Source organism: Actinoplanes sp. NPDC051861 (assembly GCF_040681145.1).
Taxonomy (GTDB): Bacteria; Actinomycetota; Actinomycetes; order Mycobacteriales; family Micromonosporaceae; genus Actinoplanes.
The window spans coordinates 508,015-565,685 of sequence record NZ_JBFAYE010000002.1 but is presented as its reverse complement, the minus strand read 5'-3'; the positions used below and the strand labels follow the sequence as shown (position 1 = coordinate 565,685).

Below are 57,671 nucleotides of genomic sequence, written 5' to 3'. Positions count from 1 at the left end.
GTCCGCGACGACAGCGTCTCCGGATGACCGGTCACGAAGATCGCCTGCCGGTGCCGCAGGACCTGCTCGTCGAGCGCCCGCGCGCCCCGGAAGTCGCCGAGCAGCCGCAGGTCGGCGGCGAGGTTGTTGGCGCACCGCAGCGCGGTCGGGAAGCTCTCCCCGAACAGCCGCCTGTACCGCACCAGGTTGTCCGCGTCGAGCTGCCGCGCCTGCCCGAAGTGCCCCTGGATCCGCAGGTCGCCGCCCACGCTGTTAGCGGTGGCCAGCGTGGCCTCGTCGTCGGCGCCGAACACCTCGCGCTGGGTACGCAGCGTCTGCAGGTTCAGGTTGCGGGCGTCGACCGTACGGCCCACCGCCCGCAGCGCGTTGGCCAGGTGGAACGCGGCGAGCAGGGTCTGCTCGGCGGACTCGCCCAGCCCGTCGCGCCAGCGGGCCACCGCCGAGCCCGCCAGGTCGCGGCTGGAGTCGTAGTCGCCGCGGGCGAAGTGGTAGCGGACGCAGTTGACGACCAGTTGGCGTACCTCCTCGGCGTCGCCGCCGAGCAGGTCGGAGTGGATCAGGTGCGGGGCGAGTTCGGCATAGCGGTACCAGCCGGCGGGGTTGTCCGGGTCGCCCGGGTCGGCCGCCGCCAGCATCGCCCGCACGGTACGCAGCAGCGACGCGTGCCGCTCCGAGCTGAGCTCCTGCCCGAACATGCCGCGGATCAGCGGGTGGACGGTGAGCTGCTCACCGGCCGGGTCCAGGTCGGCCAGCCCGTACCGGCCGATCCGGCGCATCGCGGCGCGCAGCCGGCGTTCCACCCGGACGGTCCGGGACAGCTCGGGGTCCAGCGACAGGGTCCGGGCGGCCCAGAGCAGCCGCCAGGAGATCGGGGCGCTGGCCAGGAACGTGCAGAGTTCGAGCAGGATCCGGTCGGCCGGTGCGGTGGCGCCGAGCGCCTCGGCGGCCAGTCCCCAGGCCACCCGGATCGGGGTGGGGAACGCCAGCTCGGTGGCGCGCTCCTCGAACCGCTCCAGGTACTCCCCGACTGTCCAGCCGGCCGCGTCGCGGACCCGGGCGGCCAGGTCGAGCGCCATCGGCACGTCGTCGAGGCGGGCGGCGAGGCGCTCCGCGTCCTGCACCGACAGGTCGGGGGAACGCCCGCAGAGCAGATCGAGGCTGTCCGCGCGGTCGAAGACCGGCACCGGCAGCGCCTGCGCCACCTCGGCCGTCCAGCGCGGGTTCCGGCTGGTCACCAGCACGTGCCCGGCGCCGGAGGGAAGGTACGGCATGATGTCCTCGGGCCGGTTGGCGTTCTCGAAGACGACCAGCCAGTCCCGGTACGGCTCGCCGCGGCTCAGCGCGTCGCGAACGGCACCCAGCGTCCGGTTCAGGTCGCGCGCCTCGGGCACTCCCAGCTCCTGGGCCAGCCCGGCCAGGGCGGCGCGCATGCCCGCGTTCTGCTCGGCCGGGATCCACCAGACGAGTTCGTACCCCTCGGCGTGGCGGTAGGCATATTCCACCGCCAACTGGGTACGACCGGTACCGCCGAGCTGGTGGTCCGGGCTCGGCAGAAGCACGACCGGTCCGTTGCCGAGCATGCCGCGTACCCTGGTCAGCAGCTCTTCACGGCCCACGAAGCGGGGGTTGCGCGGCGGCAGACCGCCACGGATCGGCACACTGTGCTCCTCACGTGTTGGTGATGCCGATTACCGTACGTGGAACACCCGCCAACGCAAAGCGGGCACGCACCCGAGACGGAAGGTCCCCCCGTGACCGATGAGAGTGTGACCAGTTTGGATGTCACCGGCGACACCACCACGGTGTCGCTGCACGGCGAGATCGACATCCTGACCGTGGAGCAGCTGCGGGTCGCGCTGGGTGAGGCGGTCACGGCCGGCCCTCGGCTCATCGTGGTGGACATGGCCGAGGTGGCGTTCATCGACTCTACCGGCCTGGGCGCGCTGATCTCCGGGTTTCAGCGCGCCCGTGACCAGGGCATCTCGTTCCGGCTGTCGCGGCCGAGCGACAACGTGCGGCAGATCCTGGTGCTGAGCGGTCTTCTTGAGGTCGTCGAGCTGACGCCCTAGGCCTTCGCCGGGACGGCCAGGCCGATGCCCGGTGCGACCGGCTTGATCCGCTTGCCGGCGAAGAGCATCAGGCTCAGCACGGATCCGAGGATCGCGAGGCCGCCGGCGCCGTACCAGGCCCAGGTGTAGGCACCGAACTGGTCGCGGACCAGGCCCGCCGCGGTGGCGGCGGCCGCGGCACCGAACTGGTGCGAGGCGAAGACCCAGCCGAAGACGATCGGACCGGCCGCACCGAAGTACTCCCGGCACAGCGTCACCGTCGGCGGCACGGTCGCCACCCAGTCCAGTCCGTAGAACAGGATGAAGATCAGCATGCTCGGGTGCGCGGTCGCGGCGAACAGCGACGGCAGCACCAGCAGCGAAAGCCCGCGCAGGCCGTAGTAGGCGCCGAGCAGGATCCGGCTGTCCACCCGGTCGGTCAGCCAGCCGGAGGCGATGGTCCCGGCGATGTCGAAGAGCCCGACCAGGGCGAGGAGGCTCGCGGCCGTGGTCTGCGCCATCCCGTGGTCGTGCGCCGCCGGGATGAAGTGGGTGCCGACCAGGCCGTTGGTGGTCGCGCCGCAGATCGCGAAACCGCCGGCCAGCAGCCAGAATGCCCGGGTCCGTGCGGCGTCGCGCAGGGCGCGCAGGGCGTTGCGGGCGGCGCCTCCGGCCGGCTTCGCCGGCTTCGGGATCTCTTCGGTGCTTCCGAGAGCGGTCACGCCGAGGTCCGAGGGGTGGTCCCGCAGGCGCCAATAAATCAACGGTACGACGAGAAGCGCGGCGATCGAGACGGTGAGCGCTGCCGTCCGCCACCCGCTCGACTCGGAGATCCGGGACAGGACCGGCAGGAAGATCAGGTTGCCGGTCGCGCCCCCGGCCGTGAGCACGCCGGTGACCAGGCCGCGATGCTTGACGAACCAGCGGCCGGTGATGGTCGCGACGAATCCGAGCGCGAGCGAGCCGGTGCCGAGCCCGACCAGCACACCCCAGCAGAGCATGAGCTGCCAGCTCTCGGTCATCCACACGGTCAGCCCGGAGCCGACCGAGACCAGCAGCAGCGCGACCATGGCGACGCGGCGGATGCCGAACTTGTCCATCAGCGCGGCGGCGAACGGCGCGGTCAGCCCGTAGAGCAGCAGGTTCACCGAGACGGCGCCGGAGATCGTGGCCAGCGACCAGCCGAACTCGTCGTGCAGGGGCTGAAGGAGGACGGACGGCGTGGCCCGGAAGCCGGCGGCGCCGATCAGCGCGACGAAGGCGGCGACGGCGACCAGCCAGGCGGGGTGGATTCGGTGCTTCACATGACCGATTCTCGTCATCGGTGCCCGGCCGGACGAGTGGCCGGGAGGCCATGATGCGCAAGAATCGAGCCATGACCCATCGGATCGTCATGTTGGCTCTCGACGGCGTCGTCCCGTTCGACCTCGGTGTCCCGCCGCAGATCTTCGGCGCCGCGCGGGACGCTGACCGCAATCGCCTCTATGACCTGATTGTCTGCGGGGCCGGCCCGATCCGGACCGAGGTCGGGTTCACGGTCGTGCCGGACCATGGCCTGGAGGCACTCTCGGTGGCCGACACCGTGCTGGTGCCAGGCATCCACACCGGTGGGCCGGTGATCGACGGGACTTTGGATTTGCCGGTCTCGCGCGCTTTACGTGCTGCGTCTTTGCGCGGCGCCCGAATTGTGTCTATCTGCACCGGGGCGTCGGTGCTTGCCGCCGCCGGCCTGCTCGACGGGCGGCCCGCGGCGACGCACTGGGCCTGGGCGAAACGGATCGGCGGGCTGTATCCGCAGGTCAAGTGGGACTTCGACGTGCTCTTCGTCGACGACGGGGACGTGCTGACCTCGGCCGGCGTGGGCGCGGGGGTCGACCTCTGCCTGCACATCGTGCGGACCGATCACGGCGCCGACGTGGCGAACCGGGCGGCCCGGCGCTGCGTGGTGCCGCCGTGGCGGGACGGCGGGCAGGCGCAGTTCATCGAGCGGCCGGTGCCCGCGGCGGCCGGCACCGGCACCGACGCCACCCGGACCTGGGTCCTGGAGCGGCTGGCCGAGCCGGTCACCCTGGAGGAGATGGCCGGGCACGCGCGGATGAGCGTGCGGACGTTCACCCGGCGGTTCCGCGACGAGACCGGGCTCAGCCCCCGGCAGTGGCTGCTGCGCCGGCGGGTGGAGCACGCCCGGATCCTCCTCGAGTCGACCGACCTCGGCGTGGAGGCGGTGGCCCGGCGGTCGGGGCTGGGCAGCGCCACCGCCCTGCGCCAGCATCTGCACGCCACGATCGGGGTGGCGCCGTCGGCGTACCGGCGGACGTTCCGGCACGCGGGGTAACGGAGGCCACGCTCAGGATTGCGGTGAATTGTCCGATGGGCTGGGTGTATACCCCTGTCCGGCCGCACCGAGGACCCCATGGATCAGACCTTCCGTCCGCTGCTTGACGCCCTGAAGCAGATCGGCGTCGACCCGAAGGCCGTCGACGCGGCAGCCGAGGAAGCGCAACGCAGCGGCCGGCCGGTCCGGGCCGTCCTGATCAACGACCAGGTCGTCACCGAGGAGCAGCTGACCGAGGCGGCGGCCGCGGCGTTCGGCATCAACACGCTCGACCTCGTCGGCTTCACGCCGGACCCGACCGCGCTCAAGCGCATCCCGCTGCCGGTCGTGCTCCGGCACCGCGTGCTGGGCCTGGCCATCAACGACGGCGAGCTGGTCGTCGGCGTGACCGACCCGGCCGACGTGGTGGCGCTGGACGACGTCCGCGCGGCGACCGGCATGACCGTACGGCCCGTCGTGGTGGCGCGCAGCGAGGTCCGCCGGATCATCGAGCGCCTGCAGCGTGAGGGCGCCGACCTCGGCGACCTGGCCGACGAGGGCCTGGACGACCAGGCCGGCATGGCGGCGCACGCCACCAGCACCGACGACGCCCCGATCGTGCGGTACGTGAACAGCCTGATCGAGCAGGCCGTCATGAACCGGGCCTCCGACCTGCACCTGGAGCCCACCGAGGAGGACATGCGGGTCCGGTACCGGATCGACGGTGTGCTGCACGAGGTGGACGTGGTGCCGCGCGGTGTCATGGCGGCGCTGATCTCCCGTATCAAGATCATGTCGGGTGTCGACATCACCGAGAAGCGCGTGCCGCAGAACGGGCGTATCACGGCGATGATCCGGGATCGGTCCGTCGACCTGCGTACCGCCACGCTCCCGACGGTGTGGGGCGAGAAGATCGTGCTCCGAGTCCTGGACACCGGCGGCATCGACCTGGATCTCGCCAAGCTCGGCTTCACCCAGCACAACCTGCAGCGCTTCAGCGCCTCGTTCAGCAAGCCGCACGGGATGGTGCTGGTCACCGGGCCGACCGGTTCCGGCAAGTCGACGACGCTCTACGCCACACTCGGCAAGATCAGCCGGCCGGAGATCAACGTGATCACGGTCGAGGACCCGGTCGAGTACCGGCTGCGCGGCATCAACCAGGTGCAGGTCAACGCGAAAGCCGGGCTGACGTTCGCGGCGGTGCTGCCGGCGATTCTGCGTACCGACCCGGACGTGGTGCTGATCGGTGAGATCCGGGACGGCAACACCGCGCAGATCGCGGTCGAGGCCGCGCTCACCGGCCACCTGCTGCTCAGCACGCTGCACACCAACGACGCGCCGGGCGCGGTCACCCGTCTCACCGAGATGGGCATCGAGCCGTTCCTGGTCGGGTCGTCGCTCGACTGCGTCCTGGCCCAGCGGCTCGCCCGGCGGATCTGCGACTGGTGCAAGGAGGCGTACACGCCGACCGAGGAGGAGATCCTGGCCGCCAGCTGGCCGCTGCAGGATCTCGCCGTCCCCGAGGTGCTGTACCGGCCGGTCGGCTGCCGCAACTGCGCGAACACCGGCTACAAGGGCCGGGTCGCGATCCACGAGGTCATGCCGGTCTCCCCGGAGATCGAGTCGCTGACCATCCGCCGCGCCTCAGCCGGTGAGATCCGTGAGGTGGCGCTGGCCCAGGGCATGTACGACCTGCGCGCCGACGGGCTGGCCAAGGCCGCGGGCGGCCTGACGTCGCTGCGTGAAGTGTCCCGAGTCGCTGTCTGACAGCACCTTTTCCGCTACTAAACCCGGTCCCTGCGGTGCCGATTCATCTGGCGTCGGAACAGAGAGAGGGCCGGAACAGCAGATGGACACGCTCGAGCAGGTGACAGCCGCCGGGTCCCGCGAGGACCTCGACGTGCTCGACCAGATGCTCATCACGCTGGTCGAGTCCCGCGGGTCCGACCTTCACCTGACGGTCGGGTCGCCGCCGATGATCCGGGTGGACGGCTCGCTCCGGCCCATCCCCGGGTACGGCAAGCTCAACGCCGCCGACACCGAACTGCTGGCTCGCGCTGCCGTCTCGCGGGACCAGTGGGAGACCTTCCTGCACGAGCAGGAGATGGACTTCGCGCACAGCATCGTGGGTGTCTCCCGGTTCCGCGGCAACCTCTACCGTCAGCGGACCTCGTGCGGCGCGGTCTTCCGGGCCATCCCGCACAAGATCAAGCCGCTGGACGAACTCGGCATGCCCGAGTCGGTGGCCCGCTTTGCCCACCTGCCGCGTGGCCTGGTGCTGGTGACCGGCCCGACCGGTTCCGGCAAGACCACGACGCTCGCGTCGCTGCTCGACCTGGCCAACCGCAGCCGGGCCGACCACATCATCACGATCGAGGACCCGATCGAGTTCCTCCACCCGCACAAACGCTGCGTGGTGAACCAGCGCGAGGTCGGCACCGACACCGACGACTTCGCCAGCGCGCTCAAGCACGCGCTGCGGCAGGACCCGGACATCATCCTGGTCGGCGAGCTTCGTGATCTGGAGACCACCGCGACGGCGCTGACCGCCGCGGAGACCGGTCACCTGGTGCTGGCGACCCTGCACACGCAGAGCGCCACGCAGACCATCGACCGCGTCATCGACATCTTCCCGCCGCACCAGCAGCTGCAGATCCGCGCCCAGCTGGCGGCCAGTCTCCAGGGTGTGATCACCCAGGCGCTGGCGCCGAAGGCGGACGGCAAGGGCCGGGTGGTGATCGCTGAGATCCTCAGCTGCACCCCCGCCATCCGCAGCCTGATCCGGGAGGGCAAGACCCACCAGATCCCGTCGTTCATGCAGGCCGGCGCGAGCGAGGGCATGCTCGCCTTCGACCAGCACCTGGCCGAGAAGATCCGGGACGGACTGGTGAGCATGCAGACCGCGCTGGAGATGTGTCACTCGGCCGAGGAGCTCAAGCGCCTCGTGGGACGGGCGTGATCCGATGGCGACCACAAAGACCTTCCACTACAACAGCGTCGACGCCACCGGCAAGAAGGCCAAGGGGACGATCGAGGCTCCCAACGAGGCCGCGGCCACCCACATGCTGCGCCAGCGCGGCGAGGTGCCGCTCGGCGTCACCGAGGCCGGCCAGGGTCTTCAGAAAGACATCAAGATCCCGGGGCTGGGCGGCAAGGTCAAGCTCAAGGACCTGGCCGTCTTCGCCCGGCAGTTCGCCACGATGACCGCTTCCGGCATGTCGCTGCTTCGCTCCCTCTCGATCATGGAGGAGCAGTCCTCGTCGCCACCGCTGAAGAAAGCGATCGGCGAGGTACGCAACGACGTGGCCACCGGCGCGGGGCTGTCCGCCTCGATGGCCAAGCACGACCGGATCTTCCCGCGCCTGATGGTCGCCATGATCAGGGCCGGTGAGGCCGGCGGTATGATCGACAAGGCGCTCGAGCAGGTCGCCGACAGCCTGGAGAAGGACACCGCGCTCCGCGGCAAGATCAAGAGCGCGCTCACCTATCCGGCCATCGTGCTGGGCTTCACCTTCGTCCTGATCGCGGGCATGTTGATCTTCATCGTCCCGATCTTCGAAGGGATGTTCAAGAGCCTCGGCGGCGAGCTGCCGGCGATCACCCAGTTCCTCGTCACGACCAGCCACAACATGGGCTGGATCGGGCCACTGGTCCTGTCGATAGGTATCGGCAGCACGGTCGCCTACAAACGGAAGCACCGCAGCAGCGCCGACTTCCGCCTGAAGGTCGACCAGCTCAAGCTGCGCATGCCGGTCTTCGGATCGCTGTTCCGCAAGCTGGCGATGAGCCGCTTCGCCCGTAACCTCGGCCTGCTCCTGAACGTCGGTGTTCCGGTCATGCAGGCGCTGTCCGTGGTCGGCGAGACCACCGGCAACGAGGTCATCAACGCCGCGATGAAGGACGTACAGGCCACCGTCCGTGACGGCCAGCCCATGTCCACGGCTCTCCGCAATCACCCGATCTTCCCCGAGATGGTCACCCAGATGATCGAAGTCGGCGAAGAAAGCGGTCAGATCAGTCAGATGCTCGACAAGGTTGCCGACTTCTACGACAGAGAGGTCGACTCCGCCGCTGAGTCTCTGGCCGCATCGATCGAACCGATCATGGTGCTCGTCATGGGCGCCGTAGTCGGCGGCATGGTGATCTGCCTCTACCTGCCGATGTTCACGATCTACCAGAACATCCAGTCGAGCTGATCGACGCGCAACGAGGCGCGTACCGAAATACCCCGGCCGCTCCCGACGGCCGGCCGCACCACCCGGGCGCCCGAGCCCACCCCTTTCCCCACCCCTGATCGCCCTGGAGGCAACCCCACATGCAGGACGTCATCAACCGTCTCCGTAACAAGAAGGACGACGAAGGCTTCACCCTGATCGAGCTCCTGGTCGTCGTGGTCATCATCGGCGTCCTGGTCGCGATCGCGGTCCCGGTGTACCTGAACTACCGCAAGGGTGCGGCCGACAAGTCGGCGCAGTCCGACGTGCGCGGCGCCATCAGCGCGATCGAGCAGTTCTACACCAGCAACAACAACCAGTACCCGGCCAACGCCAACGTCGACAACGGCGACGGCACCCACACGACCATGGACCTGCCCGTGCTGGCCGCCGGCGGCACCGCCGGAACGGTCACGATCTCCGACAAGACCGTCCTGCGGTACGTCCTCGTGCCCGCCACCGGCACCGTCTCGACCTACTACAAGGTCTGCGCGCACAACACCGGCGGCACCGACGGCAAGTACTTCCTCTACAACAGCCTCAAGGGTGGCTCGGTCAAGGAGGACGGCACCCTGACCAGCACCAACTTCGGCACCTGCGGCGCGTAACAGCGCCCTGAACAACCGTCACGAGCCCGAGGAGGAACGACCGTGCCGCAGTACCCACTGCTCTGCGTCATCGGCCTCCTCGGGCTCGCGATCGGTTCCTTCCTGAACGTCGTGATCCACCGGGTTCCCCGCGACGAGTCGCTGGTCCGGCCCGGATCACACTGCCCCGAGTGCGGGCACGCGGTCCGGGCCCGGCACAACGTGCCGGTGCTCGGCTGGCTGCTGCTGCGGGGACGCTGCGCCGACTGCGGCACCCGGATCAGCGCCCGCTACCCGCTGGTCGAGGCCGGCACCGCCGCGCTGTTCGTGGCGGTCGCCGCCCGCTTCGGCTGGTCCTGGGAACTGCCCGCCTACCTCTACCTCGCGGCCGTCGCGATCGCCCTGGCCCTCATCGACCTCGACGTGATGCGGCTCCCCGACAAGATCGTCCTCCCCTCGTACGGCGTCGCCGCGGCCCTGCTGCTGCCGGTCTCGCTGGCCGAGGGCGACCTGGCCGCACCGCTGCGCGGCCTGGCCGCCGCCGCCGTGCTCTACGTGCTCTACCGGGTGCTCGGCACCTGGGGCATGGGTGGCGGCGACGTGAAACTCGCCCCGCTGCTCGGCTTCTATCTCGGCTGGCTGGGCTGGAGCGCGGTCGCGATCGGCGCCTTCGCCGGCTTCCTGCTCGGCGGCCTGGCCGGTGGCCTGCTGCTCGCCCTGCGGGTGGCCGGGCGCAAGAGCCGGATCCCGTTCGGCCCCTACATGCTGGCCGGCGCCTTCCTCGCGGTCTTCGCCGCGGCACCGGTCGCCGACTGGTACCTGAACCTGCTGGTCCCCACCGCCTGAATCCGGAGAAAGGAAGACCGATGGCTGGCGCAACGCCGATCGGGCTCGACATCGGTTCGTCCTCCATCCGAGCCGTGGAGGTCCGCCGCAACAAGAACGAGTACTCACTGGTCAACTTCGGTCAGTTCCCGCTTCCGCCCGGCACCGTGACCAGTGGGATCGTCAACGACCCGGTCGCGCTGACCTCGGCGCTCAAGCAGCTCTGGGCCGCCTCCAAGTTCGGCACCAAGCGGGTCAGCCTGGGTGTCACCAACACCCAGCTGGTGGTCCGCGAGACCTCGGTAGCCAACCTGCCGGCCAGCCAGATGCGCCAGGCTCTGCCGTTCCAGGTCAAGGAGCAGCTGCCGCTCGCGGTGGAACGGTCCCTGCTGGACTTCTACCCGCTCGAGCCGGCCGGTGAGAGCGCGACCGTGCGCGGCCTGCTGATCGCCATGCCCCGCGAGGCCGTGGTCGGCCTGGTGCAGGCGGTGGAGAAGGCCGGCCTGCACGTCGCCGACGTGGACCTCGCCTCGTTCGCCCTGCTGCGCGCCGCTTCCCGGCTGGACGCCCAGGTCGAGGCGATCGTCGACATCGGCGCCAACATCACCAGCGTCGTGGTGCACGCGGACGGCGAGCCGATCTTCGTGCGTACCCTCCCGCGCGGCGGCACCGAGATCACCGAGAACATCGCCACCCGGCTGGGTATCGACGTCGCCGAGGCCGAGATGCTGAAGTGCCGTGGCGGCATGCACGGCGACGGCACCCCGGACAGCATCGCCGCGCTCACCGACGGCGTCCGGCCGCTCGTCAGCGAGCTGCGCAGCTCCTTCACGTACCTGGCCTCGGGTGAACGGCAGAAGCAGGTCACCCGGATCTCGCTCTGCGGCGGCGGCGCGCTCATGCCCGGCCTGGCCGAACACCTCCAGCAGCAGCTCGGCGTCGCGGTGATGTACGCGGACAGCACGACCCGGCTCCGCGACACCCGCCGTGCGCGTGAACGCGGGTTCGACAGTTTCGTGCCGTCGGCGGCGGTATCGATCGGCCTCACCCTGGGAGCGTCCCGATGACCACCACGGCCCTGATGCCCCTGGACCCCTCGGTCTCGCCGCAGCAGGCGGCCCGGGTGCTCACGATCCGCGCCGACCTGCTGCCCCCGGAGATCCGGGACGGCCGGCGTGCCCGCCGGACCCGCGCCTTCGTGCTGACCACCCTGGTGCTCGTGCTCGCCGGCCTCGGCGGCTGGTACGCCTCGGCCACTATCGGCGCGAGCAACGCCGAGGACGAGTACAACCAGACCCTCGCACAGCTGGCCAAGGTGCAGGACGACCAGCAGAAGAACACGGCCGTCCAGAAGATGGTCAAGGTCAAGAACGGCAACACCCTGCTCAAGGGTGAACTGGAGAGCCTGCTCGCCAGGGACATGTCCTGGGCCAAGGTGTTCGACCTGATCCGCGACACGGCCGAGGACACGGGCGTCGAGGTCTACGAGGTGAGCGGCGCGCTCGACGCCGAGACCGCCGCCGCCGCGGCGGACGCGGCCGCCGGGAACGTCGGCACCGTCCGGATCTCCGGCACGGCGGACAACAAGAAGGAGGTCGCCGAGTACGTCACCGGCCTCAGCCAGCTCACCTATCTGTCGAGCCCGTTCGTGAACACCGTGACGGAGGAGTCGAAGGGTGCGGTCTCCTTCACCGTCACGATCAACATCACCGACCAGGGCCTGTGCGGCCGCTTCACCAAAACCTGCGACAGCGGAGGCAAATGATGAGCGCGCGCCGCATCGACCAGTTCTGGCTCTTCGGTGGACTGTTCCTGGTCACCCTGCTGATCGCGGCCAGCTGGTTCTTCCTGATCAGCCCGAAGTACGCGGACGAGGCCAAGGCCAAGGCGAACACCGACGAGACCTCGGCCCAGCTCGCCAAGGCGCGGAGCAGCTTCGCGGCCCTGAAAGCGGAGACCGAGAAGCTCGGTGACTACCAGGACCAGCTGGCGGAGTACCAGGCCGCCCTGCCGGTGACCAGCAAGACGAACGGCATCCCGGACTTCCTCAAGCAGCTCCAGACGCTCGGCACCAACCTGGACGTCGAGGTCAGCGGCTACAGCGCTTCGGCGCCGTCGGCATCGGAGAAGGTGTCCACCACGAAGATCCTGCCGATCTCGCTGAACGCCTCCGGCGACGTGGAGAACATCACCACGTTCCTGAAGCAGCTCCAGACCATTCAGCCGCGCGCCGTACTGATCAACACCACGCTGCTGACCATCGGTGAGGACAAGACCGAGCTGGCACTGACGCTGGACGCGTACGTCACCTCCACGGTGACCGAGAAGGTCAGCTGAACCGACCCACTCCCGAGTGGCAACTCGGAAGACCTGCGAAAGGGCCTCAGCGGGCCGAAGAGGAGCACCATGAACCAGAACCTGATCCTGATCGCCGACGACGACAGCGACGTCCGCGACATGCTCTCGGTGACCCTCGAGGCGGCCGGGTACCGCGCTCTGGGCGCCAAGGACGGCCACACCGCCGCGCGCATCCTCACGGTGGCCAAGCCGATCGGCCTGATCACCGACGTACGGATGCCGGCGATGAACGGCATGGAGCTCACCCAGCTGGCCCGCAGCAACCCGTCGATCCGGGACATGGCGATCCTGATGGTCTCCGGCAACAGCCACGCCTACGACGTCAACGCCGGGCTGGGCTCGGGCGCGGACGGGTACCTGCCCAAGCCGCTCTCCCCGCGCCACCTGGTCACCGAGCTGCAGGCCCTGATCAGCAGGCGCGCACACGCGGGCTGACGCGCGGCTCGGGCCGCGTGGTGCAATGTCGCGGTGAGCCGCGCGAGCGAGGAGACCAACCGGCGGATGCTGCGGGCACGGGACGCGATGGACCGGGCCTACGCGCAGCCGCTGGACGTGCCCACCCTGGCTCGCGTCGCGCACGTCTCGGAGGCGCACTTCAACCGCACGTTCCGGGCCACGTTCGGTGAGACACCGCACCGCTACCTGCAGCGGCGCCGGGTGGAGCGGGCGATGTTCCTGCTCCGGGAGACCGACCGCAGTGTGACCGACATCTGCTTCCAGGTCGGCTTCGGCAGCCTCGGCACGTTCAGCCGGACGTTCCGGGCGATCGTCGGCCGGTCACCGCGCGAGTACCGCAGGGCCGCCACGCCGCTCGGCGTACCCACCTGTTTCGCGATGGCCTGGATGAGGCCGAGCGGTTTTGGATAAGTTTTCAGCCCGGTCGCGGCACTAGCGTGAACAGCATGTTCAACGCGATCACGCACTCGCAGATGTACGTCCTGGACCAGGACGAGGCCGTCGCCTTCTACGTCGGGAAGCTCGGCCTGGAGATCAACACCGACATCGACCTCGGATTCATGCGCTGGCTCACGGTCAACGTGCCCGGCCGGCCGGAACACCAGATCATGCTGGAGCTGCCCGGCGGGCCGCAGATGTCCGCCGAGACCGCGGAACAGGTCCGCGACCTGCTCACCAAGGGCGCGATGGGTGGCCGGTTCATCCTCACCACCGACGACTGCCGCAAGACGTACGAGACCCTGCTCGCCCGCGGTGTCGAGTTCACCGAGGAGCCGGAGGAGCGCCCGTACGGCATCGACTGCTCGCTGCGCGACCCGTTCGGCAACCTGATCCGCGTCAACCAGCCCAAGGGCTGACCCCTAGGCAATCTCCTCGGGGGCAAGATCAGGGCATCGCCGGATCCCTTCCGTCCGCTGTGGACGGAAGGGTGACGGTATGACGATCTCCCGCCGAGGTGTCGGCATCCTGCTGACCGCCACCGTCCTGGTCGGCTCTGCTCTGGCCGGCTCCGTCGCGAGCCCGGCCGCCGCGGCCACCACCGTTCTCCCGCCACTGGATCCCGCCCGCCTCGCGGCGGCCGTCGCCGGTCTGCCGGACGCCGAGGCCAGCGGTGCCCTGGTGCAGATCCGGGGCCGGGCGGGCAACTGGTCGGGCAGTTCCGGGATATCGGAGCTGGGCTCGACCACACCGCCCCGGCTCGACGGCCGGTTCCGGATCGGCTCGATGACGAAGACGTTCACCGCTGTCGTGACCCTGCAACTGGCGGCCGAGCGGCGCATCGACCTCGACCGGCCGGTGCAGCGCTACCTGCCCGGCCTGCTGCCCGCGTCGTACCCGCCGATCCCGGTCCGGACCCTGCTCAACTGGACCAGCGGCATCAACGGCCTGGCGATCGACTCCAAGAACGCGGACTGGTTCTTCGACCACCGGTACGACCACTACGAGCCCGGCAGCCAGCTCGACCTGACCAAGCCGCTCGCGTTCGCACCCGGCACCGCCCAGCGGTACGCCAACGCCGACTACATCCTCGCCGGCCTGCTGATCGAGAAGGTGACCGGCCGCTCGTGGGCGTCCGAGGTGAACCGCCGGATCATCCGCCCGCTGCACCTCACCGGCACGACCGTTCCCGGCGACGACCCGCGGATCTCCGGACCGCACGCACACGGTTACGAGGTCACCGCCGACGGCTGGGCCGACGTCACCGAGGCCAACCCGTCCCTGCAGTGGTCGGCCGCCTCGATCATCTCCACCGCTGACGACCTGGACCGCTTCCTGGTCGCCCTGTTCCGCGGCCGCCTCCTGCCGCCGCGCGAGCTGGCCGAGATGTTCACCGTGCCGGACGTGAAGATCTTCGGCACCGAGGAGCCCGCTGTCTACTCGGCCGGCCTCACCCGGTTCGAGTTCGGCACCGTGACGGTGTGGGCCAAGAGCGGTGACCGCCCCGGTTACAACAACGGCATGGGCGCGACCCGCGACCTCTCACGACGGCTGGTCTACTCCGTCAACACCCTGCACATGGGCGGCTCCGAGCAGCCCCGGGTCTCCCAGCGGATCATCATGGCCGCACTGAGCTGATGCTGCCCGGCGGCCCGTGAGTGAAACTCGCATTTCCGGCTGAGAGTCACCCGCGGGCCGCTAGATTACCCACGGCGCCAACTCGTTTTCCCTGCTCAGTGCCATCGCGGGAACCGATCCGGGCAGGGTCGCCGTCGGGGGGACAGCAACTGCCATGGGCGATCAGCAGCAACCGGCCAAACCACCGCTCCGGCTCTGGTCGGCCGGCCGTTTCCGGACAGCGGTCACGATGGCGGCGGCGGTCGCACTGGCGCCGGCGGCGTTCATCCTGCCGGCGCTGCCCGCGTACGCGGATCCGATCCGGGTCTCGGTCGCCGCGACGGGCACGATCACCGAGATGGACTGGGACCACGACGCCGAGGTCACGATCACCCTCAGCGAGCCCTCCGACCAGGACATCATGTTCAACTACTCGGTCTCCGCCGCGACGGCGACGGCGGGCCAGGACTTCGTGGCGATCGACTCACGTGACGTGCACATCCCGGCCGGTGCGCTGAGCGTCGGCATCGACGTCCGGATCCTGAGCGACCACCTGTACGAGCGGAACCTCGAGCAGTTCGCCCTCAACCTCACCGAGACCAGCGCCGGGCTCGTCAACGGCGGCGGCCTCGGCACCACGATGATCACCATCGAGGACACCGACCCGATCCCGGACATCACCTGGGTCGGCGACGTCGAGGTGCAGGAGGGCGACTACGGGACCTCCCCCGCCGAGTTCCAGATCCAGATGAACCCGATGAGCGCCGAGCCGATCAACCTGCAGGTCGTGATGGGGCCGGGTGGCGCCACCTCGGACAGCTACGGCTCGGGCACACCGGACTACCTGCAGAACGACACGATCGTGCAGGTACCGGCCGGCGCCAGCACCGTCACGGTCGCCGTGCCGGTGGTGGGTGACCTCGTGAAGGAGGACACCGAGATCGCCCAGCTGCACGTCACCGTTCCCGGATACGAGACCGGGGCGACCGGCGACCGGTACGCGAACCTGACCATCACCGACAACGACCCGGCGCCGCAGCTCAACATGTGGCCCGTCGACGCCAACGAGGGCACCGGCACGCCGCTGCGGGCGTACGTCAACGGGGAGATGCAGGATCAGCAGCCGTTCCAGGTGACCACGAGCAGCGGCGACACCGAGCCCGGCGACTACCAGCTGACCCCGTCGAACACGAGCGTCCTCTACCCCGGCGCGTACTACATCGATCTCGGGACGATGTGGGTCAACGACGACCAGGTGACCGAGGACGACGAGCACGTCGACGTCACCGTCACCGGCCCGTTCCAGCAGCCGGTGACCGGGCAGGTGACGCTGAAGAACAACGCCGACGACATGCCGCCGCAGGTGGTGACCGGGCCGGTCACCGTGAACGAGTCGGCGGGCCAGGTCATGGTGCCGGTCTCGCTCGACTTCCGCCGGTCCTTCCCGTGGAACGACGCGACGACCACCGAGCGCCGGATCACGGTCGACTACACGACCGTGGACGCCTCGGCGGGCGCCGGCGACTACACACGCGTCTGGGGACAGCTGGTCTTCGAGCCCGGCGAGCAGACCAAGACGATCGCCGTGCCGATCAGCGACGACGGGCAGGCCGAGGGCAACGAGCAGTTCGTGCTGCGCATCGACGGCGAGATCGGCGCCGGTGGGGTCGCCGTCCCGGAAGCGTGGATCACCATCCAGGATGACGACAGCGGGAGCGGCGACGGCACGGCGCGGCTCACCGTGCCGTCCTGGGACATCTACGAATCGGGCAGCGTCGAGGGCGGTGGCGGCGGGATCAGCCTGCGGGTCGAGATCACCGGGCAGATCACCCAGCCCACGCCGTTCACCGTCCGGATCACCCCGCGTGACGCGCAGTGGAACGACTTCGGCACCGGCGAGATGATCCTGAACGGAATGATCAACCCCGGTGACACGTACGTCGACATCGGTGTCTTCCGCGTCCCGCCGGACGACCTGGTCGAACCCGACGAACACGTCGACATCACCGTGGAGGCCCCGGGCCTGCCGCCGGCCACCGGCACGATGACGATCAAGGGCTCGTTCCAGAACCAGGCACCGAACGTCGTCGCCGACCCGATCTCGGTCAACGAGAACATCGGTCACGCGCACGTACCCGTCCGCCTCGACTTCGCCAGCCTCCCCTGGAACCAGGCCACCGGCAGCGCCATCCCGATCACCGTCGGCTATCGCACCTGGGACGGCAGCGCGGGCCCCGACGACTACGCCCCGACGAGCGGCCAGCTGGTGTTCCAGCCCGGCGAAACGATGCGGACCATCCCGATCCCGATCACCAACGACGGCGATCCCGAGCCGGTCGAGCAGTTCCACCTCGTGCTGGAGAACCCCGACGGCGCCGGTATCGGCACGCCCTCGACGATCGTCAAGATCGTCGATGACGACGGCGGTGACACCACCGGCGGTGAGGTGGACGTCCCACGGCCGCAACTGAGGTTCGACTCGTACGACGTCTACGAATCCGGAGTGGTCGGCGGGCCGGCCGGCGGCGTCGGCCTGCAGGTCTACGTCAACGGCGAGGTCCGGCAGCCCATCCCGTACACCGTCACCGTGCGGCCAACCGACGCCGAACCCGGCGACTACGACACCGGCGAGATGTTCCTCTCGGGCACGATCCAGCCCGGCCAGTGGTCCGTCGACCTCGGCGTGCTCCGTGTCCCTGTCGACCGCATCCTCGAAGCCGACGAACACGTCGAGGTGATCTTCTCAGCGGACGGGATTCCGCCGCTCACCTCGCTCGTGACCATCCACGACAACAACGCCCAGAGCCGGCCGCCGAACATCGTCGCCGACCCGGTCGCCGTCGACGAGGGAAGCGGGGTGGCGGCCGTTCCCGTCCGGCTCGACTTCGGCAGCATCCCGTGGAACGAGGCGACCTCGAGCGATTTCCCGATCACGGTCGAGTACCGCACCTCGGACGGCACCGCGAGCGCCTGGGCCGGCGACTACTCCCCCGTCAGTGGCCGGCTCGAGTTCCCGCCCGGCGTGACCGTGCGGACCCTGCTCATCCCGATCGGCGAGGACGGAGAGCCCGAACCCGTCGAACAGTTCACCCTCACCCTCGACCAGCAGAGCGGTGCCAACGCCGTCACCACGCCGGAAACTCTTGTCAAGATCATCGACAACGACGGCGGCGACACCACCGGCGGCGGGGTGCAGCAGCCGAAGCCGCAGCTGACCATCGACCCGGTGGAGATCCTGGAGTCCGGCCCGCTCGGCGGCACCGGCGGTGGCGTCTGGATGCGGATGAACGTCATCGGTGAGGTGCGCGAGCCGATCCCGTTCACGGTCACCGTGCGGCCCACCGACGCCGAACCCGAGGACTACGGCACCGCCGAGATGATCACCGGCGGCACGATCATGCCCGGACAGTGGTACGTCGACCTCGGCATCTTCCGCGTACCCCCGGACCAGATCGTCGAGGCGGCGGAGCACGTCGAGGTCGTCGTCACCGCGGACGGGATACCGCCGGCCGTCGGACGCGTGACCATCCGCGACAACTGGGACAACCAGCCGCCGAACATCGTGGCGGACCCGGTCGCCGTCACCGAGGGGACGGGCGCCGCGAGCGTGCCGGTCCGGCTCGACTTCGGCAGCATCCCGTGGAACATCGCCACCAGAAGCGACATGCCGATCACGGTCAACTATCGGACCTCGGACGGCAGCGCGAGCGCGTGGGCCGGCGACTACTCGCCGGTCAGCGGCCAGCTGATCTTCCAGCCTGGTGAGACGCAGCACCACATCTCGATCCCCGTCGGCGACGACGGCGAGGCCGAGCCGGTCGAGCAGTTCACGCTCACCCTCGACCAGCCCACCGGCGCCGCCGCCGTCACCACACAGGACACCATCGTCAAGATCGTCGACAACGACGGCGGCGACACCACCGGCGGTGAGGTCGATTTGCCGCAGCCGAAGATGACGATCGACCCGGTTGAGATCTACGAGTCCGGTGCGTTCGGCGGGCCCGGTGGTGGCATCGCGATACGGATGAACATCCTGACCGAGGTACGCGAGCCGATCCCCTTCACGGTCGAGGTTCGGCCCACCGACGCCGAACCCGGCGACTACGGCACCGCCGAGATGATCACCAGCGGCACGATCATGCCCGGACAGTGGTACGTCGACCTCGGCGTCCTCCGGGTGCCCCCGGACCAGCTGGTCGAGCCGCTGGAACACCTCGAGGTCGTCGTCACCCCGCAGAACATGCCGCCGGTCATCGGACTCGTCACCATCCGCGACAACTGGGACAACTCCTCGCCCGCAGTGGTGGCCGACTCGGTCCGGCTCAGCGAGACGGCCGGCGTCGCCAGTGTGCCGGTGCGCCTGGACTTCGCGGCCATGCCGAACAACATGGCCACCGGCTCCGAGATGCCGGTCCGGGTGAACTACCGGACCACGGACGGCACCGCGCTCGCGGCGAACGACTACAGCCCCGTCTCCGGCCAGGTGGTCTTCGAACCCGGCGAGACCGTCCGCTGGATCCCGGTGCCGCTGCTCGACGACTCCCAGGTCGAGCCGGTGGAGGTGTTCAACGTCGTGCTGGAGCCCGACTTCGGCACCGGCGCGATTCTCACCCCGCAGGTCTCCGTCGAGATCATGGACGACGACGGCGGCACGGCGAACCCGGCGCTCGCGCAGCCATTGATCAGCGGGTTCACCACCGTGGACGAGGGCGGGTCGGCGGACGTCACGCTGAGCCTGCAGGACGGGCCGCGCCCGGTGGACACCCGCTTCGAGGTGCACACGGACGACGACACCGCCACGCGTGGCACGGCGTTCGTGGGCGGCAACGACTACAGCCCGCCGCCGCCCAGCGTGATCATTCCCGCGTGGCAGAGCACGGCGACGATCCGCGTGCCGGTGGCCGAGGACGACGTGTACGAGCGCGACGAGTCCTTCACCGTCGTCGTCGAGCCGGCACCGGGTGAGACGGGCGTCGTGCCCGGCATACAGCTCAGCCGTGTGCAGATCCGCGACAACGACCCGCAGCCGGTCGTCACGTTCCACAGCCCCGACCACGCCGAGGGCTCGCCGGCACCCATCACCGCGACCAGCGACCGGCCGTTCCAGTACGACATGGAGTTCGACGTGACGGTGACCGGTGACGGGACCGGCGGGCACGATCCCGCGGAACCCACCGACTTCGACGGCTCCACCGAACACGTCGTCCTGCCCGGCGGCAACGGCAGCGGCACGCCCCTGCGGTCCGTCGTGATCCATCACGACCGGCTCGACGAGGGCAACGAGTGGATCAAGGTGACCGGCCACAACACCACCCTGCCCGGGGCGCCGGTCACCGAGTCGTATCTGCAGGTGCTCGACGATCCGGAGGACCGGCCGCCGTCGGTGCTGCTCGGTGCGGCAGTCAGCGAGGAGACCGACGGGTTCACCGACATTCCGGTCGTCCTCGTGTACGACGGGAGCAACGGCGCCAACTCGACCGAGCGCCGGATCTCCGTCTCCTACCAGGCTCAGGCCGGAACCGCCGGAAACGAGGACTTCGATCCGCCGATCTCGCCGAATCCGCTGATCCTGGAGCCGGGCACGACCAACGGGACGATCCGCGTGCCGATCCGGAACGACGTGGCCTGGGAGCAGGACGAGAATTTCACGGTACGGGTGACAGGCGTCGAGCCTTCCGAGACGATCGTGCACAACGGCATCTCCGACGTCCGCATCCACAGCGAGGACGCCGCTCCGCCGCCGTTCTCGGTCGCCGGCTCGGTGCGGGTGACCGAGTCCGCCGGCCAGGCCGCTGTCACCGTGACCCTGGAGACCGTGGCGCCCGGCGACGTCGACCTGGCCGTGGCGGTGCGGGACGTCACGGCGACCGACCGGGCGACCGGGCCCGGCGGCGACGACTACGACGCGCCCCCGTTCACGATGCGCATCCCCAAGGGTGAGCGCACCGCCACGATCAAGGTCCCGGTCACGGGTGACGCGGTGCACGAGCCCGAGGAGACCGCGGTGGTCTCCGTCGAACTGGCCGCCGGCGAGGAGGACGCGGTCGGCGGCCCGCAGCAGAGCGTGGTGTCGATCGAGGACGACGACGCCCGCCCGGCGCTGCGGTTTGTGACCGGTGAGAGCCAGGCTGCCGAGGGCGGCTCGATCCCGGTGAACGCGACCGTCACCGGCACCGCCCAGCAGAAGCTGACTCTCGGGACGGTGTCCGCCGCGGGATCGGGCGACGACGAGGCCGAGGCCGCCGACTTCGCCTTCGACGGGGCGGAGGTCACGCTGCCCGCCGGTACCGAGAACGGCACCACGCTGCGGCTCGGCACGCTGCGCCTCAACGCCGACACGGTCGACGAGGCCACCGAGAGCGTCCGGGTCACCCTGGCCGGGGAGGGCAACGCGCAGGACGTCGCGTACCGGATCACCGACGACCCGAACGACACCGCGCCGGAGATCTCGGTGAGCGACGCGACGGTGGCCGAGAACGGCGGCCAGGCGCGGGTCGACGTGGCGCTCGCCCTCACCGGCGGCACCACGGCCACCGAGCGGACCGTCCAGGTTCCGTGGAGCACCGCCGACGGCACCGCGACCGCCGGCAAGGACTACACGAGCTCCCGGGGCACCGTGACGTTCGCGCCCGGCACGACGTCCGCCACCGTCTCGGTGCCCGTCCTGGACGACAAGCAGAACGAGACGGACCAGGACTTCGACGTCGTGCTGGGTGCACCGGCACCCGGCGACGCCGAGGTCGCCGCCGGCCGTGCCACGGTCAGCATCGCCGACAACGATCCCGCCACCGCGCCAACGCTGATCGCTCCGGACTCGATCACCGGTGAGGGAACCGTGACGGTGACCGGCACCGCCGGGGCCGGTTCGGACGTCGCGCTCTACGGTGCGCCGGGCCTGTCCGGGGGCACGTTCAAGCTGCTGGACGACTCGACCGCCGACAACGCCGGAAAGTTCACGCTGCGCGCGTCGCTGTCGCAGGGATACCGGCTGCGCGTCCGGGCCGACGGGCTGAACTCCGCCGCCGAGATCGTCCGCATCCGCCAGGACGCGAGCCTGGCGGCCGCGTCGACGGTCCGCGGCACGGTCACGCTGACGGTGACCGGCGACCCCGACATCGCGGGGCAGACGGTCACCGTGCAGGAGTCGGTCGACGGCGAGTGGGAGACCGTGTCCACCGGCAAGCTGGCCGCGACCGGCCGCTACAGCACCACGCTGCGCAACCTGCGCTCGCGGTCGGCACACACGTACCGGGCCACGATCGCCGCGACGCCGGCGCGGGGAATCCTGGCCGACACGACACCTAACCGGACCATCCGCGTGTCCTGATTTAATGAATCAGAAACATTGACGTCATCCATTGCCTCCACCTACAGTCTCGGCACGAGAGAGCGCTCTCACAAAGCCAGCTGCAATGGAGGCGTGATGGGAAAAGTCCCTGGCCGAGCCCTCATAACGGCGATCGTCGCCGCCGTGACAGCCGGGCTGGGAGCCGTGGCTCTCAGCGGGACGGCTGACGCGGCAGTCGTCGGCGCGGGCAGCTATGCCGAGACGCTGCCAGCCGGCGCCAGCCTGCCCACCGGTTGCGGGGACCTTTCCACGAATCCACGGCAGTTCATGACAGCGAACGCGCCGGCCGGTCCGGTGCCGACCAACGACTGGTGGTCGTCGCTGGTCTTCAAGAAGTTCGACTGCGCGTACAGCGAGAATCTGCACGCGCACCCGACGAGTTACGACACGACCGCGACCGGGCTGGGATTCTCGTACAACACCACGCCGCAGATCAGCGGTTCGGCCACCGGCGTGGGCGAGTACCACTACATCTACCAGGAGGACTTCACCGCCGGCGTGACCGGGCTGAACGCACCGCGGACCCTGGTCGACTCGTGGACCGACTGGACCGTCACGCCGTACTGGAGTGACGGCACGCGGACCATGAAGGCGACGATCGGGCACGGGCTGCCGTTCGCGTACTTCCAGATCACCGGCGGCAACGCGCAGATCACCGCGAAGAGCACTCCGACGGTCTGGTCGAACAGCGGGTCGCGGATCGGGTACACGATCGCTGGCAAGGACTATGTCGCGTACGCGCCGACCGGGGCCACCTGGTCGGTCAGCGGCACGGCGATCACGTCGAGCCTGGCGGGCAAGGGCTACTACTCGATCGCGGTGCTGCCGACCACGACGGCCACCAGCACGGCGGACAAGACCACGCTGGCGACGAGCTATGGGACGTACGCGCACAACCACGTCACGGGTACGCGGGTCTCGTACACGTACAACCAGGGGACCAGTCGAGTCGCCACGACGTACGCGTACACCACCACCGCCCGCGAGGGCTCGGGCACCGGGACGGTCATCGGCCTCTACCCGCACCAGTGGCGGGCGCTGACCGGCGCGACGCCGATCTCGCAGACCTACGTCACCGCGCGCGGCGCCATGAAGACACTCGTCGGCGCGTCCTCGTACGTGACCTCGGCGGTCTTCAACGGCGTGCTGCCCGAGGTGCCCGCGGTGGCCGACAGCAGCGGTGCCGACCTGACCACGCTCAACGGCTACCTCGACCAGGTCAAGGACAACCCGGTCAGCGTACGGAACAACGACACGTACTGGACCGGCAAGGCGCTCGGCATCGGCGCGCGGATCGCGGAGATCGCCGACCAACTGGGCCGCACCGACGTCCGCGACACCGCGCTCGCGGCCATCCGCACCCAGCTGACCGACTGGTTCACCGCGTCCTCCGGCAAGACGCAGAAGCTGTTCTACTACGACCGGAACTGGGGCACGCTGATCGGCTACCCCGCCTCGTACGGCTCCGACGCCGAACTCAACGACCACCACTTCCACTACGGCTACTTCATCGCGGCCGCCGCGACGCTCGCCAAGTTCGACCCGTCCTGGGCGGCGGGGTCGCGTTACGGCGGCATGGTGGACCTGCTGATCCGCGACGCCAACAACTACGACCGGAACGACAACCGGTTCCCGTACCTGCGGGACTTCGACATCTACGCCGGGCACGACTGGGCGGCCGGGCACGGCGCGTTCTTCGCCGGCAACAACCAGGAGTCCTCGTCGGAGGGCATGAACTTCGCCAACGGCCTGATCCAGTGGGGACAGGCGACCGGCAACACCGCGATCCGGGACGCCGGCATCTTCATCTGGACGACCCAGTCGGCCGCGATCAACGAGTACTGGTTCGACACCCGCAACGAGAACTTCCCGGCGGCGTTCGGCCACGGCACGGTCGGCATGGTGTGGGGCGACGGCGGGGCGTACGCCACTTGGTTCGCGTCCGCGCCGGAGCAGATCCACGGCATCAACATGCTGCCGGTCACCGGTGGGCACTTCTACATGGGCAACGACCCGGCGTACGTCAAGCGCAACTACGCCGAGATGGTGACCAACGCCGGGCACGAACCGGCGCTCTGGCAGGACATCGCGTGGCAGTACCTGGCGCTCGGCGACGGCGACGCGGCACTCTCCAAGTTCCGGGCCAACAGCGGGTACACGCCCGAGGAGGGTGAGACGAAGGCGCACACGTTCCACTGGATCCGCAACCTGGCCGCCCTCGGCACGGTCGATCTCACCGTCACCGCCGACCATCCGCTGCACCGGGTGTTCAGCAAGAACGGCGCGAAGACGTACGTGGCTTCGAACATCACCAACACGGCTCTCACGGTGACGTTCTCGGACGGCAAGGTGTTGTCGGTGCCCGCCGGCCGAACCGTCGCCAGCGGCGCGTCGAACTGGTCCGGCGGTGGGGCCAACTCGACCTCTCCCTCGCCGTCCTCCCCGTCCCCGTCCTCCCCGTCCCCGTCGCCGTCCTCCCCGTCGCCCTCTCCCTCCACCTCGACCCCTCCGGCCGGCGGCGGCGCGGTCCGCTACCTGCAGAGCGGCGGCTCGCTCGCCGGGGCGGCGGGCACGGCCGGCACCGCGACCGTCGCGAAGTCGTCCGGCGTCAACGACAACCAGCCGCATTCGCCGACGACCTTCACCGCGACCGGGCTGAACCTGACGTACCGCTCCGGCGCGGCGACCACGTTCGGCATCTCGGTGGACGCCGGCACCTCGGTCGGCAACGCCACCCAGGTCCGCGTCTCGTACGACCTGACCGGCAACGGCAGCTTCGACCGGGTGGAGACGTTCCGCTACTTCGCCACCGACCCGGTGACCGGGTGGGAGCGGTACACCGACACCGTCGGCCAGATCACCACGACCGGATCCTTCGGCAACCTGGCCAACGGCACGGTCAAGGTGGAGATCTGGAGCGCGATCGGCTCGGCACCCAGTACGGTCTCACTGGGTGCGCTCTCCACGGTCACGCTGCCCTATCAGTGAGCCTTCAGTGAGCCGGGACCCCGGGAGCGTCAGATGGCGCTCCCGGGGCCGACCGGATGTTGCGCCACACCGCACCTCGGAGGAGGGTGTTCGCTGTGGGCAAGGACCGAGTCGAGCGGCTGCCGAAGAAGGCGTATGAAGCGGAGCTCTTCCGCCTCCAGGGCGAGCTCGTCAAGCTGCAGGAGTGGGTGAAGGTCGAGGGCGCCCGGGTCGTCGTCGTCTTCGAGGGGCGCGACGCCGCCGGTAAGGGCAGCACCATCAAGCGGGTCACCGAGTTCCTCAACCCGCGCCTGGCGCGCATCGCCGCGCTGCCCGCACCGACCGAACGCGAACGCAGCCAGTGGTACTTCCAGCGCTACATCGAACATCTCCCGGCCGCCGGCGAGATCGTCCTGTTCGACCGCAGCTGGTACAACCGGGCCGGCGTCGAGCGGGTGATGGGCTTCTGCACCAAGGCGGAGTACATGCGCTTCCTCCACCAGTGCCCGATCTTCGAACGCCTCCTGACCGAGGACGGCGTCCTGCTCCGCAAGTACTGGTTCTCGGTCAGTGACCACGAACAGGAGGAACGGTTCCGCTCGCGTCTGCAGGATCCGATGCGGCGCTGGAAGCTCTCACCCATGGACCTCGAGTCGATCAGCCGCTGGGAGGACTACTCCCGGGCGAAGGACGAGATGTTCATGCACACCGACATCCCCGAAGCACCCTGGAACGTCGTGGAGAGCGAGGACAAACGGCGGGCGCGCATCAACATGATCGCCCACCTGATCTCCACGATCCCGTACCACGAGGTCCAGCGGGTGCCGCTGTCCCTCCCGCCACGACCGCCGTCCAGCGGTTACCAGCGAACGCCGCGGGACATGCAGACTTTCGTACCCGATCACGCTTCGACCTTGAAGCCTTGACCATCGGAGACAACGAACGACACTGCAAGTGTGATTGAAGCCTTCTGCTGATTCTGTGCAGTGAGTCGGAGGGTCGACCCCTCCTATTTGGCCTCTGGTGCGCGATCTCCGCCCCAGGTTGCCCACATGTGGAAGAGATCCTCGCTGTCGGCCAGGACGGAAGCCCAGTCGTCGCGCAGCGGCTTCACACCGAGCTGGTCGATACAGAAGCGCAGTACGCCCTCCACTGACATTCGCGACCCCGGGATGTGGTGCTTCTTGCTCAGCACGCCATCGGGCGCCAACTGGGTGGAACCCACGTGCGTGTGCGGGTCTCGGATATGGCTGTTGCCGTCCGGGTGCCAATGGAAGGCGATGATCTCGGCTCCGTCGATCGTCTGAACTGCATGTAGCCGCGCGTACTGACCTTGTACGGTCCGCGGTCCCGATCATCCGGGATGTGGAGGATCTCGTACTTCAGCGATATGTCGATGGTGACGATCTGCCCATTCGGGCCCTCGACCGGTTCGGGTTCGAACTTCGGCCAGTTCAGCGAGTGAACTCTGTGCAGCTCGTGCCGGCCTCCGTAGCTGACGACGAACGGCGTCCTCGTAACGCAGGACGCCGCCCGCTGCAGCGGTTCCAGAAACCGGGAGACAGCCTCTGACGCGGACTTACCGGGCAAACGGAATGAGCATGGCGACCTTGGTGATGGCCATGTCGTCGGATTCCTCGTAGTCGCCGCGGTCCCAGCGCACCAAGAACTCAGCGCCGGAGATGCCCAAGAGTTTGCGGGTCGTCTTGTCGAACAGGGCAACGCCTTCCTCACGGCTCAGCTCGCGAACCTCCGGAACAACGTCCCCTGAAGTTTGTGTCGTCACGCTTCCCTCCCCTCGATCGCATCCTGGCACGCGACGTTGCGCGAACGAAACCCACCGTAAGTCGGGGGTACGACAAGTTTCAGCCGTAACCCCCACGGTAGGCCCCGATGGGTGAAAGTGCTCTATGACGAGAGAGACAACGAAGGCAGCTCCTGCGGAACGGGTACGGAAACACCATCAGCCAACCCAGGCGCGCCGCACCCACCGGGCTGCAAGGTCAAGATCCTGGTCGAACTGAGACGTAAACAGTCGCCTCCTCCCGCTGGGCGAACGCGTTGTCAACACCGCCCGAATCCTGACCCCGTAGTTCCGGCCGAAAGCGGACCACCTCTAGCTTGTCGATCTTGTTAGTCGTTGGTCTTGGCGGCCGAGGGGACGCGGCCGAGGTCGCGGTCTTTGAGTCGGTAGCTGTCGCCTTTCATCGAGATCACTTCGGCGTGGTGGACGAGGCGGTCGATCATGGCGGCGGCCACGACGTCGTCGCCGAAGACTTCGCCCCAACGGCCGAAGGGCTTGTTGCTGGTGACGATCAAGCTGGCCCGTTCATAGCGGGCCGAAACCAGTTGGAAGAACAGGTTCGCCGCCTCCGGTTCGAACGGGATGTAGCCGACCTCGTCGATGATCAAAAGTGGGATGCGGCCAAGCTTGACCAGTTCGTCCTGCAGCCTGCCAGCGGTGTGGGCGTCGGCGAGGCGGGACACCCATTGGGCGGCAGTGGCGAACGCGACCCGGTGCCCGGCCTGGCAGGCCCGGATCCCCAGGCCGATCGACAGGTGCGTTTTGCCGGTGCCGGGCGGTCCGAGGAACACGACGTTCTCGCGGGCGGTGACGAAGTCGAGGGTGCCCAGGTGAGCGATCTGCTCGCGTTTGAGTGAGCGTTGGTGCTCGTAGTCGAACTCCTCGAGGCTCTTGCGGGCCGGGAACCTCGCTGCGCGGATGCGTCCCTCGCCGCCGTGTGACTCGCGGGCGGAGACTTCGCGTTGCAGGCAGGCGGCGAGGAACTCTTCGTGGGTCCAGGACTCGGCCCGGGCTCGTTCGGCGAGACGGTCGACCGAGGCCGTGAGGGAGGGGGCTTTCATCGCCCGGGCCAGGAACGCGATCTCCGCGCTGACGTTGCGGCTGGTCTTGGCGGTCATCAGGCCACCTCGCTGTCGATGCCGAACATCCGGTCGTAGTCGGCCAGGTCCCGATGTTCGACCTCGGTGCGGACCGGGCTGACTCCGGCCTGCCGGTGAACGGCCCGCAGCAGCGTCGCGGCGTCACGGTGCAGCGGATCGGTGATGCTCTGATGCGCCGCCCAGCATCGGGCGTGAGCAGCAACCTCCCGGCCGTCGCAGGTCACCGCCACCTGCTCGGCGTCGGCGCCGACATCAACGCGCCGGCCGATAGCCGACGGATGCACCGAGTAGTCATTGGCATCGAGGCGGACATAGTGATCCCGGGGCAGCCTGGTCGACAACCGCCAGCCGACTACCGGCGTGACCGGTGGCAACGTGAGCATGGCGGCCCGGTCGGCGTCGATCCTGTCGACCGGCCGGGCCTGCAACCGGCGATGAACGCGCTGATTCGCCCGCCCCAGCCACTGCTCGAGCTGGGCATTGAAGTCCTGCGGTGAGCCGAACCTGCGACCCGGCAGAAACGACGTCTCCAGATAGCCGTTCGCCCGCTCGACCAGGCCCTTCGCTTCCGGGTCCGCCGGCCGGCACTGGACGACACGGATCCCGAGGCTGCCGCGGAAGCCGTTCATCGCCTCGGTCAGCTGCGGCCTGCCGGCCCGCCACGATCCGACCGCGGACTCGTTGTCCCAGACCAAGGCTTTCGGGACCGCACCCAGAGCGGCAAGCAGCCGCCAATGTCCCGCGAGCAGGTCCGGGGCCTGCCTGGTCGGGATCATCGCCGCCATCAACCAGCGCGAATAGCCGCAGACCATGACCAGCACCGGTGGCCGGCCGACCTGCCCGAACCCCAGCGGCACATCCACCGGCGGAAACCACAGATCACACTGCGCGAGCTCGCCCGGCAGATACTCGGTGCGCCGCGCCGGATCCGGTGCCTTGAACAACGGCCGCAACTGCTGCACCCGGTCGCAGAACACCGTCTTGCCGCGATCCCAGCCGACCCGCTCCATGATCACCGTGGTCGGCATGTCCGGGAACTCGGCCAGCAACGCCCGGATCTGAGGCTCGACCGCATCGACGATCGAACCCTTCGGCGCCCGCTGATACCGCGGCGGATCGTCACTGGCCAGGGCCTTCTTCACCGTGTTCCGCGACATCTTCAACCGCCGGGCAATGGCCTTGATCGCCATCCCTTCCGACCGCCGCAGCCGCCGAATCTCTGCCCAGTCCTCCACGTTCAGCACCTCCCGATGCTTCAGGAGGTGGTCCCGATTCACCCGGAACCACGTGGTCAGTTTTCAGGCGGAGCCGACACGCGTGAGCGAGCCGGGCGAGGTAGACGGCACGGTCACCTCGGAAGCTCGCGGGCAGCAAGAGCGGTTCGCGCTCCGGATCCCGGCCGGTGGCGCGGCGTCCTGGTGGGCGTCCCGGTATCCAGGCGGCATTGGAACGCATGGAGGAGCATCCCGGTGAGTTCACGAATACTGACGACGTGATGCCCTCGACTCGCGGCTCCCGGCATTCTGGAAGCGGTGAGTTCGCGACGAGTTCACTTCTGCGAACATGGCGGAGTGTTCGAGCAAGGATCGCGTTCCAAACAAGTGGCCACCTTCATGTTGCCTGCTGATGTCGCAGGCTTCAGCGACGTCGTGGCTGAGCCGATCGCGGACCTCGCGTCCTGGGAGACACACGATCGGACTGCGGGCGTCGTGCTGCACAACTCGTTGGAAGAGGCGCTGCAGCACAACGGCGTGCAGGCGTTCCTGCGCTTGCTCGGACGAGATGGTGGGACGGTAGGACCTCTCATCCAATTTCTGCACACCTCTGTGTTCACCGGGGACGAAGATCTACTGGCTGCCACCGGAGGTCGGTATCGACCTCTTGGTGGCGAGGGCGAGAAGATGGAGCCGGGACGACTGGCGTTCAAGTGGTTCCCGGAAGATCAGGCAGACTGCGTGCGTCGTGACTTCGTCACGCTGGCCGACTTGGCGTGGAAGGCGTTGCAGAAGGTGACGTCACCCCACGTCACGACGGTGGATGGAAAGCCTCTGCGTCGGTATCGAGTAGGACCGGCGGCGAAAGCATGGGCGTTGAAACATCCGGAATGCGTCCTCCGAGACGGCGGCCTGGTCCTCAAAGTCAAAGACGGTGGCTGACCTTACGTGCCCCTTCAATCAAGTCGGCTGCGCTCGTTCGGGCCAGACGGTCATGGCGTAACGCAGCGCCGGCTTGGCGGTGAGGCCGAACATCGCGGCGATGCGTAGCGGGTCACCGTTTGCAGCCCGCGCCTCCTCCAGAATGCGATCTTCGCGAAGTTGGGCTGCGGTGGCCGGTAAGCCGTCGAAGAGACTGGTGAGCCAGTATGCGCTGACCGGTCCGCGTTCGTGGGCGGTGCGGCGCGTCAGCAGGAGGTGCTGGTTTCGGGTGTCCGGCCAGCGCTGACGGCGGTAATGCAGGTAGGCAGTCAGCGCGGTGGCGGTGAGCGGGCCCAGGCGCTGTCGGGCCGTGCCCAGGTCGATGCGCTGGCCAGTTAGATCGGGACGCTGATGCACCTGCGCGGCGTGCCGATCGCGGTCATCTCCGCGTGGCTCGGGTACGCCTCGGCGTCGTTCACGATGAAGACATTTGTGCACTCGTAAGGCGGGGCGATGCGCGACGCGGCCTTCTTCTTGTTCCTCGCTGACAGGACTATGACCCACCTGAACAACGGAACCACGATTTCTCAGATCATCGACATCATCAGAGATCAGGCGTTGGGTGAAGAACCAGGCCAACCGGGATCGGACACCTGAACCGGCAACCCTTCAGCGGGCAGTTCCTGCAGGCGCCTTCAGAGCCTTCTGCGAGATCTCGTGAGGTAATGATCTATAAGCGCGGAAAAGGGGCCTGTCGGAGATCTCCGATCAAGCCCCTGACCTTAGGGTGGAGCTGAGGGGACTCGAACCCCTGACCCCCACACTGCCAGTGTGGTGCGCTACCAGCTGCGCCACAGCCCCTTACCCGTCCCCGGCGATTCCCCCGGGCACGCTGGAAATACTACACACTCCCGCGCGAGACGTTGCGGCACCCCCTCAGTTGAGCGAGACGTCCGGGGGGAAGTGGGCGACAGCTGCCAGGATGTCGCCCTGGCGGCGCAGGACCATGGCCCACAGGTCGTCGGGGCGTTCGACGAAGGGGTCGCCGGGCAGGGCGTCGAAGACGAACCAGGAGCCGGAGGCGACCTCGTCCTCCAGCTGGCCGGCGGACCAGCCGGAGTAGCCGGCGAAGACGCGGATGCCGGCCACGTTCTCCCGCATGCGGTCGGGGTCGCCGGACAGGTCGAGGGTGCCGAGGGAGCCGCTGACCGGATGGAAGCCGGACACCCGCTTCTTGGACTCGGGGCGGGTGCGTGCCAGGCAGATGGCCGACTCGGGCTGGACCGGGCCGCCCTCGAACAGGACCGCCGGGTCGCCGGCGAGCTCACCCCAGGTGCCGAGCACCTCGGAGACGGGAACCTCGGTCGCCCGGTTGAGGACGACGCCGAGGGCGCCACCGGTCTCGTGGGCCACCAGCAACACGACCGTACGGTCGAAGTTGGGGTCCTTGAGGGTGGGCGTGGCAACGAGCAGCTGACCGGTCATCGACTCCACCGACCGGCCTCCGATCCGCTGCCCTTCACCGAACACGTGCATACCGCCGTCCGCTCGACGTAGCCATGCCTCGCACATTAGCCTGCGTTTCCGGCCGCCGATAAGGTCTGGACATGAACCCGCCACCTACGGCAGCAGAGATCGGCGTCATCGGCGGCTCGGGGCTGTACGCGCTTCTCGAGCACGCCACAGAACTCGAGGTCTCGACCCCCTACGGCGCCCCATCCGACAAGATCACAGTGGCCGACGTGGGTGGACGCCGGGTGGCTTTCCTGCCCCGTCACGGGCGCGATCACCGCTATCCGCCGCACCGTATTCCGTACCGTGCCAACCTGTGGGCACTGCGTTCTCTCGGTGTGCGGCAGATCCTCGCCCCGTGCGCGGTCGGCGGCCTGCGGCCCGAGCTCGGCCCCGGCACCTTTGTGGTGCCCGACCAACTGATCGACCGGACGAGCGGCCGCGTCCAGACCTTTTACGACAGTGGCGCCGTGCACGTTTCGTTCGCCGACCCCTACTGCCCCGCGGGCCGAGCCGCCGTCCTGAAGTCAGCCGAACCGGTGAACGCCGTCGACGGCGGCACCATGGTCGTCATCGAGGGCCCCCGCTTCTCCACCCGAGCCGAGTCGAAGTGGTTCACCGCGATCGGCGGCACCATCGTCAACATGACCGGCCACCCCGAGGCGGTCCTGGCCCGGGAGCTGGCCCTCTGCTACACCGCCATCGCCCTCGTGACCGACCTGGACGCCGGCGTCGAGGGCGACCACGGCGTGACCCAGGAAGAGGTCTTCAAGGTCTTCGCCGAGAACACGGAACGGCTGCGCGGGGTGCTGCTGGACGCGGTGGGGCGACTGCCGGAGGAGCGGTCCTGCGGGTGCGCGGACGCTCTGGCCGGGATCAAGCTCCCGTTCGATCTTCCCTGACGGGTCGTCCGAGCGCGCGGACGGCGAACCGGATCACTCCCCAGCCGATCAGGGCGCCGAGCAGTGCCAGCGCGACGACCAGCCCCGAGCCGGTCGTCGCGAAAGCCGCGAACCCGCCCACCGACAGCAGCGACGCGAACGCGCCCACCGACAGCACGGACCCGAACGAGCCGACCGAGAGAACCGACAGGATCGATCCCACCGACAGCACGGAGAGAACCGACCCCACCGACCCGAACGACAGAACCGAGTCCTTCGAGTAGGCGCTCAGAATCGATCCGCTGGACCTGTACGACAGGATGTTCCGGCTGCGAGACATAGACCAAGCATGATCGACCGGCCTTCCTCGCACACCACCCGCAGGCCGTAACCAGGTGCTGGTTTCCACATCCACCGATGGGTTGATGCGAATCGCGGAGTGCACGGGCTCGGCCCCCAGAACAGACGCCGGTGACCTTCCCTGGTCAGTGGACGAGAGGGCGGTAGCGAAGAAGAACGACGCCGCTGCGGAAGCGTCGCTCGTCGAGGAGTTCGAAGTCCGTGCGCCCGCCAACGGGCAGCCCCGGCTTGCCGCCTCCGACGGCCACCGGCCAGACGATCAGCTGGCACTCGTCAACCAGTCCAGCCCGAATGGCTTGCGCCGCCAGGTGAGCACCCCCAATGGTGATGTCACCGCCCGCCGTGGCCTTCAGCCGCTGCACGGCGGCGGCGTCAAAACGGCGCTCCACCCTGGTACGAGCCGTCGACACCTCAGCCAGCGTCGAAGAGTAGACAACCTTGTCCGCCGCCTGCCAAGCCCGAGCGAAGTCAGCCAACAGCTCGGACTGAGCAGCAAGCGACGCGTCCGTCTCCCATACAGACATCAGCTCATACAGGCGCCGCCCGTAAAGGAAGGTACCGACCGACCGCACGAGCTCAGTGGTGAACGCGAACACCTCCTCGTCACGCGGCATCCAGTTGAAAGATCCGTCGGCGTCCTCGATGAACCCGTCAACCGACACGTTGGTCACATAAATCAGCTTCGCCACGCCTCTTCCTCCCAACACACACGGGCAGTCAGATCCACCCTCACCCTCCCCACGAACGGCAAGACCCAGATCCGACACCAAAGGCAAGAAACACAAGACGAAGCTCGACCACGACACCGCGGGCGCCCGAGGGCTCAGCCCCGAAGCAAGCACGACCACCGTCACCGCGGGGCGCCCGAGGGCTCAGCCCCGAAGCAAGCGCGACCACCGTCACCGCGGGGCGCCCGAGGGCTCAGCCCCGAAGCAAGCGCGACCACCGTCACCGCGGGGCGTCCGGGGGCTCGGCCCCCGGAGCAAAATACCGGAACGGCCCCCGGTTCGCGCTTTCCGCGAACAGGGGGCCGCCAAGCCGTGGAGGTGCCGGGAATCGAACCCGGGTCCTTCGTTGTTTTGTCAGGGCTTCTCCGAGCGCAGCTCACTAAGTCCCTACTCGGCCCTCCGGCTCACGTGAGCAAGTCCGGACGACGGGCCCAGTCGCTGATTGATCTCGCCGTGCGGTCCCCGCGACCGGGACCGGTTGGCCAGCCTCCTAGCTGATGCCGGCAGCTGGGACGGAGGCGCTCCCAGACCGACAGACCACGCTACTTGCCTCAGGCGGCGAGAGCGTACTGGTCAGCGTCAAACTTTTCGTTGGCGCTTATAGTTTTCCGACGACCGATTCTCGAGACGACGTCGGCTTCCTCGGCTCGCTTCCCCTGTCTCCACGTACGAAGTCGAAACCAGTCACCCCCTGGACCAATGCCTACAGCCCGACAATCTTAGCTCACCCGGCAGCTGCCGCCACCGATGGTGCACCCGGTCGCCCGCGAGCTGCCGTTCCGGCTCGCCTGGTATCCGGCGGTGACCGAGGCGCCGGGGGCGAGAGGGCCGCCGCTGAGCGTCACCCGGCTGCCCGAGGCGCTGGCCCGGCCGTTCCACTCGCCGCGGATGCTCAGGTCGCCGGAGTAGGTGATGGTGACGGTCCAGTCGCGGGGCGCGCTGCCGTTGTTGACGATCCGGACGCTGCCGATGAGGCCGTCCCGCCAGGACGCCGTGGTGGTGTAGGTCGCGTCGAAGACGTTGACGGGGGCGGGCGGTGGCGAGGAGGACGAGCGTGAAGGGGAGGGCGCGGTCGAAGACGGCGACGAAGAGGGCGATCTCTTCGGTTTGCGGGATTTCGAAGGTGTCGGCGAAGGAGAACGGGACACCGACGGAGAGGGAGAAGAAGGAGAAACAGAGAATGAGGGAGTCAGCGACGCCTCGACGGCCTGCGGGACGACAACCTCAGCGGGCACCGACGGCTGGACGATCACCGGGCCGCCGGCGTCGGTCGGGGTGGACGCGCCGGCGCGGACGGCGACCCAGCCGACGAGAGCGACCAGGATCGCTGCCGCGAAGCCGAGGACGAGTCGTGCCGGCGTGAGTCGGCTGACGGAGTGCTTGGACAACGGCCGGGTCTCCTCGGGGGGCGGGAAGAAGATCAAGCCCGGGGAGAATACCCGTCAGTCGTGACCCTTGGCACGGCGGCCCATCGCCCGGTTGATCTCGCGCTGGGCGTCTCGTGCCGCCATGTCCTGGCGCTTGTCGTAGCTCTTCTTACCCTTGGCGACGCCGATCTCGACCTTGGCGTAGCCGTTGTGGAAGTAGACCGAGAGCGGCACCAGCGTGATGCCGTCGTCGCGCAGCATGCCGCGCACCTTGTGGATCTCCTCGCGGCGCAGCAGCATCTTGCGGACGCGGCGCGGCTCGTGGTTGGTCCACGTCCCCTGCGAATACTCCGGGATGTGCATGCCGTGCAGGTAGAGCTCGCCGTCCTTCTCGTGGCCGAACGCGTCGACGAGCGAGGCGCGACCGGCGCGCAGCGACTTCACCTCGGTGCCGGTGAGGACGAGCCCCGCCTCATATGTGTCCAGAATGGCGTAGTCGTGTGTCGCCTTGCGGTTGGAGGCGACGAGCTTGCGCCCCTGTTCACGTGGCATCCCTCAACAATATCGCGGGCCTCAGCAGAGACAGCCCGGCAGGTAGTTGAGCGGGTTTCGCGGTACGCCGCCGAATCGGGTCTCGAAGTGCAGGTGTGCACCGGTGGAGGCGCCGGTGCTCCCCACCCGGCCGATCACCTCGCCGCGGCGCACGTGTTCGCCGGGGCGCACGAAGATGCGGGACTGGTGGCCGTAACAGGTGGTGAAGCCGTACCCGCTCAGCCGGCCGTGGTTGATGCAGGTGTACTGCCCGTAGCCGCCGTTCCAGCCGGCCTGCACGACCCGTCCGGAGGCCGCCGCGCGGATCTCGGTGCCCGAGCCCGCGGCGAAGTCCGTTCCGGCATGCAGCTGCCAGACCCGGTAGTAGGGGTCGTAACGGTTGCCGAAGTCGCTGCTCTTCCATCCGCGAACCGGCATGGTCAGCATGCCTCCGCCGTACGTCCCGGTGTTGCCGCCGCGGGCCTCCCAGCCGCGTAGGCTGGCCTGCACGCGGCGTTCGGCGACGACGGCCGCCCGGTATTGCGCCAGCACTGTGGACCGCTGGGACTGCGCGGCGCTGAGCGCTGTCCGGCGGGCGAGGATCAGGTTGTCGAGGGAGCGGCGGGCGCGGATGGCCGCGGCTTCGGCGGCGTGGGCGGCATGGAGCTTGTCGGCCGCCTTGCGCTCGGCTTCCTCCGCCGCGAGCTTGGCGGCGGCGGCGCGGTCATGGGCGACGCGCGCTTCGCGTCTGGCTTTGACGAGGGTACGGACCTCGCGCTGCTCATGAGACATGAGCTGGTCGACCAGCCCCAGCCGGTCCATCAGGTCCTGTGGGCCGTTGGCCGAGACAAGTACGTTCATCCGCGCGAACCCGCTGCCCATGTAACTCGACGCGGCGATCTCATCGACCCGCTCGCGAGCGCCGTGTACCTGCTCGGCCGCGATCGCGTACCGGCCGGCGACCCGCTGGAACTCCTGCCGGACCGTGCCGGCGTACCGCTTGGCGGCGCCGGCCTCGACACGGGTGGCGACAACCACGCCCCGGGTCGTGGCCACCCGATGCTGCGCGATCGGCAGGGAGGCGGTGGCCCGTGCCAGGTTGCTCGCGGCGGTACGCGCAGCCGCGCTCGCGCTCTCCAGCAGTGCCTCGGCACGCCGCACGGCCCGCGCGGCGTCGTCACCCCGGTCCGCCACCGGAGCCGGCGCGGAGAACACCGGGCCCGGCGCGGAGAACACCGCCACCGCCGGAGCCGGTGCGACCAGGACCAGGCTCGCGAACGTGAGCAGGCTGAGGCAGGCGGCGAGCCAGGGCTCAGATCGGCGATACCTCACGAGGAGTCACCGTACTCTGACTAATCGCCCGCAATGCCCTAAATCGCCCGACGGCCGCGATCTCACACGGAGATCGCGGCCGTCGGGGTGAAAAAGCGCGTCAGACCTTGAGGTAGAACCGGAGGGTGACCCACGCGGTGACCGCGCTGACCAGCGCACCGACACCGGCGAGCACGGGCAGCATCAGCCACACGTTGCCGCTCGGGATCGGCGTGAGGATCGTGGTCAGTGCCTGCAGCTTGTTGTCGAGCAGGACCACCTTGCCGACGAAGAGCGCGACGAAGCCGAGGATCGCGCCGACCAGGCCGGCGACCACCGCCTCCAGCACGAACGGCGCCTGGATGAACCAGTTCGACGCGCCGACCAGCTTCATGACCGCGACCTCGCGCCGCTTGCTGTACGCCGCCACCTGAATGGTGTTACCGACCAGCAGCAACGCGGCGAACGCCATGACGGCCGCCACGACCAGCGACATCACCTGGATCGAGTTGAAGATGTTGAACACCTTGTCGAGCAGGGTGCGCTGGTCGATGATCTGCCGGATGCCGGGCAGGCCCTCGATCTGCTTGGCGAACTCCGAGTACTGCTCGGGGTTGGTGAGCCGCACCCGGTAGGACTCCGGCAGGCTCTCCGGGCTGATCGAGTTGACGAAGTCGGGCGAGTCCTTCCACAGCACCTTGAAGCGCGCGAAAGCCTCTTCCTTCGTCTCGTGCTTCATCTCCTCGACGAGCGGGCTCGACTCGATCGTCTGATTGATCGAACTCTTCTGCGCCTCGGTCGCGTCCTCGGCCAGGAAGACCGAGACCTCGATCTTGTCGTAGTAGAAGTCCTTCATCTGGTCGACCTGCATGTACATCAGCACGCTGGCGCCCAGCATGGTCAACGAGACCGACATGGTGATGATCATGGCGACCGTCATCGTGACGTTGCGCCACAGGCCCACCAGGACCTCGTTGAGGACGTACTTCACGCGCATCGGGGGGATCCTTCCAGGACTCCGCGTGTTGCTGCTTCAGCTGTCGATTCGGGAGCGGAGCCGGGCTTAACCGTAAACACCGCGAGCCTGGTCACGGACGATCCGTCCGCTCTCAATCTCGATGACCCGCCGGCGCATCTGGTTGACGATGTTGGAGTCGTGCGTGACCATCACGACGGTCGTGCCGGTCCGGTTGATCCGGTCCAGGAGGCGCATGATCTCGATCGACGTGTCCGGGTCCAGGTTACCGGTCGGCTCGTCGGCCAGCAGGATCAGCGGGCGGTTCACGAAGGCCCGGGCCACCGCGACACGCTGCTGCTCACCGCCGGAGAGCTCGTGCGGGTAGCGGTGCTCCTTGCCGCCGAGGCCGACGAGTTCGAGCACCTCGGGCACGACACGACGGGCCACGGCCTGCGTCTTGCCGATCACCTCCAGGGCGAACGCGACATTCTCGTACGCCGTGCGGTTGGGCAGGAGGCGGAAGTCCTGGAACACGCAGCCGATCGAGCGGCGGAAGTGCGGAACCTTCCAGGACCGCAGCGTGGTCACGTCCTTGGCGTTCACCACCACCTTGCCACGGGTCGGCGAGACCTCGTGGAGCAGCAGCTTGATGATCGTCGACTTGCCGGAACCGGAGGGGCCGATGAAGAAGACGAACTCACCCTTCTCGATCCCGACGCTGACATTGTCCAACGACGGCCGAGACGCCTTCGGATACGTCTTCGTCACGTTCTCGAGCTGAATCACAGGAGGGGAGTCTACGCGGTGTAACGAAATCGCCAAGTCCGCCGGGGCCCGGAATATTTGCCACCTGCGGTAACAGCAAATTTGGGCATCCCCCGCCTGACCGAGTGTTCAGGCGGGGTAGCGCTCGGTCACCAAACCGGTCAGGCCGCGACCTGGTTCTGCTTGCGCCAACGGATCCCTGCCTCGATGAACCCGTCCAAGTCGCCGTCGAAGACGGACGAAGGGTTGCCGACCTCGAACTCGGTGCGCAGATCTTTCACCATCTGGTAGGGGTGCAGAACGTACGAACGCATCTGGTCGCCCCACGATCCGGTGGTGTCCTGCTTGAGGCCGGCCATCTTGGCCTCCTCCTCCTGGCGCTTCCGCTCCAGCAGGCGGGCCTGGAGCACGCGCAGGGCGGAGGCCTTGTTCTGCAGCTGGGACTTCTCGTTCTGGCAGGTCACCACGATCCCGGTGGGGATGTGGGTGAGCCGGACCGCGGAGTCGGTGGTGTTGACGCTCTGGCCGCCGGGACCGGAGGAGCGGTAGACGTCGGTGCGGATCTCGTTGTCCGGAATGTCGATATGGTCGGTCTGCTCGACCACCGGCATCACCTCGACACCGGCGAAGCTGGTCTGCCGGCGGCCCTGGTTGTCGAACGGGCTGATCCGGACCAGCCGGTGGGTGCCCGACTCGACGCTGAGGGTGCCGTACGCGTACGGCACCTTGACGGTGAAGGTGGCGGACTTGAGCCCGGCCTCCTCCGCGTACGACGTGTCGTAGACCTCGGTGGGATAGCCGTGCCGCTCGGCCCACCGCAAATACATCCGCATGAGCATCTCGGCGAAGTCGGCAGCGTCCACACCGCCGGCGCCGGCGCGGATGGCCACCAGAGCTTCGCGGGAGTCGTACTCCCCCGAGAGGAGGGTGCGGACCTCCATCTCCTCGATGGCCTTGCTCAGCGCGCCCAACTCGTCGCCGACCTCGGCGAGCGAGCCGGCGTCACCCTCCGACTCGGCGAGCTCGAGGAGCACCTCGGCGTCGTCGAGACGGGAGCGCAGGCGTTCCAGCTTGGAGATCTCGCCCGACACGTACGACAAGCGACTGTTGACGTCCTGGGCGCGGGCCTGGTCGTCCCAGAGGTCCGGCGCGGAGGCCTGCTCCTCCAGATCAGCCTTGTCACGGCGCAGCCTGTCGACGTCCAGGACGGTCTCGATGTTGCGGAGGGTGGCGTCGAGGGCCTTGAGTTGCTCAGGGAAGTCGGCAGCTGTCACGACACTCAAGACTACGCCGCCCGGCCGGGGTACCGGCCAGGTGGGCGCGGTTTGTCGGGTTGTCGCGTCAGGTCGAAGGAGCCGCCTTGAGCCAGGTGAGCGCGGCCTTGTGATAGGCCACGGCGAACTCAAGGGCGGCCGCGCCGTACGGATCGCCGTTCTTCTTCGCCTCCTTGGCCTGTTCCTTGGCCATCGCCAGCGCCTCCGCGTGGTACGTGTTGGCGTTGGAGTAGAGCTCCTGCAGCTGGTCGCCGCTGTGCTGCTCGCCGAACGCCACACGCAGGGCGACGGGGTTGCGCAGCGCGTCCCGGCCGGGTGTCTCGGCGAGCCATCGGCTGAAGGCGCGCTTGCCGGAGGCCGTGATCGCGTACGGCTGACTGGATCGGGGGCCCGGCTTACCGAGACGCACATAACCCATTTCGGCCAGTACGGGAAGTTCGCGGTAGACCTGGCTCCGCGTCATCGACCAGTAGGGCCCGAGGCGGCGTTCGGCGGCGGCCATCAGCTGGCCACCGGTCATCGGCCCCTCATGGAGGAGTCCCAGGAGGGCAGCCGCCGTCGGATTGATTTGGAAGTCGGGCATGCCTTCTAAGCTGCCACTTTGTCGCTCCGCCGTCCAGGATTTCGCCTGATCCGTCCAGTTTGCGTCTCCACAAGCGACTGTCCCGCACAGACAGTCCGACAACGAGCGTGCGTCGCACGCGTTTTGCCGTGCGAAGGCAAGTTGACCAGGTAAAATGGAGCAGTTAAACGGTCAGACAGCGCATCCGAGGCAGGAAAGCCCCAGAAGTGACCATAGCGGTCATGCAAATAACGACACTGTTCTCCAACCGCCCCACCCGCCACTAAAGACTCATCCCATGTGTGGGTACCGCCAGTCGACCGGCGGGTCGAAGGTCTCCTTGATCGTCCGCGGCGACACCCAGCGGACCAGATTCAAGATCGAACCGGCCTTGTCGTTGGTGCCGCTCCCCCGCGCTCCGCCGAACGGCTGCTGCCCGACGACGGCACCGGTCGGCTTGTCGTTGATGTAAAAGTTGCCCGCCGTGAACCGCAGCGCCCGCTGTGCCCACTCGACGACGCCACGGTCGGTCGCGAAGATCGAACCCGTGAGCGCGTACGGCGAGGCCGCGTCCGCCTGAGCCACGGCATCGGCGAACTCCCCGTCCTCGTACACGTGGACGGCCAGGATCGGGCCGAAGAACTCGGTGGTGAACACCTCGTGCGTGGGATCGGTCCCCTCCACGAGAGTGGGCGCCACGAACCAGCCCTCCGAGTCGTCGGCCACCCCTCCGGCCAGCACGGTGCACGAGTCGCTGTTCTTGATCCGGTCCAGGGCACCGGCGAGGCGCGCGAACGACCGGCCGTCGATCACAGCACCTCCGAAGGTCGAAAGGTCGGTGACATCCCCGTACGAAATAGAAGCGATCGAAGCCGCAAGGCGGTCCCGCAGCCCGCCCTCCCACATGCTCCGCGGCACGTAGGCCCGGGACGCCGCCGAACACTTCTGGCCCTGATATTCGAAAGCCCCCCGCAGCAGAGCGGTGTGCAGGGCTTCGGCGTCCGCGCTGGGGTGCGCGAACACGAAGTCCTTGCCGCCCGTCTCGCCCACCAGGCGCGGATAGGTGCGGTAACGATCGATGTTGTCGCCGACCGTCCGCCAGAGATGCCGGAACGTGGCCGTCGAGCCGGTGAAGTGGATGCCCGCCAGCTCCGGGTCGGCGAGCGCCACGTCGGACACCGCCAGGCCGTCGCCGGTCACCATGTTGATCACGCCGGGCGGCAGGCCGGCCGCCTCGAACAGGCGCATCGTGAAGTGCGCGGCGAACTGCTGGGTGGGTGAGGGCTTCCAGACCACAGTGTTACCGAGCAGCGCGGGCGCCGAGGGCAGATTGCCGGCGATCGCGGTGAAGTTGAACGGCGTGATCGCGTAGACGAAGCCCTCGAGCGGCCGGTGGTCGAACCGGTTCCAGATGCCCGGCGAGGACTCCGGCTGCTCGGCGAGGAGCCGCTGGCCGAAGTGCACGTTGAAACGCAGGAAGTCGATCAGCTCGCAGGCCGCGTCGATCTCCGCCTGGTAGCAGGACTTGGACTGGCCCAGCACGGTGGCCGCGTTCAGGGTGTCGCGCCAGGGGCCGGCCAGCAGTTCCGCCGCGCGCAGGAAGACCGCGGCGCGCTCGGCGAACGGCAGCGAACGCCACATCGGCGCCGCCGCCTTGGCCGCCGCGACCGCCGCGTCGGCGTCGGCCCGCGTGGCGTTGCCGGTGACACCGAGCACGTCGCGCCGTCGATGCGGCTGAACCACGTCGATCGGCGGGCCGCCGGCCATCCGCTGCCGGCCGCCGATGGTCATCGTGAGATCCGGCCGCTCGTCCCGCAGCGCCGTCAGCCGCTCCTGAAGCGACTCGCGCTCCGGGCTGCCCGGCGCATAGCCGCGAACCGGTTCGTTCCGTGGCGGCGGAACGGAGAACTGGGCGTCCATGCGAACTCCTCCACGTCGAGGGGCGCTGTTCGTCCATCCTCGCACCCCTCCGGTTACCCTGACCCCCATGACTGAAGGCCCGACCGCACCGGAGACCGTCGAGGAGTCCCGGCTCACCGTGGTGCTGCTCGCGGCGGCCGCCCTCGTGTGGACGGCGGCGATGATCTGGTCCGCCCGGGTCACCATCACCGGGCGGGCGAGCGCCGAGATGGAGGTGACCTCGACGGCGTACGCGTTGCCCGGCGCGGTCTCCGCCGACCTGGTGGCCGGCGCCGCCGTGGCGCTGCTGGCGCTCACCCTGCTCAGCGGCCGGCGGACCGTCGGCGCCACGCTCCGGTTCGCCGTCGCGACCGGTGCCGGGCTGGTGGTCGGCCTGCTCAGCGCGCTGCCGATCGTCACGATCAACACGGCCGGCTCGCTCTACGCGATCGTCGGCGGCACGGTCGCCGCGGCGGCCACCATCGGTGGCGCGATCGCCGGCTTCCGCATCCCGCCGGTCATCGCGGCGGCCTGCACCGCGGCCGTCGCCGTCTTCGTGGTCGGTTTCGTGCTCAACCTCTTCCAGGAGCCGGTGCTCGACCTGCTCGGCGCGGACGACACCGCCTCCTCGGCGAACGCGGCACAGTGGTTCAGCTACGGCCAGGCGGCGATCAGCGGCCTCACCGCCGGCCTCGTGGCCTATCTGATGCTGCGCCGTTTCCGGCGCCGGACCGGCGGCGAACTCCGCTGGCCGATGTACGCGCTGGCCGGCGCGGGCCCCGGCCTGGTCATGGTGATCGGCGAGATGCTGTCGCGCACCGCCGGCTCCGAGGTGCTGGAGCTGGCCGGGCGGGTCAGCCCGCTGGACCAGCTCGCCCAGCAGATCCTCAGCGACGCCCGCCTCAACAGCTCACTGATCATCCTGTTCCTCGGGGCGATCGCGGCGATCGTCGCGGTCGGCCGGACGATGAAGCCGGCCGAGGAAGAGGACGAGGAAGAGGAAGATCAGGCCAGCTCGGAGAGTTCGGAAACCGCGTACCACTCCAACTCGTGATCCTCCGCGCCGTCGACGGTGAACTGCGCGTCCGGGTCGCCCGCGAGGGCCTCCTCGACCACGTCGGCGGCGGCCCCGACCGCCTCGGCCGCGTCGGTGCTGTCGATGTGGATGCTCGCCAGCTCCGCCAGCAGCGCCGGCTCCGGCAGCCGCACGGCGCTCGACCCCAGCTCGGTGTCCTCCCGCTGCAGCCTGCTCGCCGGCACGTCCGCCGAGACCACGACGCGGCGGCGCGGCGCCGCGGGATCGTGCCGCAGCAGTTGCAGGGCGCCCTGGGCGGCCCGGGTGAAGGCGACGTACTCCAACTCCTCCTCGTCGCCCTCCGCATACCACTCGCGGAGCGCCGGGGTGACCGCGTGCGCGACCGTCGCGCCGTCGCCGAGCCGGCCGGAGGCCTTGAGAGCCGCCAGCATCGGCACGGTGGCCGGCAGATAGACCCGGACCAGGTCGGTGTTCGGCACGCAGACCTCCTGTGCTTCGCGCGGTCCCGCTCATCATTGCACCAGGCACCTTAGGGCACTCGCAAGCAAACGATGGCAAACTGAGGCCGTGGAACCCCGATTCCTGTTGCTCTCCGACGTCGCGGCCGAGCTGAACGTCTCCGACTCGCAGGTGTACCACATGGTCCGCAGCGGCGAACTTCCCGCGATCAAGGTCGGTGGGCGCGGTCAGTGGCGCGTGGAGCGCGCCAAGCTGGAGGAATACATTCAGCAACGGTACGCGGAAACAGCCGAGTGGGTCCGCGACAACCCGATGACCGAGCGCGAGCCGGAGTGACCCCTTTTGCGTTTTCCCCCGGATCGATGGCGGCGCATTGACCCGCTCATCCGGCGGGAGAACACTTCAGGCTGTCGGAAGCAAACGGAGGCAAACGTAAGGATTGGCGGTGCTCATGCGCTCGACTGTCGAGGTCGCACCTCGCGGGCCCCGGCCGGCGATCCGCCTGCGCCCGGTCCCGCGATATGAACCCCCGTTCGACGACGAGCTGTCCCCCCAGGTCTGGTCCTCACCCCGGCAACTACCACTGAGCTGGGAAGACCCGCCGGAGCCGGACACCGGCCAACCCGAGCGCCCCGCCGCACCACCCGTCGTGGCCGGCGCCTCCCACGACGCGAAACTCGCGGTCCGGCGCTTCGTGCACATGTGCGTCGAGGTCCTCAACGGATACCGCCCGGCCGGCCACCTGCGACGCCTGGCCCTGCCCTCCGAGGCGGCCCACGTGGTCGCCGAGGGCCTGGCGGGCGCCCGCCGCGTCACCGAGATGCGCAACGCGAGACGCCCCGGCACCCGCCGACCCTTGCGCCCGGCACCGGTCGCCGTCCTTCGCCTGCGCCTGTGCGAGCCCAGGCCGGGGGCGGTGGAGGCCGCGGTCGCATTGGTCACCGGCCAGCGCACGTGGGCGATGGCGCTCCGCATGGAGCTGCACCAGCAGAGCTGGTCAGCCACGGTCCTGCGCCTGATCTGAGAGCCGGGCCGTGCCATCCGCGCCCAGAGCCGGATCGGCGCGGCCGATTCGGGGCACCACCGGTTCAGGCGGGGCGCGGGCAACGCGGGCCGGCGCGGGCCGGCGCGGGCAACGCGGGCCGGCGCGGGCCGGCGCGGGCGGCGCGGGCCGGCGCGGGCGGCGCGGGCCGGCGCGGGCGGCGCGGGCCGGCGCGGGCGGCGCGGGCCGGCGCGGGGAGCGCGGGCCGGCGCGGGGAGCGCGGGCCGGCGCGGGCGGCGCGGGCAACGCGGGCGGCGCGGGCAACGCGGGGAGCGCGGGCAACGCGGGGAGCGCGGGCAACGCGGGGAGCGCGGGCAACGCGGGGAGCGCGGGCGGCGCGGGCGGCGCGGGGAGCGCGGCCGGCACGGGCGTGAGCGCGGGCGGCGCGGGCGGCGAGGGCGTCAGCGCGGGCGGCGCGGGCGTGAGCGCGGGCGGCGCGGGCGTGAGCGCGGGCAGTGCGGGTGCGGCCGGGATGGGTGGGTGGAACGGCGACGGCGGCCGGGCGGGAGTGCGCGCGGCCGCCGTCGTGTGAGCGGGTCGATCAGTGAGAGCGGTCGGTCAGGCGGGGCCGCCCGGGGCGCCGTGGCAGCGCTTGTACTTCTTGCCGGAGCCGCAGTAGCACGGCGCGTTGCGGGACGGGCCGTTCGACTCGGTGTTGCCGCCGGTGCGGCCGGAGGCGTGCCGGGGGCCGCTGTGTGCGGGGCTGGCCGGCACCGGCGAGCCGCCGGGTCCGAACGCGACCGAGCCCTGCTGCGGCTGCTGCTGGATCACCGGGCGGCCGTCGCCGGCCTCGCCGTCGATCGTCGGAGCCGTGTACTGCAGGTTCCGCGGGCGGCCGGGGCCGCCGAGGCCCTTGGCACGCACCTCGACGCGCTCGTGCTCCGGCTGGTCGTCGTCCGGGACGTCGCCGCCGCCGACCTTGGGCAGTTCGTAGGCCTTGGTCGGGTCGACCGTGATGGTGGGCTGCTCCTCGACCTGCACCTCGAGGTTGAAGACGAAGCCGGCGGCCTCCTCCTTGATGCCCTCCATCATCTGGTTGAACATGTCGAAGCCCTCGCGCTGGTACTCGACCACCGGGTCGCGCTGCGCGTACGCCCGCAGGCTGATGCCCTCCTGCAGGTAGTCCATCTCGTAGAGGTGCTCGCGCCACTTGCGGTCGATGACCGCGAGCAGCACCTGGCGCTCCAGCTCGCGCAGCCCCTCCGCGCCCAGTTCCTCCTCGCGGGCCACGTAGGCCGCGCGGGCGTCCTGCTTGAGCTGCTCGACGAGGAAGTCCTGGTCGATCGTGTTCCGCTCACCGCCGGCCTCGGCGATCACGTCGTCGATCGTCAGGGTGACCGGGTAGAGCCGCCGCAGGTTGGTCCAGAGCTGCTCCAGGTCCCAGTCCTCGGCGAAACCCTCGGACGTGGCGCCGGTGACGTAGTCGACGACCACGTCGTCGATCATGTTGGTGATCTGGTCGTGCATGTCCTCGCCGTCGAGCACCCGGCGGCGCTCGGCGTAGATGACCTGGCGCTGCTTGTTGAGCACCTCGTCGTACTTGAGGACGTTCTTCCGGATCTCGGCGTTCTGCGCCTCGATCTGGGTCTGCGCGCTGCGGATCTGCCGGGTCACCATCTTGGACTCGATCGGCACGTCATCGGGGATGTTGAAGCGCTCCATGACCGCCTCGACAGCGCCCGCCCGGAACCGCTTCATCAGGTCGTCCTGCAGCGACAGGTAGAACCGGGACTCACCCGGGTCGCCCTGTCGGCCGGAACGACCGCGGAGCTGGTTGTCGATGCGGCGGGAGTCGTGCCGCTCGGTGCCCAGGACGTAGAGCCCGCCGGCGGACTGCACCTCCGCGGCCTCCTCCTCGCAGGCTTCCTTCCAGTTCGGCAGGACCTCTTCGAGCGCTTTCGCGTACTCCTCCGGGTTCTCCACCGGGTCGAGGCCGCGCTGGTGCAGCTCGTTCGCCGCGAGGAATTCCGGGTTGCCGCCGAGCAGGATGTCAGTACCACGGCCGGCCATGTTGGTGGCGACGGTGACCCCGCCCTTCCGCCCGGCCTGCGCGATGATCGTGGCCTCCTGCGCGTGGAACTTCGCGTTCAGCACGCTGTGCGGGATGCCGCGGCGGCGCAGCAGGGTCGAGAGGATCTCCGAGTTCTGCACCGAGACCGTGCCGACCAGGACCGGCTGGCCGGTCGCGTGCCGCTCCGCGATGTCCTCGATGACCGCGTCGAACTTGGCCTTCTCGGTCTTGTAGATGACGTCCGGGTGGTCGATCCGGATCATCGGCCGGTGTGTCGGGATGGACACGACGCCGACCTTGTAGACGCTGTTGAACTCGCCGGCCTCGGTCTGCGCTGTACCGGTCATGCCGCCGAGCTTCTCGTAGAGGCGGAAGTAGTTCTGCAGGGTGATGGTCGCGAGCGTCTGGTTCTCCTGCTTGATCTCCACCCCCTCTTTCGCCTCGATCGCCTGGTGCATGCCCTCGTTGTAGCGACGGCCGTGCAGGATGCGGCCGGTGAACTCGTCGACGATCAGGACCTCGCCCTCGGGGCTGACGATGTAGTCCTTGTCGCGCTTGTACAGCTCCTTGGCCTTGATGGCGTTGTTCAGGTAGCCGACGAGCGGGGTGTTGACCGACTCGTAAAGATTGTCGATGCCGATGCGGTCCTCGACGCGGGAGACGCCGCGCTCGGTGATCGCGACGGTCCGCTTGGCCTCGTCGACCTCGTAGTCACCCTCGCCGTCCTTGCCGCGCTGGAGGCGGCCGACGATCTGGGCGAACTCCCCGTACCACCGGGCGGAGTGCTCGGCGGGACCGGAGATGATCAGCGGGGTCCGGGCCTCGTCGATGAGGATCGAGTCCACCTCGTCGACGATCGCGAAGTTGTGCCCGCGCTGCACCAGCTCGGTCTTGGCCCACGCCATGTTGTCGCGCAGGTAGTCGAAGCCGAACTCGTTGTTCGTCCCATACGTGATGTCGCACAGGTAGGCCTCGCGGTGCTCGGCGGCCGGCCGGTTCGGCAGGATGACGCCGACGGTGAGGCCGAGGAACACGTGCACCCGGCCGACCCACTCGGCGTCCCGCTGGGCGAGGTAGTCGTTCACCGTGATGATGTGCACGCCCTTGCCGCTCAACGCGTTGAGGTAGGCCGGGAACACGCCGGTCAGGGTCTTGCCCTCACCGGTCTTCATCTCCGGGATGTTGCCGAAGTGCAGCGCGGCGCCGCCCATCAGCTGGACGTCATACGCCCGCTGCCCCAGGACGCGTTTCGCACCCTCACGGGCCACCGCGAACGCCTCGGGAAGAAGCTGGTCGAGCGTCTCACCCTCCTCGAAACGCTCCTTGAACTGCTGGGTGCATCCGCGCAACTCGTCATCGGTCAGGTCGACGTAGTCGTCCTCGATCGAGTTGACCGCGTCCGCGATCGCCTTGAGCCGGCGCACCATGCGGCCTTCGCCGGCACGGAGGATCTTTTCCAATATCGACACGGGTCAACGCTCCCCTAGACAGTCTGCCGAACCATCGTAGGCACCTTCGGCCTAGACCTGTGACCCCAGCCTCCCGTGAAACTCACAAAAAGGAGGAAAGGTGTCGCCGAGTTCGCTGATAGCGCAGCGGTGGCCGGCTCCCGCGAAGTCGTTTGGCGCCCGGGCGCGTCCCGGGAAGGATGGGCTCGTGGATCACAGCCTGATGGACCCCGGCAGCGGCGCCCGCCTCCGGGAATACCGGCCGTCCGACGCCGCGGCCTTCGCGGCGGCGGATGACGGCCGGTTCGCCCTCCCGGACACCGGCCTGAGCACCGGATCCGGCTGGGTCATCGCGGACGCGGAGACCGACGAGCCGCTCGGCGGCGCCGGGCTCGACCTGGTCGTGCCCTCCCGAGGGCAGGCCGAGGCGACGGTCTGGGTGGCACCGGGGGCGCGCCGGCGCGGTCTCGGCACGGCCGCGCTCAGAGCTCTGAGCGGCTACGCGTTCGGCACCGGCCTGGACCGCCTCGAGGTGCTGACCCACTGGGAGAACCCGGCAGCGCAGCGTGTCGCGCTGGCGGCCGGATTCACCCGCGAGGGCGTGCGCCGCGGTGCCGCGCCGAACCCGGGCGGCGGCCGCGACGATCTGGTCGTCTGGACCCGGCTGGCCGGCGACCCGGACGCGCCGACCACCCGCCTGCTGCCGGACCTGCCGGGCGGCGAGCTCACCGACGGTGTGGTGACTCTGCGCCCGCTCGGCGTGCGGGACATGGACTTCTACACCGAGCTGCACAGCCTGCCCGATGTGGTGGCGACCAGCGTCCCGCCGGTGCTCAAGGCCGCCGACGAGATCCGCCGGCGGTGCTACCGCGCCGAGGCGCAGTGGCTGGCCGGCAGCAGCGCCGACCTGGTCATCCTCGACACGGCGACCGGCACCCCGGCCGGCGAGATCTCGCTGTACTACCAGGAGCCGCCATTGGCCCAGGCGATGATCGGGTACAGCACGCTCCCCGCGTTCCGTGGGCGCGGCCTGACCACCCGTGCCGCCCAGCTGGTGTCGCTCTGGGCGTTCGCCGAGACCGGCATCGTGCGCCTGATCGCCGGCGCGCTGCCCACCAACATCGGCTCGCAGCGTGTCCTGGAGAAAGCCGGCTTCCAGCGCGAGGGATACATGCGGTCGCGGCTTCCGGGCGCGGACGGCACGCGCAACGACGACGTGCAGTACGTCCTCCTGGCTGGAGACCTGCTCGCGCAGGCCTCCAGCGGCTAGCGCCAGTGTCCTAAACGGCGAGGCTGAGGATGCCGTAGTCGTATCCTCTGCGGCGGTACACGACGCTGGGCCGCCCGCTCTCCTTGTCCTGGAACAGGTAGAAGTCGTGGCCGACCAGCTCCATCTGGAACAGCGCGTCGTCGACGGTCATCGGCTCGGCCGAATGCTCCTTCTCGCGCACGATGCGCCAGGGCTGGCTCTCGTCGTGCTCGGCCAGCTCGGTGTCGACAGATGGTTCAGCGGTCAGCGTGGCAGTACGCCCGGTCAGGTCGGTGGGAAGGTTCGCGGTGGCCGCGGCCACGGACACCGGCGCGTGCCGTCCGCGGTGGACGCGGCGCCGGTCGGCGGAGCGGCGTAGCCGGCCGTCCAGTTTGTTGATGGCGCAGTCCAGGGCTGCGTAGAAGTCTTGTGCCTGTGCCTCGGCGCGGATCACCGGTCCCTTGGTCATCACGGTGATCTCGACCCGCTGGCAGGTGTCGGACTGTCGCGGATTGCGTTCGTGGAAGAGCTCCACGTCCGCCCTCATCAGCTTCTGGTCGTAACGTTCGACCTTGCTCAGCTTGTCGGCGACATGCTCTCGGTAATGGTCGGGAACCTCTACGTTGCGGCCCTTGACGACAATGTCCACTCGTGACCTCCCCCAACGTTGTTCTTGCGGGACGCCGTTTCCACGGCGCTTGGTGCAGCTCAGGGAATCTGCCGCGTGACTACCACCGACGCGGTCTGGGTGAGTGAGACGACTCCTTTCCGGCGGCGACAGGGCCCAGTCACTCGGCGCTCCCGGTGGCGGGTAAGTTTTCGCGCTTACCCTCGTCACCTAGACGCTAACCTGCCTCTGCCCGCCAGTCACCCCTCGTTCGGGATACCGGAAGGCTGACGTTCGCCTCTATCGGCAGCCCGGGGCGGTTCTGAGATCAAATTCCGGAAACGGTACGGCGAAGTTGCGTCGCGGCCAGCACCGCAGCACCTTTGACCTGCATGTCCGCCTCCTCAAGACGACGCACCACCGCGGTCACAGTCGCCCCGGTGGTGACGATGTCATCCGTCACCACAAGCGTGCCTCCGATCCGTCCGCCGCGTCGGAGAACGCCGATTCGAGGCACTATTCGCAGGGAATTGACAGCTACGGTCAACCGTCCGGCAGCATCCAGCGACGTGGAGTCAGGCCGAGGCAGGGCCTGGAGGGGCTGGAAGACCGAGGCGGTGTAGCCCGCGGACCGCAGCCGGCGAACCGTGCAGGCGGCCATCCGCGCCATGTGATCACCGTGTCGCTGCCGTCGGGCGGCGGCGGTGGAGGGCACCGGGACCAGAACCACCGGCCGGTCGCGCGGTGCGAGCGCCGCGACCGCGCCGGCCAGCAGCACACCGAGAGGCCGGGCGAGCCGGTGCCGGCCTTTTTCTTTGTACGCGAGAAGCGCACCCCGAAGCGCCCCCGAGTACTCCCCCACGGTCACGCACGCCGGAAAGCCCGCCGGGGGTGGAGTGGGAGCCGCCGGCCGTGGCCGCAGCGCCTCCAGCTCGGCCACACAGGCCGCACAGGTCCCGTACGTCAGCGGCACCCGCTCGGCGCCGCACCCGGCGCACTCCCCCGGCATGACCAGGTCGGCCAGCTCGCCGAGAAGCGCCACGATCCCACGTCAGTTCAGGAAGAAGGGTGCCGTCGGGCTCTTGCCGGCCGGCGGGTCGGCCGGCGGGTTCGCCAGGTTCTTCACCGCGATCGCGACCGGGTTGGAGAACGCGTCCCAGGCGGCCGTCCCGGTCGTGAACGTCACCGAGGCGGAGTGGAACTCGTTGGTCACCGGGTTGACCGGGAAGACGGCCAGGTAGTTGACGACACCGTTGCCGATGTCCAGCGGGCGGGGACCGGGCAGCGCGCCGTCGATCGAGACGTCCATGATCGCCACGCGGCCCTCCCGGCGGGTGCCGGCCACGGTGAGCCAGCTCTCACTGCTGAAGCCGACCGCGGTGACCGTGGCGAACGGCGGCCGCAGCGGCTCCGGGTCGACGAGCGCCACGCCGTCGCCGCTGACCGACAACGCGGCCCGGTAGAGCTTGCCGCCGGCGACCAGCGCCACCCGGTGCCCGTCCGGCGCGACCGAGATCGAGCTGATCTTGCCGCCGCCACCCGAGAACGGCACCGCCCGGGCCGCACCGCCCCGCGCGCCGAAGCTGTAGACCCGGCCGTCCGCGATGATCAGGCCGATCGCGCCCTCGGTGGTCCCGTCCGGGGTGATCGCCCAGATCGGGTACGCCGCGCCGTCCGGCAGGCCACTGACCGGTTCGAGAGCGGCCTCGTCGTTGAAGGGCGCCGCGCCCACCCGCAGCGTCTCGTTACGCCCCGAGCCGGTCACCAGGGCCGCGAAGGTGTGCGTCGACGAGCTGCTGAGGCCGGCGGTGCGTACGTCCTTGTTGGCCGCATCGGAGACGGCCGGGACCCGCTCCTCCTCGCGCAACGAGTCGGCCAGGCGGACGATCCGGCCGTCGAACACCACGAACCGCTCCGGCGTCGTGCCCAACCTGTACGCCGCGTTGCTGTTCAGGTAGTTGTTGTCCGAGAAGTGCTGCGCCTCCTGGTGCCCGATCCGCAGGTCGAGCGTCTGCAGCACCAGATGCCGCAGGGACCACTGGAGCTGACGGCGCAACCGGTCCAGCGCGCCGGACGCGTCCTCGGCTGGCAGGGCCTGCGCGTTCAGGTCGATCTGCAGCCGCCCGCCGCTGATGGCCGGCACCACCTTGCCGATCGTCGCGGTGCCCTCCGGCAGCGGCTCGGCCACGGCCTGCAGCCACGGCGACGGCCCGGCGATGAGCCAGCCGAGGATGACGGTCGGCTCCTGCTCGGGCGGCACACCGTTGAGCATGTACCGGACGTCCGGGATCAGCGTGGTGTGCTCGTTGTTCCAGAAATAGATCGTCCGCTCGACGTACGACGTGTCCAGCGCGGTGTCACTGAGCAGCAGGAAGTCGGGCGCGGCGGCGACGAAGAGCCCGTCGGCCGCGCTCTCGGTGATGGTGAGTTCGTACTTGCCGGCGACCGGTTCGGGCGCCGGCTCGAGGATGCCGTTCTTGCCCAGGGTGCCGATCAACTCGTACTCCAGGGGGACCTTGCTCTGACCGGGGGTGACCACCGGCACGCCGGTCAGCCGGATCACCCGCAGGCCGCTGGCCGGCTTGAACCGGGCCTTCGCACCCGGCGTCATGAACTCCTTGACCCGGTCGGCGGCGGTGTCCACGTCGCCCGCGGCCGCGCCCAGGTAGTTGGCGACGAACTGGCTCCACTCGCGCGAACTCGTCCGGCTCGGCGGATCCCAGGTGTCGTTGTTACCGGTCGCGATGCCGGTCGACGGCCCGGGGCCGACCTCGGTCACCCCGGTCTGGTCGGGGATGCCGCAGCCGCCAAGGCCCAGCACCACCAGCACGGTGACGACCGGGACCAGCACGACCGGCAGCGAACGTCGCATCAGCTCACCTCCGCCGGCTCGCCGGTGGTCGTGGCCGGGCGGTCGCGCGGTATCAGCGGCAGCGGCGCGGCCACCAGCCGGTCGCCGGCGCGCACGGGCAGCGTCAGACGGAACTGCGCGCCCTCGCCGGGCGCGCCCCAGGCCTCCAGCCATCCGCCGTGCAGCCGGGCGTCCTCGACGCTGATCGACAGGCCGAGCCCGGTGCCGCCGGTCTGCCGGGCGCGGGACGGGTCGGCACGCCAGAAGCGGTTGAAGACCAGCCGCTCCTCGCCCGGCTTCAGCCCGATGCCGTAGTCGCGAACGGTGACCGCCACCGCGGCCTCGTCGGTCGTCATCGTGACCACCACGGGTTTCGCCTCGGCGTGCTCGACGGCGTTGCCGACAAGGTTGCGCAGCACCCGCTCGACCCGGCGCGGGTCGACCTCGGCGATCACCGGAGTGTCCGGCAGGCGCAGCTCCATCTCGACACCGGCCCGCTCGGCGAGGCCCGCCAGGCGGTCGGCGACGCGCTGCACGATCGGGACGAGGTCGGTGTGCTCGGCGTCCAGCGCGGCGAAACCGGCGTCGAACCTGCTGATCTCCAGCAGGTCGGTGAGCAGGTCCTCGAACCGGTCCAGCTCGGCCTGCAGCAGCTCGGCGCTGCGCGCGACGGCCGGGTCGAACTCCTCGCGCTCGGAGAAGATCAGGTCGGCGGCCATGCGTACGGTAGTCAGCGGGGTCCGCAGCTCGTGCGACACGTCGGAGGTGAACCGGCGCTGCAGGCGGGACATCTCCTCCAGCCGCACGATCTGGCGCTGCAGGTTCGCCGCCATCTGGTTGAACGCGGCCGCCAGCAGGGCCAGGTCGTCCTCGCCGTCCACCTTCATCCGCTGGTCGAGCAGGCCCGCGGAGAGCCGCTGAGCGGTCCGCGCGGCGACCCGGACCGGGGTGACCACCAGACGGGTGACCAGGCCGGCCACCACGCCGAGCAGCATCACCAGCGCCAGACCGGTGGCCAGCACCGTCGTGCGGATCAGGTTCGCGTCCTGGTCCTCGGAGGTGAGCGGGACCATGTAATACAGCTCGAGGTGGCCGAATTTGGTTGGCACCGGCGACCCGTACACAAGATATTTTGTGGTCTTGCCGTTGATCTCGGCGGTCCGGATCTGGTGCGCCACCTGGCCGGAGTCGGAGACCGCGCGGACCAGCTCGTCGGTGATCAGCTCGTCGGTGTTGCGATCGGGGACGGTGACCGACTTGAGCTCCGGATGCTGCGCGGCGCGGATCGAGACCATCGTGCCGCCGTCCTCGGCCGGATCGCCGTCGAACAGCTGGATGACCGTGGCGTTGATGGTGTTCGGCAGCTCGGGGTCACGGGCCTGCGGGTGCACGGTGAGCTGGCTGTCCGCCCACTCGACCTTGGCGCTCAGCGAGGTGGCCGCCTCGTCCTGCGTCCGGCTCAGCAGGATCTTGGCGCTGCGGTCCGCGATGAACCACCCGAACGTGCCGACCAGCAGGCTCGACGCCACCAGGGTGAGCGTGACCACGCGCAGCTGCAGCGAGCGGCGCCAGGACCGCCGGGCCGGTGCGGTGTATTGCTGGAGGCGGCGCGAGACCACGCGCCAGTAGCGCCGCGCCACCCGGAGGACGCGGCGCACGGGCATGGGGAGCCAGGCCGGAGCACGCATTACGCGGCAAGGTTAGCCGCTGCCGGCGATCAGCCGGTGCCCGCCTTGTAGCCGACACCACGAACCGTCAGGATGATCTCCGGCCGCTCGGGGTCCGGCTCGATCTTCGCCCGCAGTCGCTGGACGTGCACGTTGACCAGCCGGGTGTCGGCGGCGTGCCGGTAACCCCAGACCTGTTCCAGCAGCACCTCGCGGGTGAAGACCTGGCGCGGCTTGCGGGCCAGGGCCACCAGCAGGTCGAACTCCAGCGGGGTCAGCTTCACCTCTTCGCCGTCACGGGACACGGTGTGCGCCGGGACGTCGATGGTGATCTGGTTGCCGGGAGGGCCGATGGTCAGCATCTCCGGCGCGGCGTCCTCGCCCCGGCGCAACCGGGCCCGCATCCGGGCCACCAGTTCCTTGGGCTTGAACGGCTTCACCACGTAGTCGTCGGCGCCGGACTCCAGGCCCAGCACGACGTCGACGGTGTCGCTCTTCGCCGTGAGCATGACGATCGGGATGCCCGACTCGGCGCGGATCGCTCGCGCCACGTCAATGCCGCTCATCCCGGGCAGCATCAGATCCAGCAGGACGATGTCCGGACGATTCTCCCGGAAAGCGGCGAGGGCGCGCTCTCCGTCCGCCACGAACGAGGGCAGGAAACCCTCACTGCGCAGAACGATGCCGAGCATCTCGGCCAACGCGGGATCGTCGTCGACGACCAGTACCCGGGCTCTCATGCGGTCCAATATTGCACTGTCCTCCCAGCCTTCGCGCTACCTGGGGGTCGATCTTGCCGGGGAACCTGCTCCCCGGCACGAAAAAACGGGCGGTCCCGGACCGGGACCGCCCGTGGCGCGTAAGTCCGTCCGTCACGCGCCGGGCCGGTCGAACTCTCCCGCTCGGACACCGGCGATGAAGCCGGTCCAGTCCCCGTTGCCGAAGCTCAGCACCGGCCCGGTCTGGTCCTTCGAGTCACGGACCAGAACCGTGGCCGGCACGTTGGCGACTTCGACGCAGTGTCCGGCAGCACCACTGCGGCTGCTCTTGCGCCAGGTGAGAGTGGCGTCCTGCATGATGATCATCTCCTTCCATGGACTACTTCTCCATTGGAACCCACCATGCGCGCTCATCGGGCGAGGTGATCCCTCGTCTCAGCGATGGCCGTTCGGCTCTCTTCTGGCGACAATGAGCGTTCGAGCAGGTCATCGAAGGCATCGTGATAAACGTCGATCTCGTCGGGCTTCACCCGGAAGAGGCCGCCGGTCAGCCCCTCGATGTGCACCACCGGGTTACGCGTGCCCTCGGCGAACTCCATCACCAGGAACGACTCGACCAGCCCGGCGTGCGCCCCGGCGTGGAACGGCAGGATCAGCAGCTCGACGCCCGGCCGGCTGCTCGCCTCGTAGAGCCTGCTCAGCTGGCGGCACTGCACCTCGCGACCGCCGATCTCGCGGAGCAGGACGCTCTCGTCGAGGACGATCCGCAGCGACGGCGGCGGCTCCCGGGTCAGGACGGCCTGACGAGCCATGCGTACGGCAAGACGGCGCTGAATCGTGGAGGTGTCCTCGACGTCCGCGCCGGTCTCGATGACGGCTCTCGCGTACTCGTCGGTCTGCAGCAGGCCCGGCACCACCTGGGCCTCCCACTCGGAGATCCGCACCGCCTCGGACTCGAGCGCCAGGTACTCGTCGTACGGATCCGGGACCGACGACCGGTACGGCGTCCACCAGGCCCGGGTCCGCCCGCGGCGCGCCAGGTCACGCAGCCGGCCACGGTCCTCGGTGGCCACGCCGTACAGCGTGAGCAGCCGGTCGAGGTCGGACTCGGTGATGCCGGTGTGCGCGGTCTCGATCCGGCTCAGCTTCGACTCGGACCAGCCGAGTGCCGTGGCGACGTCGACAGCACGGCGCTCACCGCGGAGCCGGCGCAGTTCTCCCCCGAGCTCACGGCGCGCTGTCGATGTCGGCCTCGCCACGTGGCCACCATAACGGCGCATCGATGGTGGTTTGCAAGTTGCACGGCAGCCAATGCACTTGCAAGGTAGGCGGCGTCGTGGAGTAATGAGAAAGCGAAAGCCCAACCTGGTGGCGGCAACCGCCGGGGGATGCGAGCCCCCGCTCGGCGGGCGAGTGGGGGCTCAGGCACGTATCAGTACCGATAATGCTCCGGTTTGTACGGACCCTCCACCGCGATTCCCAGGTAAGCGGCCTGCTCCTTGGTCAACTCGGTGAGCCGCACGCCGAGCGCGTCCAGGTGCAACCGGGCCACTTTCTCGTCGAGATGTTTCGGGAGCACGTACACCCCAACGGGGTACTCCTCGGTCTTCGTAAAGAGCTCGATCTGCGCGATCGTCTGGTTCGAGAAGCTGTTGCTCATGACGAACGACGGGTGACCGGTCGCGTTGCCCAGGTTCAGCAGCCGGCCCTCGGAGAGCACGATGATCGAGTGGCCGTCGGCGAAGCGCCACTCGTCGACCTGCGGCTTGATGTTGATCCTCGTGACGTCACTCCGCCGCTGCAGGCCCGCCATATCGATCTCATTATCGAAATGGCCGATATTTCCGACGATAGCCTGGTGTTTCATTCGAGCCATGTGCTCGTGGGTGATCACGTCGAAGCACCCGGTCGCCGTCACGAAGATGTCCGCATAAGTCACAACATCGTCGATCGTGGCGACCTGATAGCCGTCCATCGCCGCCTGCAGCGCGCAGATCGGGTCCACCTCGGTCACGATCACCCGGGCGCCCTGGCCGCGCAGCGACTCGGCGCAGCCCTTGCCCACGTCGCCGTACCCGAACACCACCGCCACCTTGCCGCCGATCAGCACATCGGTGGCCCGGTTGATGCCGTCGATCAATGAGTGCCGGCAGCCGTACTTGTTGTCGAACTTCGACTTGGTCACCGAGTCGTTGACGTTGATCGCCGGGAAGAGCAGTGTGC

52 protein-coding genes, 1 tRNA gene and 1 other RNA gene (2 of these 54 only partly in view) are annotated in these 57,671 nt (G+C 69.0%); 24 read left to right on the top strand and 30 right to left on the bottom strand.

The genetic code is table 11. From position 1 onward, the window contains the following. A protein-coding gene (gene fxsT / locus AB0M02_RS09315) for an FxSxx-COOH system tetratricopeptide repeat protein (RefSeq protein WP_364223883.1) crosses the window boundary here: on the bottom strand, window positions 1-1,658 show its 5' portion. 766 nt of this gene lie to the left of the window's left edge; 1,658 of the gene's 2,424 nt are visible here — the first part of the coding sequence; it begins with the start codon at window positions 1,656-1,658; its stop codon lies beyond the left edge, outside the window. Between the two features lie 93 nt (window positions 1,659-1,751). On the opposite strand from fxsT, the gene AB0M02_RS09310 reads away from it, so the two are divergent. Beyond that, on the top strand, window positions 1,752-2,069 hold the full coding sequence (locus AB0M02_RS09310; protein ID WP_364223881.1) for an STAS domain-containing protein: 318 nt from the start codon (window positions 1,752-1,754) through the stop codon (window positions 2,067-2,069). Here the strand turns inward: AB0M02_RS09310 and AB0M02_RS09305 are convergent. Next, on the bottom strand, window positions 2,066-3,370 hold the full coding sequence (locus tag AB0M02_RS09305) for an MFS transporter (RefSeq protein ID WP_364223879.1): 1,305 nt from the start codon (window positions 3,368-3,370) through the stop codon (window positions 2,066-2,068). The two genes, AB0M02_RS09310 and AB0M02_RS09305, sit on opposite strands and share 4 nt — an antisense overlap. A 53-nt stretch (window positions 3,371-3,423) precedes the next feature. Here AB0M02_RS09305 and AB0M02_RS09300 point away from each other — a divergent pair, with 53 nt between their 5' ends. The 16 genes from AB0M02_RS09300 (at window position 3,424) to ppk2 (ending at window position 26,098) form a co-directional block, all read left to right on the top strand. Beyond that, window positions 3,424-4,383: a helix-turn-helix domain-containing protein gene (locus AB0M02_RS09300; RefSeq protein ID WP_364223877.1), complete on the top strand. Its 960-nt coding sequence runs from the start codon at window positions 3,424-3,426 to the stop codon at window positions 4,381-4,383. A 78-nt stretch (window positions 4,384-4,461) separates the two neighbouring features. After that, window positions 4,462-6,129, top strand: coding sequence for an ATPase, T2SS/T4P/T4SS family (locus AB0M02_RS09295; protein WP_364223875.1), 1,668 nt, complete (start codon window positions 4,462-4,464; stop codon window positions 6,127-6,129). 82 nt (window positions 6,130-6,211) lie between these two features. Beyond that, complete coding sequence (locus AB0M02_RS09290) at window positions 6,212-7,321, top strand: type IV pilus twitching motility protein PilT (RefSeq protein ID WP_364223873.1); 1,110 nt, start codon at window positions 6,212-6,214, stop codon at window positions 7,319-7,321. 4 nt (window positions 7,322-7,325) lie between these two features. After that, window positions 7,326-8,558, top strand: a complete 1,233-nt coding sequence (locus AB0M02_RS09285; RefSeq protein ID WP_364223871.1) for a type II secretion system F family protein — start codon at window positions 7,326-7,328, stop codon at window positions 8,556-8,558. 119 nt (window positions 8,559-8,677) lie between these two features. Next, window positions 8,678-9,184 (top strand): prepilin-type N-terminal cleavage/methylation domain-containing protein, encoded by a 507-nt coding sequence (locus tag AB0M02_RS09280; protein ID WP_364223869.1) that lies wholly within the window; start codon window positions 8,678-8,680, stop codon window positions 9,182-9,184. Between the two features lie 42 nt (window positions 9,185-9,226). After that, window positions 9,227-10,009, top strand: a complete 783-nt coding sequence (locus AB0M02_RS09275; RefSeq protein WP_364223867.1) for a prepilin peptidase — start codon at window positions 9,227-9,229, stop codon at window positions 10,007-10,009. A 20-nt stretch (window positions 10,010-10,029) separates the two neighbouring features. Further along, window positions 10,030-11,055, top strand: coding sequence for a type IV pilus assembly protein PilM (gene pilM, locus AB0M02_RS09270; protein WP_364223865.1), 1,026 nt, complete (start codon window positions 10,030-10,032; stop codon window positions 11,053-11,055). Further along, on the top strand, window positions 11,052-11,753 hold the full coding sequence (locus AB0M02_RS09265) for a PilN domain-containing protein (protein WP_364223863.1): 702 nt from the start codon (window positions 11,052-11,054) through the stop codon (window positions 11,751-11,753). Before pilM ends, AB0M02_RS09265 begins: the two co-directional genes overlap by 4 nt. Further along, on the top strand, window positions 11,753-12,325 hold the full coding sequence (pilO, locus tag AB0M02_RS09260) for a type 4a pilus biogenesis protein PilO (protein ID WP_364223861.1): 573 nt from the start codon (window positions 11,753-11,755) through the stop codon (window positions 12,323-12,325). Before AB0M02_RS09265 ends, pilO begins: the two co-directional genes overlap by 1 nt. Before the next feature lie 69 nt (window positions 12,326-12,394). Beyond that, the gene (locus AB0M02_RS09255; protein WP_364223859.1) at window positions 12,395-12,781 is read left to right on the top strand and encodes a response regulator; all 387 of its coding nucleotides are present in this window, start codon (window positions 12,395-12,397) and stop codon (window positions 12,779-12,781) included. 33 nt (window positions 12,782-12,814) lie between these two features. Further along, window positions 12,815-13,213, top strand: coding sequence for an AraC family transcriptional regulator (locus AB0M02_RS09250; protein WP_364223857.1), 399 nt, complete (start codon window positions 12,815-12,817; stop codon window positions 13,211-13,213). 35 nt (window positions 13,214-13,248) lie between these two features. Beyond that, window positions 13,249-13,659, top strand: a complete 411-nt coding sequence (locus tag AB0M02_RS09245) for a VOC family protein (protein ID WP_364223855.1) — start codon at window positions 13,249-13,251, stop codon at window positions 13,657-13,659. A gap of 79 nt (window positions 13,660-13,738) precedes the next feature. Further along, window positions 13,739-14,878, top strand: coding sequence for a serine hydrolase domain-containing protein (locus AB0M02_RS09240; protein WP_364223853.1), 1,140 nt, complete (start codon window positions 13,739-13,741; stop codon window positions 14,876-14,878). A gap of 154 nt (window positions 14,879-15,032) precedes the next feature. Next, window positions 15,033-22,184 (top strand): Calx-beta domain-containing protein, encoded by a 7,152-nt coding sequence (locus AB0M02_RS09235; RefSeq protein ID WP_364223851.1) that lies wholly within the window; start codon window positions 15,033-15,035, stop codon window positions 22,182-22,184. A gap of 96 nt (window positions 22,185-22,280) precedes the next feature. Next, window positions 22,281-25,193, top strand: coding sequence for a glycosyl hydrolase (locus AB0M02_RS09230; protein WP_364223850.1), 2,913 nt, complete (start codon window positions 22,281-22,283; stop codon window positions 25,191-25,193). Between the two features lie 95 nt (window positions 25,194-25,288). After that, window positions 25,289-26,098 (top strand): polyphosphate kinase 2, encoded by an 810-nt coding sequence (ppk2, locus tag AB0M02_RS09225; protein ID WP_364223848.1) that lies wholly within the window; start codon window positions 25,289-25,291, stop codon window positions 26,096-26,098. Window positions 26,099-26,181: 83 nt separating this feature from the next. Here ppk2 and AB0M02_RS09220 read toward each other — a convergent pair whose 3' ends face one another. The 4 genes from AB0M02_RS09220 to istA all read right to left on the bottom strand — a co-directional run bounded on the left by AB0M02_RS09220 (window position 26,182) and on the right by istA (window position 29,320). Continuing rightward, window positions 26,182-26,397, bottom strand: coding sequence for a hypothetical protein (locus tag AB0M02_RS09220; RefSeq protein ID WP_364223846.1), 216 nt, complete (start codon window positions 26,395-26,397; stop codon window positions 26,182-26,184). Window positions 26,398-26,751: 354 nt separating this feature from the next. Further along, a complete protein-coding gene (locus tag AB0M02_RS09215; protein WP_364223844.1) occupies window positions 26,752-26,958 on the bottom strand; it encodes a hypothetical protein in 207 nt (68 codons plus the stop codon). Between the two features lie 347 nt (window positions 26,959-27,305). After that, window positions 27,306-28,094 carry an IS21-like element helper ATPase IstB gene (gene istB, locus AB0M02_RS09210; RefSeq protein ID WP_364223842.1) on the bottom strand — a complete coding sequence of 263 codons (789 nt, stop codon included), beginning with the start codon at window positions 28,092-28,094 and terminating at the stop codon, window positions 27,306-27,308. Continuing rightward, complete coding sequence (gene istA, locus AB0M02_RS09205; protein ID WP_364223840.1) at window positions 28,094-29,320, bottom strand: IS21 family transposase; 1,227 nt, start codon at window positions 29,318-29,320, stop codon at window positions 28,094-28,096. Before istA ends, istB begins: the two co-directional genes overlap by 1 nt. Window positions 29,321-29,647: 327 nt before the next feature. Between istA and AB0M02_RS09200 the strand changes: the two genes are divergently transcribed. Further along, a complete protein-coding gene (locus AB0M02_RS09200; RefSeq protein ID WP_364223838.1) occupies window positions 29,648-30,232 on the top strand; it encodes a hypothetical protein in 585 nt (194 codons plus the stop codon). Window positions 30,233-30,250: 18 nt separating this feature from the next. Here the strand turns inward: AB0M02_RS09200 and AB0M02_RS09195 are convergent, their stop codons facing one another. The 3 genes from AB0M02_RS09195 to AB0M02_RS09185 form a co-directional block, all read right to left on the bottom strand. Further along, entirely contained in the window at window positions 30,251-30,850 is a 600-nt protein-coding gene (locus tag AB0M02_RS09195; protein ID WP_364223836.1) for a hypothetical protein, read from the bottom strand. A gap of 149 nt (window positions 30,851-30,999) precedes the next feature. Beyond that, a tRNA-Ala gene (locus AB0M02_RS09190) sits at window positions 31,000-31,072 on the bottom strand. A gap of 75 nt (window positions 31,073-31,147) precedes the next feature. Beyond that, window positions 31,148-31,747, bottom strand: coding sequence for a YqgE/AlgH family protein (locus AB0M02_RS09185; RefSeq protein ID WP_364223834.1), 600 nt, complete (start codon window positions 31,745-31,747; stop codon window positions 31,148-31,150). Window positions 31,748-31,818: 71 nt separating this feature from the next. Between AB0M02_RS09185 and AB0M02_RS09180 the strand changes: the two genes are divergently transcribed. Further along, window positions 31,819-32,625 (top strand): S-methyl-5'-thioadenosine phosphorylase, encoded by an 807-nt coding sequence (locus AB0M02_RS09180; protein WP_364223832.1) that lies wholly within the window; start codon window positions 31,819-31,821, stop codon window positions 32,623-32,625. On the opposite strand, the gene AB0M02_RS09175 is transcribed toward AB0M02_RS09180, so the two are convergent. The 11 genes from AB0M02_RS09175 to pruA all read right to left on the bottom strand — a co-directional run bounded on the left by AB0M02_RS09175 (window position 32,600) and on the right by pruA (window position 42,380). Further along, on the bottom strand, window positions 32,600-32,944 hold the full coding sequence (locus AB0M02_RS09175) for a hypothetical protein (protein WP_364223830.1): 345 nt from the start codon (window positions 32,942-32,944) through the stop codon (window positions 32,600-32,602). The genes AB0M02_RS09180 and AB0M02_RS09175 overlap by 26 nt on opposite strands. Before the next feature lie 145 nt (window positions 32,945-33,089). Further along, window positions 33,090-33,653 (bottom strand): dihydrofolate reductase family protein, encoded by a 564-nt coding sequence (locus AB0M02_RS09170; RefSeq protein ID WP_364223828.1) that lies wholly within the window; start codon window positions 33,651-33,653, stop codon window positions 33,090-33,092. A gap of 349 nt (window positions 33,654-34,002) precedes the next feature. Beyond that, window positions 34,003-34,384: a transfer-messenger RNA gene (gene ssrA / locus AB0M02_RS09165) on the bottom strand. A 27-nt stretch (window positions 34,385-34,411) separates the two neighbouring features. Continuing rightward, window positions 34,412-35,116: a cellulose binding domain-containing protein gene (locus AB0M02_RS09160; RefSeq protein ID WP_364223826.1), complete on the bottom strand. Its 705-nt coding sequence runs from the start codon at window positions 35,114-35,116 to the stop codon at window positions 34,412-34,414. An 18-nt stretch (window positions 35,117-35,134) separates the two neighbouring features. Further along, window positions 35,135-35,611, bottom strand: a complete 477-nt coding sequence (smpB, locus tag AB0M02_RS09155; RefSeq protein ID WP_364223824.1) for an SsrA-binding protein SmpB — start codon at window positions 35,609-35,611, stop codon at window positions 35,135-35,137. Between the two features lie 21 nt (window positions 35,612-35,632). After that, window positions 35,633-36,922: a M23 family metallopeptidase gene (locus AB0M02_RS09150; protein ID WP_364223822.1), complete on the bottom strand. Its 1,290-nt coding sequence runs from the start codon at window positions 36,920-36,922 to the stop codon at window positions 35,633-35,635. A gap of 100 nt (window positions 36,923-37,022) precedes the next feature. After that, the gene (gene ftsX, locus AB0M02_RS09145; RefSeq protein WP_364223820.1) at window positions 37,023-37,898 is read right to left on the bottom strand and encodes a permease-like cell division protein FtsX; all 876 of its coding nucleotides are present in this window, start codon (window positions 37,896-37,898) and stop codon (window positions 37,023-37,025) included. A gap of 66 nt (window positions 37,899-37,964) precedes the next feature. Beyond that, a complete protein-coding gene (gene ftsE / locus AB0M02_RS09140; RefSeq protein WP_364223818.1) occupies window positions 37,965-38,645 on the bottom strand; it encodes a cell division ATP-binding protein FtsE in 681 nt (226 codons plus the stop codon). A gap of 140 nt (window positions 38,646-38,785) precedes the next feature. Continuing rightward, window positions 38,786-39,898 carry a peptide chain release factor 2 gene (gene prfB, locus AB0M02_RS09135; RefSeq protein WP_364223816.1) on the bottom strand — a complete coding sequence of 371 codons (1,113 nt, stop codon included), beginning with the start codon at window positions 39,896-39,898 and terminating at the stop codon, window positions 38,786-38,788. A 67-nt stretch (window positions 39,899-39,965) separates the two neighbouring features. Then, on the bottom strand, window positions 39,966-40,481 hold the full coding sequence (locus AB0M02_RS09130) for a PadR family transcriptional regulator (protein WP_364223814.1): 516 nt from the start codon (window positions 40,479-40,481) through the stop codon (window positions 39,966-39,968). A 270-nt stretch (window positions 40,482-40,751) separates the two neighbouring features. Continuing rightward, entirely contained in the window at window positions 40,752-42,380 is a 1,629-nt protein-coding gene (gene pruA, locus AB0M02_RS09125) for an L-glutamate gamma-semialdehyde dehydrogenase (protein ID WP_364223812.1), read from the bottom strand. Between the two features lie 67 nt (window positions 42,381-42,447). Between pruA and AB0M02_RS09120 the strand changes: the two genes are divergently transcribed. Continuing rightward, window positions 42,448-43,413, top strand: a complete 966-nt coding sequence (locus AB0M02_RS09120) for a hypothetical protein (RefSeq protein ID WP_364223810.1) — start codon at window positions 42,448-42,450, stop codon at window positions 43,411-43,413. Here AB0M02_RS09120 and AB0M02_RS09115 read toward each other — a convergent pair. Continuing rightward, entirely contained in the window at window positions 43,365-43,826 is a 462-nt protein-coding gene (locus AB0M02_RS09115; protein ID WP_364224513.1) for a hypothetical protein, read from the bottom strand. The genes AB0M02_RS09120 and AB0M02_RS09115 overlap by 49 nt on opposite strands. A gap of 136 nt (window positions 43,827-43,962) precedes the next feature. Between AB0M02_RS09115 and AB0M02_RS09110 the strand changes: the two genes are divergently transcribed. The 3 genes from AB0M02_RS09110 (at window position 43,963) to AB0M02_RS09100 (ending at window position 45,428) form a co-directional block, all read left to right on the top strand. Further along, complete coding sequence (locus tag AB0M02_RS09110) at window positions 43,963-44,190, top strand: helix-turn-helix domain-containing protein (protein WP_364223808.1); 228 nt, start codon at window positions 43,963-43,965, stop codon at window positions 44,188-44,190. A 115-nt stretch (window positions 44,191-44,305) separates the two neighbouring features. Next, window positions 44,306-44,878 carry an Rv3235 family protein gene (locus AB0M02_RS09105; RefSeq protein ID WP_364223806.1) on the top strand — a complete coding sequence of 191 codons (573 nt, stop codon included), beginning with the start codon at window positions 44,306-44,308 and terminating at the stop codon, window positions 44,876-44,878. Between the two features lie 10 nt (window positions 44,879-44,888). After that, window positions 44,889-45,428 (top strand): hypothetical protein, encoded by a 540-nt coding sequence (locus AB0M02_RS09100; protein WP_364223804.1) that lies wholly within the window; start codon window positions 44,889-44,891, stop codon window positions 45,426-45,428. 26 nt (window positions 45,429-45,454) lie between these two features. Here AB0M02_RS09100 and secA read toward each other — a convergent pair whose 3' ends face one another. Next, entirely contained in the window at window positions 45,455-48,376 is a 2,922-nt protein-coding gene (gene secA / locus AB0M02_RS09095) for a preprotein translocase subunit SecA (protein ID WP_364223802.1), read from the bottom strand. A gap of 187 nt (window positions 48,377-48,563) precedes the next feature. Here secA and AB0M02_RS09090 point away from each other — a divergent pair, with 187 nt between their 5' ends. Next, window positions 48,564-49,625, top strand: coding sequence for a GNAT family N-acetyltransferase (locus AB0M02_RS09090; RefSeq protein WP_364223800.1), 1,062 nt, complete (start codon window positions 48,564-48,566; stop codon window positions 49,623-49,625). 10 nt (window positions 49,626-49,635) lie between these two features. On the opposite strand, the gene raiA is transcribed toward AB0M02_RS09090, so the two are convergent. The 8 genes from raiA to ahcY form a co-directional block, all read right to left on the bottom strand. Then, window positions 49,636-50,253: a ribosome-associated translation inhibitor RaiA gene (gene raiA, locus AB0M02_RS09085; RefSeq protein ID WP_364223798.1), complete on the bottom strand. Its 618-nt coding sequence runs from the start codon at window positions 50,251-50,253 to the stop codon at window positions 49,636-49,638. 286 nt (window positions 50,254-50,539) lie between these two features. Continuing rightward, entirely contained in the window at window positions 50,540-51,220 is a 681-nt protein-coding gene (locus AB0M02_RS09080; protein ID WP_364224511.1) for a ComF family protein, read from the bottom strand. Between the two features lie 42 nt (window positions 51,221-51,262). Continuing rightward, window positions 51,263-53,083 (bottom strand): LpqB family beta-propeller domain-containing protein, encoded by a 1,821-nt coding sequence (locus AB0M02_RS09075; RefSeq protein WP_364223796.1) that lies wholly within the window; start codon window positions 53,081-53,083, stop codon window positions 51,263-51,265. After that, the gene (mtrB, locus tag AB0M02_RS09070; protein WP_364223794.1) at window positions 53,083-54,726 is read right to left on the bottom strand and encodes an MtrAB system histidine kinase MtrB; all 1,644 of its coding nucleotides are present in this window, start codon (window positions 54,724-54,726) and stop codon (window positions 53,083-53,085) included. Before mtrB ends, AB0M02_RS09075 begins: the two co-directional genes overlap by 1 nt. A 53-nt stretch (window positions 54,727-54,779) precedes the next feature. Further along, window positions 54,780-55,469: an MtrAB system response regulator MtrA gene (mtrA, locus tag AB0M02_RS09065; protein WP_014688036.1), complete on the bottom strand. Its 690-nt coding sequence runs from the start codon at window positions 55,467-55,469 to the stop codon at window positions 54,780-54,782. A gap of 132 nt (window positions 55,470-55,601) precedes the next feature. Then, on the bottom strand, window positions 55,602-55,805 hold the full coding sequence (locus tag AB0M02_RS09060; RefSeq protein ID WP_364223791.1) for a DUF397 domain-containing protein: 204 nt from the start codon (window positions 55,803-55,805) through the stop codon (window positions 55,602-55,604). A gap of 53 nt (window positions 55,806-55,858) precedes the next feature. Beyond that, window positions 55,859-56,707, bottom strand: a complete 849-nt coding sequence (locus AB0M02_RS09055; RefSeq protein WP_364223789.1) for a helix-turn-helix transcriptional regulator — start codon at window positions 56,705-56,707, stop codon at window positions 55,859-55,861. Window positions 56,708-56,880: 173 nt separating this feature from the next. Beyond that, window positions 56,881-57,671 carry the 3' portion of an adenosylhomocysteinase gene (gene ahcY, locus AB0M02_RS09050; RefSeq protein WP_364223787.1) on the bottom strand. Its footprint extends 664 nt past the window's final position, so the window shows 791 of its 1,455 coding nt (coding positions 665-1,455); the start codon falls outside the window, past its right edge; it ends in the stop codon at window positions 56,881-56,883.

What these genes read in the sequence shown, in the direction of transcription:
- AB0M02_RS09255 (WP_364223859.1), top strand. Translation starts at nt 12,395, where the DNA reads ATGAACCAGAACCTGATCCTGATCGCCGACGACGACAGCGACGTCCGC.
- smpB (WP_364223824.1), bottom strand. Translation starts at nt 35,611, where the DNA reads ATGCCACGTGAACAGGGGCGCAAGCTCGTCGCCTCCAACCGCAAGGCG.
- istB (WP_364223842.1), bottom strand. Translation starts at nt 28,094, where the DNA reads ATGACCGCCAAGACCAGCCGCAACGTCAGCGCGGAGATCGCGTTCCTG.
- pilO (WP_364223861.1), top strand. Translation starts at nt 11,753, where the DNA reads ATGAGCGCGCGCCGCATCGACCAGTTCTGGCTCTTCGGTGGACTGTTC.
- AB0M02_RS09305 (WP_364223879.1), bottom strand. Translation starts at nt 3,370, where the DNA reads ATGACGAGAATCGGTCATGTGAAGCACCGAATCCACCCCGCCTGGCTG.
- AB0M02_RS09075 (WP_364223796.1), bottom strand. Translation starts at nt 53,083, where the DNA reads ATGCGACGTTCGCTGCCGGTCGTGCTGGTCCCGGTCGTCACCGTGCTG.
- AB0M02_RS09060 (WP_364223791.1), bottom strand. Translation starts at nt 55,805, where the DNA reads ATGCAGGACGCCACTCTCACCTGGCGCAAGAGCAGCCGCAGTGGTGCT.
- AB0M02_RS09105 (WP_364223806.1), top strand. Translation starts at nt 44,306, where the DNA reads ATGCGCTCGACTGTCGAGGTCGCACCTCGCGGGCCCCGGCCGGCGATC.
- AB0M02_RS09185 (WP_364223834.1), bottom strand. Translation starts at nt 31,747, where the DNA reads ATGCACGTGTTCGGTGAAGGGCAGCGGATCGGAGGCCGGTCGGTGGAG.
- AB0M02_RS09230 (WP_364223850.1), top strand. Translation starts at nt 22,281, where the DNA reads ATGGGAAAAGTCCCTGGCCGAGCCCTCATAACGGCGATCGTCGCCGCC.
- pruA (WP_364223812.1), bottom strand. Translation starts at nt 42,380, where the DNA reads ATGGACGCCCAGTTCTCCGTTCCGCCGCCACGGAACGAACCGGTTCGC.
- AB0M02_RS09285 (WP_364223871.1), top strand. Translation starts at nt 7,326, where the DNA reads ATGGCGACCACAAAGACCTTCCACTACAACAGCGTCGACGCCACCGGC.
- AB0M02_RS09235 (WP_364223851.1), top strand. Translation starts at nt 15,033, where the DNA reads ATGGGCGATCAGCAGCAACCGGCCAAACCACCGCTCCGGCTCTGGTCG.
- AB0M02_RS09265 (WP_364223863.1), top strand. Translation starts at nt 11,052, where the DNA reads ATGACCACCACGGCCCTGATGCCCCTGGACCCCTCGGTCTCGCCGCAG.
- AB0M02_RS09245 (WP_364223855.1), top strand. Translation starts at nt 13,249, where the DNA reads ATGTTCAACGCGATCACGCACTCGCAGATGTACGTCCTGGACCAGGAC.
- AB0M02_RS09240 (WP_364223853.1), top strand. Translation starts at nt 13,739, where the DNA reads ATGACGATCTCCCGCCGAGGTGTCGGCATCCTGCTGACCGCCACCGTC.
- mtrB (WP_364223794.1), bottom strand. Translation starts at nt 54,726, where the DNA reads ATGCCCGTGCGCCGCGTCCTCCGGGTGGCGCGGCGCTACTGGCGCGTG.
- AB0M02_RS09290 (WP_364223873.1), top strand. Translation starts at nt 6,212, where the DNA reads ATGGACACGCTCGAGCAGGTGACAGCCGCCGGGTCCCGCGAGGACCTC.
- mtrA (WP_014688036.1), bottom strand. Translation starts at nt 55,469, where the DNA reads ATGAGAGCCCGGGTACTGGTCGTCGACGACGATCCCGCGTTGGCCGAG.
- AB0M02_RS09120 (WP_364223810.1), top strand. Translation starts at nt 42,448, where the DNA reads ATGACTGAAGGCCCGACCGCACCGGAGACCGTCGAGGAGTCCCGGCTC.
- AB0M02_RS09300 (WP_364223877.1), top strand. Translation starts at nt 3,424, where the DNA reads ATGACCCATCGGATCGTCATGTTGGCTCTCGACGGCGTCGTCCCGTTC.
- AB0M02_RS09115 (WP_364224513.1), bottom strand. Translation starts at nt 43,826, where the DNA reads ATGCTGGCGGCTCTCAAGGCCTCCGGCCGGCTCGGCGACGGCGCGACG.
- AB0M02_RS09080 (WP_364224511.1), bottom strand. Translation starts at nt 51,220, where the DNA reads ATGCCGGGGGAGTGCGCCGGGTGCGGCGCCGAGCGGGTGCCGCTGACG.
- AB0M02_RS09295 (WP_364223875.1), top strand. Translation starts at nt 4,462, where the DNA reads ATGGATCAGACCTTCCGTCCGCTGCTTGACGCCCTGAAGCAGATCGGC.
- AB0M02_RS09180 (WP_364223832.1), top strand. Translation starts at nt 31,819, where the DNA reads ATGAACCCGCCACCTACGGCAGCAGAGATCGGCGTCATCGGCGGCTCG.
- AB0M02_RS09130 (WP_364223814.1), bottom strand. Translation starts at nt 40,481, where the DNA reads ATGCCCGACTTCCAAATCAATCCGACGGCGGCTGCCCTCCTGGGACTC.
- AB0M02_RS09175 (WP_364223830.1), bottom strand. Translation starts at nt 32,944, where the DNA reads ATGTCTCGCAGCCGGAACATCCTGTCGTACAGGTCCAGCGGATCGATT.
- pilM (WP_364223865.1), top strand. Translation starts at nt 10,030, where the DNA reads ATGGCTGGCGCAACGCCGATCGGGCTCGACATCGGTTCGTCCTCCATC.
- AB0M02_RS09280 (WP_364223869.1), top strand. Translation starts at nt 8,678, where the DNA reads ATGCAGGACGTCATCAACCGTCTCCGTAACAAGAAGGACGACGAAGGC.
- ftsX (WP_364223820.1), bottom strand. Translation starts at nt 37,898, where the DNA reads ATGCGCGTGAAGTACGTCCTCAACGAGGTCCTGGTGGGCCTGTGGCGC.